This window comes from Cellulomonas sp. P2_F12 (assembly GCF_056403775.1).
The window spans coordinates 335824-389955 of record NZ_JBFUEV010000004.1; the positions used below are offsets into that span (position 1 = coordinate 335824).

58 protein-coding genes and 1 riboswitch (2 of these 59 cut by a window edge) are annotated in these 54132 nt (G+C 73.5%); of the genes, 39 read left to right on the forward strand and 19 right to left on the reverse strand.

Annotation, left to right across the window (positions count from 1 at the left end; translation table 11 throughout):
• Positions 1-719, forward strand: partial view of an HNH endonuclease signature motif containing protein gene (locus AC1DWH_RS12205; protein ID WP_477093894.1) — the 3' portion only. The gene continues 625 nt to the left of window position 1, outside the view; 719 of the gene's 1344 nt are visible here — the last part of the coding sequence; the start codon falls outside the window, past its left edge; the stop codon is at positions 717-719.
• Between the two features lie 62 nt (positions 720-781).
• Positions 782-1189 (forward strand): DUF3224 domain-containing protein, encoded by a 408-nt coding sequence (locus tag AC1DWH_RS12210; protein ID WP_477093895.1) that lies wholly within the window; start codon positions 782-784, stop codon positions 1187-1189.
• On the opposite strand, the gene AC1DWH_RS12215 is transcribed toward AC1DWH_RS12210, so the two are convergent.
• Together AC1DWH_RS12215 and AC1DWH_RS12220 are read right to left on the reverse strand one after the other, a co-directional pair.
• Complete coding sequence (locus AC1DWH_RS12215) at positions 1186-1743, reverse strand: SRPBCC family protein (RefSeq protein WP_477093896.1); 558 nt, start codon at positions 1741-1743, stop codon at positions 1186-1188. The two genes, AC1DWH_RS12210 and AC1DWH_RS12215, sit on opposite strands and share 4 nt — an antisense overlap.
• 70 nt (positions 1744-1813) lie before the next feature.
• Complete coding sequence (locus AC1DWH_RS12220) at positions 1814-2224, reverse strand: DUF6855 family protein (protein ID WP_477093897.1); 411 nt, start codon at positions 2222-2224, stop codon at positions 1814-1816.
• Between the two features lie 223 nt (positions 2225-2447).
• On the opposite strand from AC1DWH_RS12220, the gene AC1DWH_RS12225 reads away from it, so the two are divergent.
• Together AC1DWH_RS12225 and AC1DWH_RS12230 are read left to right on the forward strand one after the other, a co-directional pair.
• Positions 2448-2975, forward strand: coding sequence for a hypothetical protein (locus tag AC1DWH_RS12225; RefSeq protein WP_477093898.1), 528 nt, complete (start codon positions 2448-2450; stop codon positions 2973-2975).
• A gap of 250 nt (positions 2976-3225) precedes the next feature.
• Positions 3226-5043 carry an adenylyl cyclase gene (locus tag AC1DWH_RS12230; protein ID WP_477093899.1) on the forward strand — a complete coding sequence of 606 codons (1818 nt, stop codon included), beginning with the start codon at positions 3226-3228 and terminating at the stop codon, positions 5041-5043.
• 47 nt (positions 5044-5090) lie between these two features.
• Here the strand turns inward: AC1DWH_RS12230 and AC1DWH_RS12235 are convergent, their stop codons facing one another.
• On the reverse strand, positions 5091-5741 hold the full coding sequence (locus tag AC1DWH_RS12235; RefSeq protein ID WP_477093900.1) for a class I SAM-dependent methyltransferase: 651 nt from the start codon (positions 5739-5741) through the stop codon (positions 5091-5093).
• Between the two features lie 149 nt (positions 5742-5890).
• Here AC1DWH_RS12235 and AC1DWH_RS12240 point away from each other — a divergent pair, with 149 nt between their 5' ends.
• Together AC1DWH_RS12240 and AC1DWH_RS12245 are read left to right on the forward strand one after the other, a co-directional pair.
• Complete coding sequence (locus AC1DWH_RS12240; RefSeq protein WP_477093901.1) at positions 5891-6316, forward strand: YciI family protein; 426 nt, start codon at positions 5891-5893, stop codon at positions 6314-6316.
• Between the two features lie 28 nt (positions 6317-6344).
• Positions 6345-7580, forward strand: coding sequence for an RNA polymerase sigma factor (locus AC1DWH_RS12245; protein WP_477093902.1), 1236 nt, complete (start codon positions 6345-6347; stop codon positions 7578-7580).
• A 2-nt stretch (positions 7581-7582) separates the two neighbouring features.
• Here the strand turns inward: AC1DWH_RS12245 and AC1DWH_RS12250 are convergent, their stop codons facing one another.
• A complete protein-coding gene (locus AC1DWH_RS12250; protein ID WP_477093903.1) occupies positions 7583-7957 on the reverse strand; it encodes a DUF5655 domain-containing protein in 375 nt (124 codons plus the stop codon).
• 28 nt (positions 7958-7985) lie between these two features.
• Here AC1DWH_RS12250 and AC1DWH_RS12255 point away from each other — a divergent pair, with 28 nt between their 5' ends.
• Positions 7986-8627 (forward strand): GNAT family N-acetyltransferase, encoded by a 642-nt coding sequence (locus AC1DWH_RS12255; protein WP_477093904.1) that lies wholly within the window; start codon positions 7986-7988, stop codon positions 8625-8627.
• Here AC1DWH_RS12255 and AC1DWH_RS12260 read toward each other — a convergent pair.
• The 3 genes from AC1DWH_RS12260 to AC1DWH_RS12270 form a co-directional block, all read right to left on the reverse strand.
• Positions 8590-9813 carry an RNA polymerase sigma factor gene (locus tag AC1DWH_RS12260; RefSeq protein ID WP_477093905.1) on the reverse strand — a complete coding sequence of 408 codons (1224 nt, stop codon included), beginning with the start codon at positions 9811-9813 and terminating at the stop codon, positions 8590-8592. The two genes, AC1DWH_RS12255 and AC1DWH_RS12260, sit on opposite strands and share 38 nt — an antisense overlap.
• Positions 9810-10154: a YciI family protein gene (locus tag AC1DWH_RS12265; protein WP_477093906.1), complete on the reverse strand. Its 345-nt coding sequence runs from the start codon at positions 10152-10154 to the stop codon at positions 9810-9812. The genes AC1DWH_RS12260 and AC1DWH_RS12265 overlap by 4 nt, the downstream gene beginning before the upstream one ends.
• A 92-nt stretch (positions 10155-10246) precedes the next feature.
• Positions 10247-11086, reverse strand: coding sequence for an aldo/keto reductase (locus tag AC1DWH_RS12270; protein ID WP_477066523.1), 840 nt, complete (start codon positions 11084-11086; stop codon positions 10247-10249).
• 105 nt (positions 11087-11191) lie between these two features.
• On the opposite strand from AC1DWH_RS12270, the gene AC1DWH_RS12275 reads away from it, so the two are divergent.
• From AC1DWH_RS12275 to AC1DWH_RS12380, 22 genes are all read left to right on the forward strand, one after another.
• Positions 11192-12109, forward strand: coding sequence for an SDR family oxidoreductase (locus tag AC1DWH_RS12275; RefSeq protein WP_477093907.1), 918 nt, complete (start codon positions 11192-11194; stop codon positions 12107-12109).
• The gene (locus AC1DWH_RS12280; protein WP_456843869.1) at positions 12106-12627 is read left to right on the forward strand and encodes a TetR/AcrR family transcriptional regulator; all 522 of its coding nucleotides are present in this window, start codon (positions 12106-12108) and stop codon (positions 12625-12627) included. Before AC1DWH_RS12275 ends, AC1DWH_RS12280 begins: the two co-directional genes overlap by 4 nt.
• An 87-nt stretch (positions 12628-12714) precedes the next feature.
• Positions 12715-14031: an FAD-binding oxidoreductase gene (locus tag AC1DWH_RS12285; protein ID WP_477093908.1), complete on the forward strand. Its 1317-nt coding sequence runs from the start codon at positions 12715-12717 to the stop codon at positions 14029-14031.
• Between the two features lie 125 nt (positions 14032-14156).
• Entirely contained in the window at positions 14157-16130 is a 1974-nt protein-coding gene (locus AC1DWH_RS12290) for a penicillin-binding transpeptidase domain-containing protein (RefSeq protein WP_477093909.1), read from the forward strand.
• A 21-nt stretch (positions 16131-16151) separates the two neighbouring features.
• The gene (locus tag AC1DWH_RS12295) at positions 16152-16718 is read left to right on the forward strand and encodes a sugar O-acetyltransferase (protein WP_477093910.1); all 567 of its coding nucleotides are present in this window, start codon (positions 16152-16154) and stop codon (positions 16716-16718) included.
• The gene (locus AC1DWH_RS12300; protein WP_477093911.1) at positions 16718-17668 is read left to right on the forward strand and encodes an LLM class flavin-dependent oxidoreductase; all 951 of its coding nucleotides are present in this window, start codon (positions 16718-16720) and stop codon (positions 17666-17668) included. The genes AC1DWH_RS12295 and AC1DWH_RS12300 overlap by 1 nt, the downstream gene beginning before the upstream one ends.
• A gap of 86 nt (positions 17669-17754) precedes the next feature.
• On the forward strand, positions 17755-19293 hold the full coding sequence (locus AC1DWH_RS12305; RefSeq protein ID WP_477093912.1) for an outer membrane protein assembly factor BamB family protein: 1539 nt from the start codon (positions 17755-17757) through the stop codon (positions 19291-19293).
• Positions 19294-19345: 52 nt separating this feature from the next.
• Positions 19346-20836, forward strand: a complete 1491-nt coding sequence (locus AC1DWH_RS12310) for an outer membrane protein assembly factor BamB family protein (RefSeq protein ID WP_477093913.1) — start codon at positions 19346-19348, stop codon at positions 20834-20836.
• Positions 20837-20941: 105 nt separating this feature from the next.
• Complete coding sequence (locus AC1DWH_RS12315; RefSeq protein WP_477093914.1) at positions 20942-21913, forward strand: aldo/keto reductase; 972 nt, start codon at positions 20942-20944, stop codon at positions 21911-21913.
• A 10-nt stretch (positions 21914-21923) separates the two neighbouring features.
• Positions 21924-22781 (forward strand): NAD-dependent epimerase/dehydratase family protein, encoded by an 858-nt coding sequence (locus tag AC1DWH_RS12320; protein WP_456843862.1) that lies wholly within the window; start codon positions 21924-21926, stop codon positions 22779-22781.
• Between the two features lie 82 nt (positions 22782-22863).
• The gene (locus AC1DWH_RS12325; RefSeq protein ID WP_477093915.1) at positions 22864-23904 is read left to right on the forward strand and encodes a semialdehyde dehydrogenase; all 1041 of its coding nucleotides are present in this window, start codon (positions 22864-22866) and stop codon (positions 23902-23904) included.
• Positions 23901-25070 carry an NAD(P)/FAD-dependent oxidoreductase gene (locus AC1DWH_RS12330; protein WP_477093916.1) on the forward strand — a complete coding sequence of 390 codons (1170 nt, stop codon included), beginning with the start codon at positions 23901-23903 and terminating at the stop codon, positions 25068-25070. The genes AC1DWH_RS12325 and AC1DWH_RS12330 overlap by 4 nt, the downstream gene beginning before the upstream one ends.
• 80 nt (positions 25071-25150) lie before the next feature.
• Positions 25151-27442 (forward strand): SpoIIE family protein phosphatase, encoded by a 2292-nt coding sequence (locus tag AC1DWH_RS12335; RefSeq protein ID WP_477093917.1) that lies wholly within the window; start codon positions 25151-25153, stop codon positions 27440-27442.
• Positions 27439-28032: a 1-acyl-sn-glycerol-3-phosphate acyltransferase gene (locus tag AC1DWH_RS12340; protein WP_456843858.1), complete on the forward strand. Its 594-nt coding sequence runs from the start codon at positions 27439-27441 to the stop codon at positions 28030-28032. The genes AC1DWH_RS12335 and AC1DWH_RS12340 overlap by 4 nt, the downstream gene beginning before the upstream one ends.
• A 67-nt stretch (positions 28033-28099) precedes the next feature.
• A complete protein-coding gene (locus AC1DWH_RS12345) occupies positions 28100-28693 on the forward strand; it encodes a DinB family protein (protein WP_477093918.1) in 594 nt (197 codons plus the stop codon).
• Positions 28686-29132, forward strand: a complete 447-nt coding sequence (locus tag AC1DWH_RS12350; RefSeq protein WP_477093919.1) for an SRPBCC family protein — start codon at positions 28686-28688, stop codon at positions 29130-29132. Before AC1DWH_RS12345 ends, AC1DWH_RS12350 begins: the two co-directional genes overlap by 8 nt.
• Positions 29133-29168: 36 nt before the next feature.
• The gene (locus AC1DWH_RS12355) at positions 29169-29339 is read left to right on the forward strand and encodes a CsbD family protein (RefSeq protein WP_456843855.1); all 171 of its coding nucleotides are present in this window, start codon (positions 29169-29171) and stop codon (positions 29337-29339) included.
• 133 nt (positions 29340-29472) lie between these two features.
• On the forward strand, positions 29473-30096 hold the full coding sequence (locus AC1DWH_RS12360) for an ArsR/SmtB family transcription factor (RefSeq protein WP_477093920.1): 624 nt from the start codon (positions 29473-29475) through the stop codon (positions 30094-30096).
• 70 nt (positions 30097-30166) lie between these two features.
• A complete protein-coding gene (locus AC1DWH_RS12365) occupies positions 30167-30355 on the forward strand; it encodes a hypothetical protein (protein WP_477093921.1) in 189 nt (62 codons plus the stop codon).
• A gap of 89 nt (positions 30356-30444) precedes the next feature.
• Entirely contained in the window at positions 30445-31002 is a 558-nt protein-coding gene (locus tag AC1DWH_RS12370; RefSeq protein ID WP_477093922.1) for a GyrI-like domain-containing protein, read from the forward strand.
• Between the two features lie 115 nt (positions 31003-31117).
• Complete coding sequence (gene sigK / locus AC1DWH_RS12375; RefSeq protein WP_456843851.1) at positions 31118-31693, forward strand: ECF RNA polymerase sigma factor SigK; 576 nt, start codon at positions 31118-31120, stop codon at positions 31691-31693.
• On the forward strand, positions 31690-32466 hold the full coding sequence (locus AC1DWH_RS12380; RefSeq protein WP_477093923.1) for an anti-sigma factor: 777 nt from the start codon (positions 31690-31692) through the stop codon (positions 32464-32466). The genes sigK and AC1DWH_RS12380 overlap by 4 nt, the downstream gene beginning before the upstream one ends.
• A gap of 290 nt (positions 32467-32756) precedes the next feature.
• On the opposite strand, the gene AC1DWH_RS12385 is transcribed toward AC1DWH_RS12380, so the two are convergent.
• On the reverse strand, positions 32757-33434 hold the full coding sequence (locus tag AC1DWH_RS12385; RefSeq protein WP_477093924.1) for a fasciclin domain-containing protein: 678 nt from the start codon (positions 33432-33434) through the stop codon (positions 32757-32759).
• 147 nt (positions 33435-33581) lie between these two features.
• Between AC1DWH_RS12385 and AC1DWH_RS12390 the strand changes: the two genes are divergently transcribed.
• From AC1DWH_RS12390 to AC1DWH_RS12400, 3 genes are all read left to right on the forward strand, one after another.
• Complete coding sequence (locus AC1DWH_RS12390) at positions 33582-35444, forward strand: cytochrome c biogenesis protein DipZ (RefSeq protein ID WP_477093925.1); 1863 nt, start codon at positions 33582-33584, stop codon at positions 35442-35444.
• A 124-nt stretch (positions 35445-35568) separates the two neighbouring features.
• Positions 35569-35643: riboswitch (cyclic di-GMP riboswitch) on the forward strand.
• Between the two features lie 16 nt (positions 35644-35659).
• The gene (locus AC1DWH_RS12395) at positions 35660-35815 is read left to right on the forward strand and encodes a hypothetical protein (protein WP_456843847.1); all 156 of its coding nucleotides are present in this window, start codon (positions 35660-35662) and stop codon (positions 35813-35815) included.
• 162 nt (positions 35816-35977) lie between these two features.
• The gene (locus AC1DWH_RS12400) at positions 35978-36358 is read left to right on the forward strand and encodes an SHOCT domain-containing protein (RefSeq protein ID WP_477093926.1); all 381 of its coding nucleotides are present in this window, start codon (positions 35978-35980) and stop codon (positions 36356-36358) included.
• Between the two features lie 55 nt (positions 36359-36413).
• Here AC1DWH_RS12400 and AC1DWH_RS12405 read toward each other — a convergent pair whose 3' ends face one another.
• Positions 36414-38924 (reverse strand): flippase-like domain-containing protein, encoded by a 2511-nt coding sequence (locus tag AC1DWH_RS12405; RefSeq protein ID WP_477093927.1) that lies wholly within the window; start codon positions 38922-38924, stop codon positions 36414-36416.
• A 188-nt stretch (positions 38925-39112) separates the two neighbouring features.
• Here AC1DWH_RS12405 and AC1DWH_RS12410 point away from each other — a divergent pair, with 188 nt between their 5' ends.
• Complete coding sequence (locus AC1DWH_RS12410; RefSeq protein WP_477093928.1) at positions 39113-39703, forward strand: HdeD family acid-resistance protein; 591 nt, start codon at positions 39113-39115, stop codon at positions 39701-39703.
• On the opposite strand, the gene AC1DWH_RS12415 is transcribed toward AC1DWH_RS12410, so the two are convergent.
• Complete coding sequence (locus tag AC1DWH_RS12415) at positions 39704-40579, reverse strand: CPBP family intramembrane glutamic endopeptidase (RefSeq protein WP_477093929.1); 876 nt, start codon at positions 40577-40579, stop codon at positions 39704-39706. It lies immediately after the preceding gene.
• 474 nt (positions 40580-41053) lie between these two features.
• On the opposite strand from AC1DWH_RS12415, the gene AC1DWH_RS12420 reads away from it, so the two are divergent.
• The 5 genes from AC1DWH_RS12420 (at position 41054) to AC1DWH_RS12440 (ending at position 44384) form a co-directional block, all read left to right on the forward strand.
• Positions 41054-41932 (forward strand): hypothetical protein, encoded by an 879-nt coding sequence (locus tag AC1DWH_RS12420; RefSeq protein WP_477093930.1) that lies wholly within the window; start codon positions 41054-41056, stop codon positions 41930-41932.
• Positions 41925-42227: a transcriptional regulator gene (locus tag AC1DWH_RS12425; RefSeq protein ID WP_456843841.1), complete on the forward strand. Its 303-nt coding sequence runs from the start codon at positions 41925-41927 to the stop codon at positions 42225-42227. The genes AC1DWH_RS12420 and AC1DWH_RS12425 overlap by 8 nt, the downstream gene beginning before the upstream one ends.
• Positions 42224-43132: an ABC transporter ATP-binding protein gene (locus AC1DWH_RS12430; RefSeq protein ID WP_477093931.1), complete on the forward strand. Its 909-nt coding sequence runs from the start codon at positions 42224-42226 to the stop codon at positions 43130-43132. Before AC1DWH_RS12425 ends, AC1DWH_RS12430 begins: the two co-directional genes overlap by 4 nt.
• Complete coding sequence (locus AC1DWH_RS12435) at positions 43129-43905, forward strand: ABC transporter permease (protein ID WP_456843839.1); 777 nt, start codon at positions 43129-43131, stop codon at positions 43903-43905. Before AC1DWH_RS12430 ends, AC1DWH_RS12435 begins: the two co-directional genes overlap by 4 nt.
• A 167-nt stretch (positions 43906-44072) precedes the next feature.
• Positions 44073-44384, forward strand: a complete 312-nt coding sequence (locus tag AC1DWH_RS12440) for a hypothetical protein (protein WP_477093932.1) — start codon at positions 44073-44075, stop codon at positions 44382-44384.
• Between the two features lie 18 nt (positions 44385-44402).
• On the opposite strand, the gene AC1DWH_RS12445 is transcribed toward AC1DWH_RS12440, so the two are convergent.
• Genes AC1DWH_RS12445 through AC1DWH_RS12455 form a run of 3 tightly spaced genes read right to left on the reverse strand, consistent with a single transcriptional unit; the run spans position 44403 to position 47320 of the window.
• Positions 44403-46760, reverse strand: coding sequence for a heavy metal translocating P-type ATPase (locus tag AC1DWH_RS12445; protein ID WP_477093970.1), 2358 nt, complete (start codon positions 46758-46760; stop codon positions 44403-44405).
• Positions 46761-46792: 32 nt separating this feature from the next.
• Positions 46793-47026 carry a heavy-metal-associated domain-containing protein gene (locus AC1DWH_RS12450; protein WP_477093933.1) on the reverse strand — a complete coding sequence of 78 codons (234 nt, stop codon included), beginning with the start codon at positions 47024-47026 and terminating at the stop codon, positions 46793-46795.
• Between the two features lie 12 nt (positions 47027-47038).
• Positions 47039-47320: a metal-sensitive transcriptional regulator gene (locus tag AC1DWH_RS12455; protein WP_146927746.1), complete on the reverse strand. Its 282-nt coding sequence runs from the start codon at positions 47318-47320 to the stop codon at positions 47039-47041.
• A 93-nt stretch (positions 47321-47413) separates the two neighbouring features.
• Here AC1DWH_RS12455 and AC1DWH_RS12460 point away from each other — a divergent pair, with 93 nt between their 5' ends.
• Positions 47414-47872 (forward strand): RrF2 family transcriptional regulator, encoded by a 459-nt coding sequence (locus tag AC1DWH_RS12460; RefSeq protein ID WP_456843837.1) that lies wholly within the window; start codon positions 47414-47416, stop codon positions 47870-47872.
• A 10-nt stretch (positions 47873-47882) separates the two neighbouring features.
• Here AC1DWH_RS12460 and hemL read toward each other — a convergent pair whose 3' ends face one another.
• The 6 genes from hemL to hemE form a co-directional block, all read right to left on the reverse strand.
• Entirely contained in the window at positions 47883-49238 is a 1356-nt protein-coding gene (gene hemL / locus AC1DWH_RS12465) for a glutamate-1-semialdehyde 2,1-aminomutase (protein WP_477093934.1), read from the reverse strand.
• The gene (gene hemB, locus AC1DWH_RS12470) at positions 49238-50224 is read right to left on the reverse strand and encodes a porphobilinogen synthase (RefSeq protein WP_477093935.1); all 987 of its coding nucleotides are present in this window, start codon (positions 50222-50224) and stop codon (positions 49238-49240) included. Before hemB ends, hemL begins: the two co-directional genes overlap by 1 nt.
• Positions 50224-51051: a uroporphyrinogen-III synthase gene (locus AC1DWH_RS12475; protein ID WP_477093936.1), complete on the reverse strand. Its 828-nt coding sequence runs from the start codon at positions 51049-51051 to the stop codon at positions 50224-50226. The genes hemB and AC1DWH_RS12475 overlap by 1 nt, the downstream gene beginning before the upstream one ends.
• A complete protein-coding gene (gene hemC, locus AC1DWH_RS12480; RefSeq protein WP_477093937.1) occupies positions 51048-52019 on the reverse strand; it encodes a hydroxymethylbilane synthase in 972 nt (323 codons plus the stop codon). The genes AC1DWH_RS12475 and hemC overlap by 4 nt, the downstream gene beginning before the upstream one ends.
• A gap of 157 nt (positions 52020-52176) precedes the next feature.
• On the reverse strand, positions 52177-53505 hold the full coding sequence (locus AC1DWH_RS12485) for a protoporphyrinogen/coproporphyrinogen oxidase (RefSeq protein WP_477093938.1): 1329 nt from the start codon (positions 53503-53505) through the stop codon (positions 52177-52179).
• Positions 53506-53515: 10 nt separating this feature from the next.
• Positions 53516-54132 carry the 3' portion of a uroporphyrinogen decarboxylase gene (gene hemE, locus AC1DWH_RS12490; RefSeq protein ID WP_477093939.1) on the reverse strand. 448 nt of this gene lie beyond the right edge of the window, so 617 of the gene's 1065 nt are visible here — the last part of the coding sequence; its start codon lies off the right edge, out of view — the gene reads right to left on this strand; the stop codon is at positions 53516-53518.

Consider the following 54132-nt stretch of genomic DNA (forward strand, 5'->3'; position numbering starts at 1 on the left):
CGTTCACCGCGATCGACGCCCTGGCCGGGCACGCCGCCCTCGACGGCGACGAGCGCACCGTGGACCAGCGGCGGGCGGACGCGTTCAGTGACGTGTTCACCGCCATCCTGGACCGGCAAGCCACCCCCGACGGCACCCCGTTGCCTCGTAAGCACGGGCAGAGGGTCGCCGTCCAACTCTCCGTGGCCGCCACCACGCTGCTCGGCCTGGACGACGCGCCCGGGTTCCTCGGGTCGTACGGTCCGGTCCCGGCGCAGGTCGCCCGCGAGCTCGCCCAGGACGGCACCTGGCGCGCCGTCCTGACCGACACCACCGGGCAGGTCTGCGCCGTCGGCACGACGTCGTACCGCCCCGGGGCGGACCTGACCCGGACCGTGCAAGCCCGGGACGTCACCTGCACCTTCCCCGGCTGCCGCCAACCCGCCACCCGCTGCGAACTCGACCACCGCACCCCCTACAACCACCACCGCGGCGACGACCCGCACAAGCTGCAGACGTGCGAGGCGAACCTGCACGCGCTGTGCAAACACCACCACCAAGCCAAGACCGAAGGCTGGTGGAACGTCACCTACAGCCCCGCCACCGGGGTCTCCACCTGGACCGACCGACACGGCCTGACCTACGCCCGCCACCCCGCCCTCATCCACACCACCCCCGACCTCCACACCCACCGACCACCACCACCACCGCCGGCCGAGCTCGGCGACCCACCCTTCTAGGGAGCGGGTGCGGTCACCCCGGCCGCGATCCGGATGTCGGAGGCCGTCGCTAGCGTGCACGGATGATCACCGAGGGGACCTTCACCGTCAGCGGCTTCGTCGGCGTGCCGATCGCCGAGGAGGATCCGGTGGTGACCGCGCTGGCAGTCGGCGTGGCCACGATGGCCAAGCAGTACTCCGGCGGGATCGACGGCCGGTCGACCACGCTGTTCACGTCCGCCTTCGACCCGGCCCGGGGGGTGGGGACGTACGTGGCGATGGAGTCGTTCGAGGGGTCGCTGGACGGTCGGAGCGGGAGCTTCAACTACGTCCATGCCGCATCGACGCACGGGACGGACCGGTTCGACGAGCACCTGGTCGTCGTCCCGTCGAGCGGCACCGGGGAGCTCCTCGGCATCGCGGGCACCGGCGTGATCTCGGTCGACGCGGACGGCACGCACCGGCTGCGGCTCGAGTACACGCTCGACTAGCTCGCGGTCCCGCGGCCAGTGGTGCGGGCGTGCTCGGCCTCCGCCAGGCCGGCGAAGGTGCGGAGCTGCTTGCGCATCATCACCAGGTCGCCCCAGGCCAGGAGCCAGGTCCGCACGGCTCGGGTCCGGGTGCGCGGCTCGGGCACCCGGAGGACCGCGACGAGCCGGGTGTGCGTCGGACCCGGGGTGAGGGCATAGGTGAGGGCGACGTCGCCGAACAGTCGCCGGCCCGCCCCCGGTGCCATCCGGACCGTCAGGTGCTGGTCGGCGACGAACGAGTCGAGCGTGAAGATCCGCGAGAACCGCTGCCCGACCTCCAGCTCCCACGTCCAGGGCAGCGCGGTCCGGGGGCTCCGTCGGCCCCCGTTGTCGATCCAGTCGTAGCTGTACGGCGCGACGCGGAACTGGCACAGCCACCGGTAGACGACCTCGGGCGGCGCGAGGACGTCGACGCCGCGGAAGAGCCGGCGGGCCGGGGCCGGCACGAGGGCGTCGCAGGGGTACTCGCGCCCCTGCTCGGCCGCGGTCACGCCCCAGGCCACCGCGATGCTCATGGGTCCCCCGTCGTCGGGACCCAGGCTAGGGCGGCGAGCAGCTCGAGCGGCGTGTGCCCTCAGCCGCTCCTCAGGAGGGGATCGCGCGGACGGTGTTGTTCCGCGCGTCGTGCGTCAGCTCGACCAGGCCGAGCGCCTCGAGCAGCGGCGGCAGGTACATGCCGAACCGGCCGCGGTACCCCTTGCGGAGCCCGTACCAGCCGCCGACGGGGTTGCTCTCGTCGCGACCCCACGCCTCGACGGTCCCCGCGGCGGCCGGCTTCTGCTCGTCGGCCGCACCGAGCGGAACCGCGTCGCCCTGCGCGAGCAGCCACGCGTGCAGGTCCTCGATCGCGCTCAGGTGGTACTTCAGGGTGGTCGAGCCGACCTGGCAGACGAGGGCGGGTGGGTTGGCGGACTCGTCGCGGTACATCGTGTACGCGGACGAGCCGGGTGCCGTCGTCAGCTGCCAGGGGTCGTCCTTGGTTCCCGTGCCGGCCATCGGTCTCTCCCTCGAGCGTCGCGGCGGTTCGTCCCCACTATCCGTCCTGGCGGGCCCGGAGGGAACGACAGCTGTCCCGCCGGATCATGGGCGGCGGCTGGCGCAGCATGATCTTGCGCCGGCTCGCGGAGGTCCTCGACGCCTCCGACTGACGCCGGCGGGTGGCCGTCGGGGGTGCCCGATACGCTCGCCTGCGTCGTCGACGGAAGACGGAAGAGGTGGGATGTCAGGCCTGATGAGTGCGGCGCTGTCCGAGGAGCCCTGGTACGTCATCGTCGCGACCCTCGGGCCGCTGGTGGCCGCGATCGGCGCGATCGGCGCCCTCATCGTCGGCATCCTCACCGTCCGGCAGCGCAGCGCGGCCGACGCCCGGGCCCAGTGGTGGGCACGCGTGCAGTGGGCCGTGGACCTGGCGTTCGCCGACGACGACAGCCGGCGCTCGGTCGGGCTCGACGCGCTCGCGCTGCTGGCGTCGTCGCCCCTGGCCACGGCCGACGACGACGCGTTCCTCGCCGGTCTGTCGCTCGACGTGCTCCAGGCCCTGGAGGACCGCGGGGGCGGCGACGACGTCGACTTCGTGGCCGCCGACGCCGCCGCGCCGGTCCGCCCGTCGGCGGCGCGCGCGGTGGTCGAGGTGAGCCGGTCCGAGGTGGCCGCGGCCCGCCTGCGGCTCGCGACGGACGCCGTCCGCGGCCGGGGGACGCCGCCGTGGATCCGGCGGCTCGCCGGGACGAGGGCCGCCCGCGGCTGAGGCGCGAGGGCCGAACACTTACTGACCTGTCAGGGTTGACACGAGTCACCTGACTAGTACCTTTTGTCCTGGCCGGCAACAAAAAGTCCGGTGCACGGCGCCAACGACGGTGCCCCCTCGCGTGCGAGGGCCCGTCCTCGGACGTGCCCTGTGTGCGGAGAAAGGTCCAACCCCCATGCTCCTTCGTAGGCGTCAGCATGCTCAGAACCGACCAGCGACAGCGGCTCCCCACCGCCGGCGGACGACCGCAGTGGTCGTCGCGGCGCTGAGCCTCGCGCTCGTGCCGCTGGTCGCGGCCCCGGCGGAGGCGTCGGCACCCACCGACCTCGGCCCGAACGTGATCGTGTTCGACCCCAGCCAGCCGATCGCGGACATCCAGGCGACGGTCGACGCGATCGCGGCGAAGCAGGTCCCGGCGCAGTTCGGTGACGGCCGCTACGCGCTGCTGTTCAAGCCCGGCACGTACGGCACCCCGGAGCAGCCGCTGCGCTTCCAGGTGGGCTACTTCACCGAGGTCGCCGGTCTGGGCCAGAACCCCGGCGACGTCGTGATCAACGGCGCGATCGAGGTCTACAACCAGTGCTTCCCGACGGCACCCGGAGCCCCGTCGGACTGCACCGCGCTGGTGAACTTCTGGCGCTCGTTGTCCAACCTGAGCATCCACTACCAGGTGGGCAACGCCGACGGCTGCCGCGGCTCGGCCAACTTCTGGGCCGTCTCGCAGGCCGCTCCGATGCGGCGCGTGAGCGTGACCGGCGCCAACGTCAGCCTCATGGACTACTGCACCGACGGTCCGCAGTACGCGTCGGGCGGTTTCATCGCGGACTCGGCCCTGCCGCTGGTCATCAACGGGAGCCAGCAGCAGTTCCTGGTCCGCAACAGCTCGGTGGCCACCTGGACCAACAGCGTGTGGAACCAGGTCTTCGCCGGGGTCCAGGGCGCTCCGGCCACCGACTTCGCGGGCGGGAACAAGTACACGACGCTCGACACCAACCCGGCCTCGCGCGAGAAGCCGTACCTCTATGTCGACGCCGCCGGGAAGTACAACGTGTTCGTGCCGTCGGCGCAGACGAACACCACGGGGACCACGTGGGCCAACGGCAGCACGCCGGGCCGGTCGCTGCCGATCAGCAGCTTCTTCGTCGCCAAGCCCGGCGACAGCGCGGCGAAGATCAACGCGGCTCTCGCCGTCGGCAAGAACCTGCTGTTCACACCGGGCGTCTACCACGTCAGCAAGACGCTCAACGTGCTGTGGCCCAACGCCGTCGTGCTGGGCCTCGGCCTGGCGACGATCGTCCCCGACAACGGCGTGGTGGCCATGCAGACGCTGGACGTCCCCGGCATCGACATCGCCGGCCTCATGTTCGACGCGGGCCCGACGAACTCGCCGGCGCTGCTGCAGCTGGGCACCAAGATCTCGGCGCTCGACGCCAGGCTCAAGAAGCCCCTGCTGAGCAGCGCGAGCAACCCGACCGCGGTGCAGGACGTGTTCTTCCGGATCGGCGGGGAGCACGTGGGCAAGGCCACCAACAGCCTCGTCGTCAACACCAACCAGACGATCATCGACCACACGTGGGCCTGGCGGGCAGACCACGGCACGGGCGTCGGCTGGACGATCAACACCGCCGACACCGGCGTGCTGGTCAACGGCAACGACGTGACCGCGACCGGCCTGTTCTCCGAGCACTTCCAGAAGTACAACGTCGTCTGGAACGGCGAGCGGGGCAAGACGATCATGTTCCAGAACGAGCTGCCGTACGACGCCCCCGACCAGGCGTCCTGGCAGCACGACGGGGTGAACGGCTGGGCCGCCTACAAGGTGGGCGACAAGGTCAAGACCCACGAGGCCTGGGGCATGGGCAGCTACATCTACACCAACGTGAACCCGACCCTGCACGCCACCCGGGCGTACGAGGTGCCGGTCACGCCGGGCGTGCGGCTGCACGACATCCTGACCGTCTCGCTGAACGCGGCGGGCACGATCGACCACGTGGTCAACGACGTGGGTGACCCCGTGACCCCGACCATCCAGGGTCCGAGCGTGGTGCTGGAGTACCCGGCGCCGTGATCTGACGGACGAGGGGCCCGGCCTCCGGTCGGGCCCCTCGTCGCGTCTCAGACCTTCGCGACCACGGCGTACCGCTCGTCGGTGACCGGTCCGCCCCACAGGACGTCGTCGTCGCTCAGGTTCTCGACCCGCAGCGCGCCGACGAGCGGGCGGACGACGTCCACGAGGTCCGCCGCGGAGACACCGCCGTCCCAGGGGAGGACCGGGGCGTCCGAGGCGTACGAGGAGCCCTCGACCGCCGACCAGCGGCCCTCGACCAGGACGAGGGTGCCGCCGGGACGGACGTGCGAGACCCATCGAGACAGCGCCGTGTGCGGGTCCGGCAGGGTCCACAGCAGGTGGCGCGCGAGCACCACGTCGACCTGGTCGCCGAGCGGGTGCGCGGCGTCGCCGACGACGAACGTCGCCGGCAGCCCGGCGACGTCGAGCTTGGCCCGGGCCCGCTCGATCATCTGCGGCGAGACATCGACGCCCGTGACCCGGTGACCTGCCTGGGCGAGGAGCGCCGTCAGCGACCCCGTGCCGCACCCGAGGTCGAGCACGTCCCAGGGGCCGGCGGGCAGCCAGCCCGCCAGCCGCGCCGCCCAGGCGGCGCGGGTCCCGGCGTCACGGAGGCCGTGGTCGGCTTCGTCGTCGAACGCGGCGGCCGCACCGTCCCAGAAGCGGGCGATGCCCTCGAGGTCGTCGGGAGCAGTCATCCGTCCACGCTAGGAGCGGGCCGCGCGGGGTGCCCGGTGAAAACTCGTCGGCACACCCGGTCGAAGAACGCCGGTCCCCGTTCGACGACCTGGTGAAGGCCCCGACCCGGCACTAGCGTCGAGCGGGCACCCACCGTGAGGAGACAGCCATGAAGGTCCTGGTCATGATCAAGGGTTCCGGCGCGGACGAGGGCAAGGTCGCGCCCACCGACGAGATGTTCCGGGTGATGAACGTCTACAACGAGCAGCTGGTGAACGCCGGGATCATGCTCGGCGGCGAGGGTCTCCAGCCCAGCAGCGCGGGCGTGAAGCTGGTGTTCGACGGGCACGAGACCTCGGTGGTCGACGGGCCGTTCGCCGAGGCCAAGGAGATCGTCGCCGGCTACTGGATCTGGCAGGTCAGCTCGCTCGACGAGGCCGTCGAGTGGGCCAAGCGGTGTCCGACCACCGAGGGCATGGTGTCCGTGCTCGAGATCCGGCCGTTCTTCGAGATGGAGGACTTCGCCAAGGTGGTCTCGCCCGAGGTGCTCGAGCGGGAGCAGGCGATCGTCGACCGCCTGAAGGCGCAAGCCTGACGACGCAAGCCTGACGAGGAGCGGGGCGATGACCGACGCGCGACGCACGGTCGAGGTCATCTGGCGGATCGAGTCGCCGCGGCTCATCGCCTCGCTCACCCGCCTGGTCCGGGACGTCGGGCTGGCGGAGGAGCTGGCCCAGGACGCGTTCGTCGCGGCCCTCGAGCAGTGGCCGACGACGGGCGTGCCCGACCAGCCGGGCGCGTGGCTGATGGTCACGGCCCGGCACCGCGCGATCGACCTCATCCGGCGCGAGCAGAACCGCGGCACCAAGTACGCGATCGTGGCGCACGGGCTCGCCGACGAACCGCCGGCGGACCGGATCGTCGACGAGCCGATCGGCGACGACCTGCTCTCGCTCGTGTTCCTGACCTGCCACCCGGTGCTGCCCCGCGAGTCGAGGATCGCGCTGACCCTGCGCCTGTTCGGCGGCCTGACCACGGACGAGATCGCGCGCGCCTACCTGGTGCCGTCCCCGACGATCGGTCAGCGCGTCTCGCGCGCAAAGCGGACGCTGGCCGAGGCGCACGTGCCGTTCGAGGTGCCGCAGGCCGACCAGATGCCGGCCCGGCTCAGCTCCGTGCTCGAGGTGGTCTACCTGATCTTCACCGAGGGGCACTCGGCGACGACGGGTCCCACGTGGGTCCGCCGGGACCTGGCCGACGAGGCGATGCGGCTGGGCCGGGTGCTCGCGGGGCTGCTGCCGCGCGAGCCCGAGGTGCACGGGCTGGTGGCGCTCATGGAGCTGCAGGCCTCCCGGTTCGACGCCCGCGGCGACGGGGTGCTGCTGCAGGACCAGGACCGCAAGCGGTGGGACAGCGCGCTGATCGAGCACGGGCTCGCGGCGCTGGCCCGGTCGACGACGCTGGGCCGGCCGCTCGGCCCGTACACCGTGCAGGCGGCGATCGCGGCGTGCCACAGCCGTGCCAGAAGCTTCGAGGAGACCGACTGGGAGGCGATCGTCGCGCTGTACGACGCCCTCGCCCAGCTGGCACCGTCGCCGGTCGTCGAGCTCAACCGGGCCGTCGCGGTCCTGTACGCGGACGGGCCGGAGGCGGCGCTGGCGGCCCTCGACGCCGTCGCCGACGACCCCCGGCTGGTCCGCTACCACCTGTACGGCGCGGTCCGTGCGGACGTGTTGATCCGGCTCGGGCGCACCGACGAGGCCGCCGACCAGCTCGAGCGCGCCGCGGCCCTGGCACCCACCCAGCGGGAGCGGAACCTGCTCATGGCGCGTTCCGCGACGGTCGCGGGTGGTGGCTGACGTCAGGCCAGGTGGGCGCCGGCTCCGACGGCGGACGCCTCCCGGACCCAGCCGGCGAACGTGTCGTCGAGGTCCGCGAGCGTGCTGATCCGGAAGTGGTTGACGTAGAGGCGCGTGAGGTAGGGCGACGACCGCAGGATCCGGGGGTCGCCGTCGAGCGAGCGCATCGTGTCGAGGTAGCCGTCGACGCCCCGGCGGGTGGGGCGGGCGCCGGCGAACCCGCGCCGCGGACCCTTGAACGTGATCGTCGTCTTCGCCACGGCGTAGGTGACCGGTCCCGTCGACTCGACCAGCGCCGCGAACGCCCGCCACAGCTCGACGTGGGCGGGGTCCGCATCGCGCAGGTGGTCGTCCACGGTCCAGACGCGCTCGTCCATGGGCACCATGCTGCGCCAGGATGACCGCATGATCGAGCCCTTCGCCCTGACCGGTCAGCACGTGCGGCTCGAGCCGCTGGACCTCTCGCACGTCGAGGGCCTGGCCCGCGCCGCCGCCGAGGAGCGTGGGAGCTACGGGTACACGTGGGTGCCGGAGGGTCGCGACGACACCGCGGCGTACGTCGCCGCCGCCCTCGAGCACGCCGCGGGGGGACGCGCGGTGCCGTTCGCGGTGCGACGCCTGGCCGACGACACAATCGTCGGCAGCACGCGGTTCCTCGACCTCGAGGTGTTCCAGGACCCGGCGCCCTGGCCGCCCGGGATCGGGGTCGGCGGCGCGCCGAGCGACCAGTTCCCGCCGTCCGTCGCCGAGATCGGCAGCACCTGGTACGCGGCGTCGGCACAACGGACCGCGGTCAACACCGAGGCGAAGCTGCTGCTGCTCACCCACGCGTTCGAGACGTGGCGGACCCTGCGGGTGACCCTGAAGACCGACGCCCGCAACGCAGCGTCGCGCGCGGCCATCGAGCGGATCGGGGGCCGGTTCGAGGGCGTGCGGCGCGTGCACACCGTCGCGACGGACGGTGGCCTGCGGGACACGGCCTACTTCTCGATCGTCGCTGCGGAGTGGTTCACGGTGCGGGCGGCGCTGGTGGCCCGGCTGCGCTGAGCGCGTCGCGGCTGCGCTGCAGGAACGCGCGCTCCGCCTCGGTGGGCGTGAGGGCGAGCGCGTCGTCGTACGCGGTCATGGCGTCGGCGGGTCGGTCGAGACGCCTCAAGAGGTCCGCGCGGACCGCGTGGAACAGGTAGAAGTGGTCGAGCGGCAGGTCGTCCACCAGCGCGAGCCCCGCGGTCGGACCCTCGAGCTCGGCGACCGCGACGGCCCGGTTGAGCTCCACGACGGGGCTCGGGGCGATCGACATCAGCTGGTCGTAGAGGATCACGATCTGCCGCCAGTCGGTCCCCGCCGGCTCGCTGTGCACCGCCTGCATCGCGGCCTGCAGCTGGTACGGACCGAGGTGGTCGCGTCGCAGGCAGCGCCGCACGAGCTCGCGACCCTCCTCCAACGAGGCGTCGTCCCAGCGCAAGCGGTCCTGGTCCTTCAGCAGGACCAGCGACCCGTCGGCCGCGACCCGCGCGTCCCTGCGGGCGTCGGTGAGCAGCATGAGCGCCAGCAGGCCCATGGCCTCGGGTTCGTCGGGCATGAGCTCGACCAGCACGCGGCCCAGCCGGATCGCCTCCGCACAGAGGTCCTGCCGGGTGAGCGCCCCCGAACCCGTCGTGAACACGAGGTAGACCACGGCGAGCACCGCGCGCAGGCGGTCGGGGAGGTCGGCGTCCCGGGGGACCCGGTACGGGATGCGGGCGTCGCGGATCTTGCCCTTGGCGCGCACCAGCCGCTGCGCCATGGTGGGTGCCGGCACCAGGAACGCCCGCGCGATCTCCTCGGTGGTCAGCCCGCCCAGCAGCCGCAGCGTCAGCGCCACCTGCGCCTCGAGGGACAGCGACGGGTGGCAGCAGGTGAACAGCAGCCGGAGCCGGTCGTCCCGCACGGGTCCCACCTCCACCGGCTCCTCGCGCTCGTGCAGCAGCGCCGCCTGGGCGTGCCGGTCGTCGCGCGACGCCTCCCGGCGCAGCCGGTCGATGGCCTTGCGCTTGGCCGTGGTGATGATCCAGCCGGCCGGGCTCGGCGGGAGCCCGTCGACCGGCCAGCGCTGCACGGCCGCGACGAACGCCTCCTGCACGGCCTCCTCGGCGACGTCGAGGTCGCCGAAGGTCCGGGCCAGGACGGCGACCGCGCGGCCGTGCTCGGCGCGGAAGACGCTCGCGACGGCGCCGTCGTCGACCCGCGTCACTGGTAGCGGAACGGCCGCACCTCGATGGGCAGCGTCGTCGCGACGGCCAGCTGCCCGCCCCAGTCGAGCGCCGCGTCCAGGTCGTCCACGTCGATGATCGTGAAACCTCCCAGGTGCTCCTTGGCCTCGACGAAGGGGCCGTCGGTGGGGATGACGTCGCCGTCCTTGGCGCGCAGCACGGTCGCGGTGCTCGGGTCGTGCAGGCCACCGGCGTAGACCCAGATGCCGGCGTCCTTCATGGCCTGGTCGACCTTGCCGACCGCCTTGATGATTGGGTCGAGGAACTCGGCGTCCGGCATGGGTCCGGCGGGCTCCATCACGCTCAGCAGGTAGTGGCTCATGGCGTCCTCCTCGGTGTTCGGCGCCGGCGTCGGTCCGGCTGCTCACCGTCTGTACGAACGGTGATCAGCCGGATCGACAGGGTCCTCGAAATCTACCGAGGCACGTAGTCGAACGTGTCCGGGTTCGGGCCCGTGCGCTCGTCCCGGTTGAGGCTGGAGATGTCCGCCAGGTCGACGTCGCTCAGCTCGAAGTCGAAGAGCGCGAAATTCTCCTCGATGCGGCTGCGGGTCACCGACTTGGGGAACACGATGTCGCCGCGCTGCAGGTGCCAGCGCAGCGTGACCTGCGCGGGGGTCTTTCCCAGCGACTCGGCGATCCGCACGATGATCGGGTCGTCGAGCACCTTGCCCTGCGCGATCGGGCTCCACGCCTCGGTGGCGATGCCGTGCTCGGTGTCGAACGCCCGCACCTCCTCCTGCGTCAGGTAGGGGTGCACCTCGACCTGGTTGACGGCCGGCGTGATCGTGGTCTCGGCGTTCAGGCGGCGCAGGTGGTGCGGCTGGAAGTTGGAGACGCCGATCGCCTTGGCGCGGCCGGACCGGTAGAAGTCCTCCATCGCCTTCCAGGTCTCGACGAAGTCGCTGACCATGGCGATCGGCCAGTGGATGAGGAACAGGTCGACGTGGTCGAGGCCGAGCGTGTCGAGCGTCAGGTCGAACGCGATCGCGGCGTCCTCGGGGTCGTGCGCGTCGTTGTTCAGCTTGCTGGTGATGAAGACCTCGTCGCGGGACAGGCCGGACGCGGCGACGGCCTCGCCGACGCCCTGCTCGTTCTTGTACATCTGCGCGGTGTCGATGTGGCGGTAGCCCACCTCGAAGGCCTGCAGGACCGCGTCCTTGGTCTCGGCCGGGTCGATCTGGAAGACGCCGAAGCCCAGCTGCGGGATCTCGACGCCGTTGTTCAGGCGGATGGTCGGAACGGTGGTGTTCATCCTCCTATTCGACCCTCTCGGGGTCGCGGCTGCCTCTTGACCGTGGCGGGCATGCGTGACAGATTGCCAACTAACTAGTTGGTTGTTCTTGGCGAGGAGCCTCAGATGTACGCAGTCCCCGACCAGACCGGGCGCACCGTCGTCGTCACCGGCGCCAACAGCGGCACGGGCCGGGAGGCGGCCGAGCGGCTGGCCGCCGCCGGGGCGCATGTGGTGCTCGCGGTGCGCACCGCGGAGAAGGGCGAGAAGGCCCTCGCGGAGATCCGGGCCGCGCACCCCGACGCGTCGGCCGAGGTGCGGATCGTCGACCTCGCGTCGCTGGCGTCGGTGCAGGCGTTCGCCGACGCCCTGGGCAGCGAGCTCGACCACCTCGACACCCTGGTCAACAACGCCGGCGTGATGGCCCCGCCGACGCGGTTCGAGACCGAGGACGGGTTCGAGCTGCAGCTGGGCACCAACTACCTCGGCCCGTTCGCGCTGACCAACCGGCTCCTGCCGCTGCTGCTGGCGGGGCCGGCCGGGCGGGTCACCACCATGAGCAGCGGCATGGCGAACGTGGGGCGGATCCGATTCGACGACCTGCAGTGGACCCGTCGGCGGTACAGCCCCACCCGCTCGTACGCACAGTCGAAGCTGGCGGACCTGATGCTCGCCCGCCACCTGTCCCGGGTCAGCGCGCAGCGCGGCTGGCCGCTGATGAGCAATGCGGCCCACCCCGGGTTCACGCAGACCAACCTGCAGACGGCCGGGGCGTCGCTGGGCCGCGACGGGTCGCACCGCTCGCCCATCGGCAGCCTGCCGTTCGTCCCGTCGCAGCTGCCGCCCGAGGGTGCCGAACCGATGCTCTTCGCGGCGACGGACCCGCTGGCGGCCGAGGGCGGCTACTACGGACCGTCGGGGCGCTTCGGGCTCGTCGGCCCTACGGGCCCGACGAAGCTCAACCGCCGGATGCGCGACGAGGACACCGCCGCGCGCCTGTGGGCCGTCTCCCAGGACCTGACCGGGACGGGCCTGCCCGCATGATGGCCGCGGACACGCCGCGCCGGATCCTCGACGCAGCCGCCGACGAGTTCGCCGAGCGCGGGCTGGCCGGCGCGCGCGTCGACCGCGTGGCGGAGCGAGCCGGCGCGAACAAGCAGCGGATCTACGCCTACTTCGGCAGCAAGGACCAGCTGTTCGACGCGGTGATCGAGGACCGGATCGAGCAGCTGCTCGACGCCGTGCCGTTCGACGCCGCGGACCTGCCCGGGTACGCCGTCCGGGTGCTCGACTTCAACTGGGCGCACCCGTCGCTGGTGCGGCTGCTGCTCTGGCACAACCTGGAGCGTCCCGGGGTGCTGGCGCAGCTCCCGCAGTCGGTGTCGTCGCACGCGCGCAAGGTGGCCGCCCTGCGTGACGCGCGCGGCGACGACGAGTGGCCCGCGGACCGGCTGCTCGACCAGGTGCTCGGGCTGGTGCACGGCGTGACCCTGACGCCCGGGGCGGACCCCGAGCACGTGCGGGACGACCTGCACCGGGCGGTCGGCCTGCTGGTCGGCTGACTGTCGGAGGTCGGTGGAAAGGTCGTGCTTCCGGGGCTGTCCGCGTGGCAGCCTGCCCGTGAACCCGATCTGCAGGGAGCCGTCGGCATGTCTCATCCCCTCGCTTCCCGCACCACCGGTCCCGTGCTCCTCCCGGACGACGAGGGGTTCGCCGACGAGGTCGCCGCCCACAACCGCGCCGTGCTGCACACGCCGGACGTGGCGGTGGGGGCCGCGTCGGCGCAGGACGTCGTCGCGACGGTCCGCTGGGCCGCCGAGCAGGGGGTCCCGGTCTCGGTGCTCGCCACCGGGCACGGGGCCGTCACCCCCGTGACGTCGGGCGTCCTGCTCACTACGCACCGGATCGACGGCGTCGCGGTCGACCCGGCGACGCAGGTCGCCACCATCGGCGCCGGTGCCCGCTGGAGCGACGTCGTGCCGGTCGCCGACGCCCACGGGCTCGCGCCGATCGCTGGGTCGTCGGCCGGCGTCGGCGTGGTCGGCTACCTGCTCGGCGGCGGTCTCGGGCCGTTCGCGCGCAGCCACGGGTTCAGCTCCGACCGCGTCGAGTCGTTCGCCGTGGTCACCGGGACCGGCGAGCTCGTCGAGGCGTCGCTCGACCAGCACCCCGACCTGTTCTGGGCGCTCCGCGGCGGCAAGTCCGGGCTCGGCGTGGTGACCGAGGTACGGGTCCGGCTCGTTGCGATGCCGGAGCTGTACGCCGGCTCCCTCTTCTTCGACGCCGAGCACATCGAGACCGCGCTGCGCGGCTGGCTGGCGTGGACGCGGACCGCCGACCCGGAGACCACGACGAGCGTGGCGATCATCGGCTTCCCGCCGTTCGAGGCGGTGCCCCCGTTCCTGCGGGGCCGGACCGTGCTGGTGCTGCGGTTCGCACGGCCCGGGGACGCCTCCGTCGGCGAGTCGGTGGCGGCACCCCTGAGGGCGCTCGCGCCGACGCTGGCCGACACCGTGGCCGTGCTGCCGGTCGCCCGCGCGAGGGAGATCCACAACGACCCCACCGACCCCGGGCCCAGCTGGGTACGGGGGTTCATGCTCACCCACGCCGACGACGACCTGGCGACGGCGGTGCTCGGTCAGGTGGGGCCCGGGACGCAGCACCCGTTCGTCGCCTCCGAGCTGCGGCACGTGGCCGGCCCCGCGAACGTCGACGTCCCCGGTGGCTCGGCCGTCGCGGGGCGGCAGGCCGCCTTCACGCTCGGCGTGGTCGCCGGTGACCCCACGCAGTTCGGGACGACCGTGCCCGTGGCGGCGCAGGCGCTCGCGGACGCGGTGCAGCCGTGGACGGCCGTGGAGCTCAACGCGAACTTCGGCGGCAGGGTCGAGCCGGTGTGGGACGCGGCGACGGCCGAGCGGCTGGCCGGGGTGAGGCAGGCGTACGACCCCGCCGGTCTGTTCGGCTGAGGTTCTCTGGGGAGGAAAGGTGAAGGCTGCACCGTTCGCCCACGCGAGGCGACCGGGTGATGACACGCTCTCGGAGCGTTGCTCGAGCAGAGGGCGGCGGCGGTGCCGCACGACGAGGGGACAGCATGACGTTCGCAGGTGAACGGGCGGTGGCGCGGCGACGGCTCGCGGGCGGCGGGGTGGCCGTGCTGCTGGTGGTCGCGGGGCTGACGGCCTGCTCCGCCGACCCGCCCGGACCGCAGGGCGCCGCGAAGGCGCTCGCGGCCGCGCTCGCCTCCGGCAACTTCGCCAAGGCGCCGTTCGCCGGCGGCCAGGCCGACAGCACCGCCGCGACGGCCGAGCGCACCGCCGCGTACGGGGGCCTGGCGCCGTGGGAGCCCGCGGTCACCGTCGTCTCGACGACGGTGGACGAGACTGACGAGGACGCCGCGACGGCGACTCTCGGCTTCACGTGGGACGTCGACGAGAGCGACGCGGACTGGACGTACCAGACGCACGCGAAGATGACGCGCGACGACAAGGACGTCTGGCACGTCACCTGGGCGCCGACCATGCTGGCCCCCGACCTCACGGCGGGCGAGGTGCTGACCGTGCAGCGGACACGTGCGGACCGGGCGAACGTGCTCGGTGCCGACGGCGCGGTGATCGTCGAGCCGCGCACCGTGCACCACCTCGGCATCGACAAGACCCGGGTCGCCGCGCCCGACCAGGACGCGGCCGCCCGGGCCCTCGCACACGAGCTCGGGCAGGACCCCGACGCGTACGCGGCGAAGGTGGCCGCGGCCGGCGAGAAGGCGTTCGTCGAGGCCATCACCATCCGGGACGGCGATCCCGGCTACGACGTGCTCACGCTCGCCGCGATGCCGGGGGTCAACGACGTCGTCGGCACGCTGCCGCTCGCGCCCAGCCGCCGGTTCGCGCGGCCGATCCTCGGGTCGGTCGGCGAGGCGACGGCCGAGATCGTCGAGAAGTCCGACGGCGCCGTGGCGGCCGGGGACCTGGCCGGCCTGTCCGGCCTGCAGCGCCAGTACGACGCGCAGCTGCGGGGGCTCCCCGGCCTGACCATCACGGCCGCGCAGGCCGACGGCTCCACGCCGCGCCAGCTGTACGACGTCCCGCCGACGCCGGGCACGCCGTTGACCACGACGCTGGACGTCCGCCTGCAGAACGCGGCCGAGGACGTGCTCGCCGGGGTCGCCCCGGCCAGCGCGATCGTGGCGATCAGGCCGTCCACCGGCGACGTGCTCGCCGCGGCCAGCGGCTCCGGCGGCGAGGGGATGTCCACCGCGACGCTCGGGCAGTTCGCGCCGGGCTCCACGTTCAAGGTGATCAGCGCCCTGGCCCTGCTGCGGTCAGGGCTGTCGCCGGACAGCGACACCACCTGCCCCGCGACCGTGTCCGTGGACGGCCGGACCTTCTCCAACTTCCCGGAGTACCCCACCGACAAGCTGGGCACCGTCCCGCTGCGGACCGCCTTCGCCAACTCGTGCAACACGGCCTTCATCTCGGCGCGCGACTCCGCGAACCAGGACGCGCTGATCGACGCCGCGGGCTCGCTGGGCCTGGACTCGCACGCGGCGCTGGGGTTCCCCGCGTTCCTCGGCGACGTCCCCGGCGACTCGGACGGCACGGACCACGCTGCGTCGATGATCGGCCAGGGCCGGGTGCTCGCCTCCCCGCTGGGCATGGCGACCGTCGCCGCGTCCGTCGCTCACGGGTCGACCGTGGTGCCGCGGCTCGTGGTCCCGGTCGAGGGGGCGGCGAGCCCGGAGCCGTCCGACTCCGGGACCGCCACGCCGACCGAGACCCCTCGGCCCACGGTCCCGCTGACGGCTGCCGAGGCCGCCACCCTGCAGGACCTCATGCGCTCCGTCGTGACCGAGGGCGGGGCCGCGTTCCTGCAGGACGTGCCCGGTGACCCCGTCGCCGCCAAGACCGGCACCGCCCAGTTCGGCGACGCCGGCAGCCTGCAGAACCACGTGTGGATGATCGCGATCCAGGGCGACCTGGCCGTGGCCGTCTTCGTCGACGTCGGCGAGTACGGCTCGACCACGGCCGGGCCGCTGCTCGAGCAGTTCCTGCGTGCGGCTCAGGGGTGACGCTGTGAGAGCGTCGGGCGCATGAGTGACGAGGACACCCGCACGCAGTACGCACGCATGGTCGCCGGCGACTCGTACGAGGCCGACGCCGAGATCCACGCGCTGACCAGCGCCGCGCAGGCCCGCGCGGAGCGGTTCGCGCAGGCGGTCAGGGACGGCGACGACGACGCCGTCGACCGGCTCCGCGAGCTGCTCGGGTCGCTGGGCGAGGACACGTGGATCCGGCCGCCGCTCTACGTCGACTACGGCGTGCACCTGCACGTCGGCGCGCGGACGTTCGCCAACTTCGGGCTCGTCGCGCTCGACGTCGCGCCCATCCACATCGGCGACGACGTGCAGATCGGCCCCAACGTCCAGCTGCTGACCCCGATCCACCCGGTCGACCCGGAGCCGCGTCGGAACAAGCTCGAGGCCGCCAAGCCCATCACCATCGGCAACAACGTGTGGCTCGGCGGCGGCGTCATCGTCTGCCCGGGCGTGACCATCGGCGACAACACCGTCGTCGGCGCGGGTGCCGTCGTCACCAAGGACCTGCCCGCGAATGTCGTCGCGGTGGGCAACCCCGCGCGCGTGATCAAGGAGATCTGATGACCGAGCGCGCCGTCGGCGTCATGCTCCCGCGGGACCTGCCCGCCGACCGGTTCAAGCCCTTCGCGCAGCGGGCCGAGGCGCTCGGGTTCGACGAGCTCTGGGTGGTCGAGGACTGCTTCTTCCGCGGTGGCGTCGCCCAGGCCGCCGCGGCGCTCGCGATGACCGAGCACATCGGGGTGGGCATCGGCATCCTGCCCGCCGCCGTGCGCAACGCGGCGTTCACCGCGATGGAGGCCGCGACGCTGGCGCAGCTCTTCCCGGGCCGGGTCGACATCGGCATCGGGCACGGGATGCCCGGCTGGATGCGGCAGGTGGACGCCTGGCCCCAGAGCCCGCTCACCATGCTCGGCGAGCACCTCGACGCCGTGCGCGCGGTGCTGCGCGGGGGCTCCGTCGACGCCGACGGCCGGTACGTGACGCTGCACGGGGTCGACCTCCACTCGCCGCCCAGCAGCCTGCCGCGAGTCCTTGCCGGTGTTCGCGGTCCCAAGGCGCTCGCGCTCGCGGGCCGGTCCGCGGACGGCACGATCCTCGCCGAGCCGGTGACCCCCGAGTACGTCGCGGAGGCGCTCCGGCACATCGCCCCCACCCGGGAGCACCGCATCGTGGCGTACTGCGTCGCGGCGGTCGACGACTCCGCCACCGCCGCCCGCGACGCCGTCCGCCCCGCGCTGGAGTGGATCGGCGAGCCCGACTGGGACGTGCACATCGCCCCGCTGCCGTTCGCCGACGAGTTCCGCGCCCTGCGCGCCGGGGCGGCCGACCGCCCGGCCTTCGCGGCCGCGATGCCCGACGAGTGGGTCGACCAGCTCGCGGTCGTCGGGACCGTGGCCGGGGCGAGGAAGCGGATCGGCGAGCTGCACGACGCGGGAGTCACCACGACCGTGCTGATCCCGGTGGGCGCGGACCCGATGGCGGCGTTGGAGGACCTCGCGCGGGTGCTGTAGCGACCGGCGGCTGCGGGTGGAGGTCGCGTCGACGTTCGTCGCGCCGAGTCGGTGAACCAGCGCCGGCCGGCGGGTAGCGTCCGTTCATGGCGCACCGTGGCGAGATGGCGCAGGTCGAGCTCATGGAGCCCGGCGACGCCGCCACGAGCTCGCCCGACGAGGTCGACCGTGCCCGCAGCGCCGTCGTCAAGGCCGCGCGCGGAGGTCTCTCGTGGGTCCGTCGCCACCGCGCCCTGACCGGCGCCGCAGCGTTCGCGCTCGCGGTCGCCGTCGCGATCCCCGTGACGCTCTCCGCACGGACGGCCCGGGAGCGTGACGCGGCCCTGGCGGCGCTGCCCGGGGTGCTCGCCCCGCTCGGCACGGCGCCGCGGGTGGCGTGGACGTCGGCGTCCGATCGCGGCGACTTCTTCGCAGGGGTCCAGGACCACGCCTGGATCCGGGACGACGTCCTGGTCGTCTGGGACCAGACGGCCGACTTCGCGCACCACCTCCGCGCACTCGACACCCGCACCGGGGACGAGCTCTGGACCGTTGCGCTCTCGGAGGCCGCGGACCTGGGCGACCCCCAGTACCTCTCGGCCGAGGACCCGACGGCGTGCGTCGCGCCCGCGAGGGCCCAGGGCCACGGCGTCGTCGCCTGCGTGGTGCCCGTGGACTGGAGGCTCCGCACGGGCAACGACCTCCACGCGGACGGCGGAGTCGTGGGATCCACGACGCTGATGGCCCCGATGACTGTCCGTCTGCGTACGTTCGACGTCGCCGACGGGTCGGTGCTGGTCGACACGCAGGTCTCGGTCCACTCCTCCCTCGCCACGATCGGCGGGGACGTCGCCGTCGCGCAGACGCCGGACGCCGACGTGGGCGCGTCGAGCCTGGAACGACTCGATCCCGCGACCGCGGCCGTGCGGTGGAGGGTCTCGATCCCTCGCGGCGCCGTCGACGGCGCGGCCGCGACCGACTTCGCGAACGTGCTGCGCGACGGGGACGACCTGGCCGTCCGGTGGCGGGGCGGCACGCACGTGTTCACGGCCGACGGCACACCGGCGGACGGTCCGGACACCGGTGAGTGGTGGCGGCTGCGGGGGCACCGGTGGACGCCCGACCCCGACAACCCGTCGGGTTTGCTGGACGTCGACACCGGCCGGAGCGTCGACGTCACGGGTGCGTACCCGGCCTGGCTGCGGACCGACGACGGATCCGCCCCCGAGATCCTGCTCCTGCAGGGCGACGTCGACGGCCTGCGCGCCATCGACGTCACCACCGGCCGCACCGCGTGGGCCGCGCCCGAGCTCGCGCCGAGCAGCGACCCGACGATGCTCGCCGTCGACGGGCTCCTCGTGCTGCTGGTCCACGGTGACCTGCAGGTGCGCGACCTGCGGACCGGCGCCGTGGCCTGGACCCTGCCTGCGGTCGGCTACCGGGGACAGACCCTGGCGACCGACGGACGCCTGGCCCTCGTCCTCGGCAACGGGCTCCACGGAGACGTCGTGGCCTACGACCTCCGGGACGGTCGACGCGCGTGGACGGTGGACGCGCCCTCGACCCTCGAGTCCCTCATGGTCGTGGACAACCGCCTCTTCGCCCTGAGTCCGGACGGGATCGTGGCGTTCACCGCCGGTGGGTAGAATCACCCGGTTTGTCCTGGTTCTGAGGTTCGCTACGGCAGTACCGTCGGTCATGGTGCGTCGCGCCGTGATGGAGCAGGTCGAGCTCCTCGAGCAGGGGGAGTGCGCTCCTGCACCGGCGGACGACGAGGTGGCGCACGCCCGTGGCGCGGTCGTCGCCGGAGCTCGCGGTGCACTCGCCTGGTCCCGGATCCACCGGGCGATGTCGGTCGCGGTAGCCGTCGGGCTCGCGGCCGCCATCATGGTCCCCGTCGATGTGTCCGCGCGCGAGCAGCGCGCGCTCGCGGCGACCTTCGTGCTGATGCCCGAGGTGCTCGCCCCGATGCCCGAGGCCCCCCGCCTCGCGTGGACGTCCGCGCCGGAGCCGAACAGCGGCGGGATCTCCGTCCCCGGTCGGGCCTGGATCCGCGACGGCGCGCTCGTGGTGTGGGAGCAGGGGACCGGCGCGATGCAGTCGCTGCGAGCGCTCGACGCCTCGACCGGGGCCGAGCTCTGGCGGTCGGTGCTGACGACCGCGCCCGACCTGGTGGCGTTCGGTGGCCGGTCGCTGGACGACCCGACGACCTGCCTGGCGCCCGACGCGCCGGTCGTCGCGTGCCTGGTCCCGAACTCCTGGCGGCTCGGCTCGGTCTCGGGCGAGCTCCTGGGCGACGGCACGACAGTCGTGGCGGCGTCGCTGCGGCTCCGCACCTTCGCGGCCTCGACCGGCGAGCCGCTCCTCGACCGGCACCTCACCAGGGGGTCCTCGATCGTCGCGCTGGGCCCGGACCTGGTCGTCCTGGACGTCCCCGAGACGGGGGACGGGCCGGCCGGTCTGGAGCGGATCGACCCCTCGACGGGGACACGGCGCTGGAGGGTCGACGTCGCTCGGCACCCTGGCGGGCGCGGGTCCGCGTCCGCCTCGGTGCAGGTGCTCGAGGGCATGCTCGCGGTCTCGTGGTTCGGGTCCACCGCCTTGTACTCCGCGGACGGCGAGGGGGTCGGCGCGCTCGACGCCGACCAGGTGTCGTGGCTGCGCGGGCGCGCCTGGAACCTCGACGACACCGACGTGCTCACCGACCTCCTCACCGGTCGGCGCGTGCACGCGGGCCGGTCGTACCCCGCCTGGATCCCCACCGACGACGGCTCGACCCCCGAGATCCTTCTCCTGCAGGGCCCCGGCATCCGCGCCGTCGACGTCACGACGGGGGTCACGGCGTGGCAGATGCCCCGCCGGGCGGCACGGGACGTCGTGACGATGCTCGTGGCCGACGGGAGGCTCGCGGCGCTGGGTCGGGACGGCCTCGCAGTGCGCGACCTGCGATCGGGGCGCCTCGTCTGGCAGCGGTCTCCCGACGGCGCGCGAGGGCAGAGCCTGATCACCGACGGGCGGCACGTGGTCGTGCTCGCCTCGGGTCTTCCCCGGACCGTGGCGGCCTACGACCTCAGCGGAGGCCGGCGTGCCTGGACCGTTCAGGCGCCGACCGGCATCTACCTGCTCGTCGTCGTCGACCGTCACCTGTTCGGGGTCGGCGTCGACACCATCACCGCCTTCACGCCCTAGGTCGACAGATCGATGCGTCGGGGCCGATCGCCGCGATGAGGACGAGGATGACGATCACCGGGTGTACCTCCGACATCGGCGACCTCTCCGTGGTGGGATGGCCGGATGAAGACGCCTGACTACGCACCCGGTCAGCCCGGTTGGATCCGCGATCTCGGCCCCACGGGCCTCCAGGTCTCGGCGGTCTGTCTCGGCGGTGGCCCGCTCGGCAGCATGCCCGCCCTGTTCGGACGCGACGTCTCCGCCGACGAGGGAGTCGCGACGGTGCTGGCGGCCCTCGACAGCCCGATCCGGTTCATCGACACCGCGAACGCGTACAGCGACGGCGAGAGCGAGCGACGCATCGGCGCGGCGCTGGTGGAGGCCGGCGGCGTGCCCGAGGGCGTCGTCATCGCCACCAAGGTCGACCCGGCCGGCCGGGACTACTCCGCCGACCGCGTGCGCGCGTCCGTCGCGGAGAGCCGCGAGCGCCTGGGCCTGGACCACCTGCCCCTGGTCCACCTGCACGACCCGGAGTCGTTCGACTTCGCCCAGATGTCCGCGCCGGGGGGACCGGTCGAGGCGCTGGTGCAGCTGAAGGAGGCCGGCGAGGTCGGCGCGATCGGCCTGGCGGGCGGGCGGGTCCAGGAGATCGCCAAGTACCTGGACCTGGGCGTCTTCGACGTCCTGCTGGTGCACAACCGCTGGACCCTGGTGGACCGCAGCGCCGGCCCGCTGCTCGACGAGGCGGTCCGGCAGGGGATGGGCATCCTCAACGCGGCGATCTACGGCGGCGGGATCCTGGCGTTCCAGGCCGGGGGGCCGACGACGTACGGCTACCGTCCTGCGCCGCCCGAGACGCTGGCCGCCGTCGAGGCGATGCGGCGGGTGTGCTCCGACTTCCACACCGATCTCGGCACCGCGGCGCTGCAGTTCTCGATGCGGGACCCCCGGATCGCGTCGACGATCGTCGGGATGAGCCGCCCCGGACGCGTCGCCCGCACGCTCGACCTGGCCTCGGAGCCTCTGCCCGACGCGATCTGGCCGGCGCTCGAGGCGCTGCTCCCGCCGGAGCGAGCCTGGGTCGACGCGGGATAGCGTCGGGGCCATGAGTCGCGTCGTTGTCACCGGTGGGTCAGGCAAGCTCGGGCGTGCGGTCGTGGAGCACCTGGCGGAGCACGGGTACGACGTGGTCAACGTCGACTCCGCCCTCCCGCCGGCCGGTCAGAGGGCGCTGTTCACGCGCGTGGACCTCACGGACCTGGGGCAGGTGACCGAGGCGCTGACCGGCATCGACGACCGGTACGACGGCGTCGACGCGGTGGTGCACCTCGCCGCGATCCCCGCGCCGGGCCTGCTCCCCAGCGGCGCCACCTTCGCCAACAACGTGGTCGCCACCCACCACGTGTTCAGCGCCGCGCGCCGGGCCGGGATCAAGAACGTGGTCTGGGCCTCCAGCGAGACGGTCCTCGGGCTGCCGTTCGAGACGCCGCCGCCGTACGTCCCGGTCGACGAGGAGTACCCGGTCCGCCCCGAGAGCACGTACTCGCTGGGCAAGGCCGTCGAGGAGGAGATGGCGCGGCACTTCACGCGCTGGGACCCCGAGCTCAAGCTGATCGGGCTGCGGTTCTCCAACGTCATGGAGGTCGCCGACTACGCCGCGTTCCCGGGCTTCGCCGACGACCCGCGCAGCCGCATCTGGAACCTCTGGGGCTACATCGACGCCCGCGACGGCGCCCTGGCGGTCCGGCTCGCGCTCGAGAGCGACCTCACCGGGTTCGAGGCGTTCATCGTGGCGTCGCCGGACATCGTGCTGGAGCGCCCGTCGGCCGAGCTGGTCGCCGAGTACTTCCCCGACGTGCCGGTCACCCGAAAGATCGAGGGCCGCGAGACGTTGCTGTCCATCGACAAGGCCCGCCGCCTGCTCGGTTACGACCCGCAGCACACCTGGCGCGACGAGGTCTGACGGACCCCGCTCCAGTACCGGCGGTATCAGAGAGCTCTCGCGGCGCCCCTTCGGGGCACACCTCGAGCCACGGGAGCCACCGATGAGCACCGCCGCACGCTTCGCCTTCCTGGTCCACCCGCGAGCCCGGCTCGGCGAGGACCTGGCCCGTATCTGGCGTCCGCTCGGCCGCGTGCCGGAGGGGCTGCTCGACACGGCCGTCCGCTCGCTCCCGCTGCCGCCGCACACGCTGGCCCGCGTGACGCTGGACCAGGCGCCGGTCGGGCACGTGGTGGTCGTGCCGTTCGGCGCGAGGCACCTGCTGGACAACCCGCACGAGGGCCGGACGCGCGTGGGTCGGGCGATCGACCACGCCGCCCGCCTCGGCGCGGAGGTGGTCGGGCTCGGCGCGCTCACGGCGACGGTCACGGCGGGCGGCGCGACGCTGCGGGGCCGGACCGACATCGGCGTCACCAACGGCAACGCGTACACGGCGGCGATCGTCGAGGACCAGCTGCTCGAGCTGCTCGCCGGCGCCACCGATCGTCGCGTCGCGGTCGTCGGGGCGACGGGGTCGGTCGGCACCACACTCGTCCGGCTGCTGGCCCGGGGCGGGTCGGTGGACTCGCTGCTGCTGGTGGCGCGCGGCACGGTCAAGCTCGAGAACCTGGCGGCGGAGGTGGGGGCGCGGATGCCGACGACGACGTCGACCGACCTGCGCGACGTCCGCGCCTGCGACGCGGTGGTGCTGCTCACGGCGTCGGCGGACGCGCTGCTCGGGGCCGAGCACCTGGCGCCCGGCGCCCTCGTGCTCGACGCGACCCAGCCCCGCAACACCTCGCCGGACCTCGCCGCCGCCCGGCCCGACGTCACGGTGGTGGACGGCGGGGTCGTCGCGATCCCCGGCATGGAGCTCAAGGGCGGCAACATCGGCCTGCCGCGCGGCCAGGCGTACGCGTGCTTCGCCGAGACCTTCCTGCTCGGGCTGGCCGGCCACCGGGGGCACTTCTCCACCGGGGTCCCGACCCTCGACCACGTGTCCCACGTCCGCGGCCTCGCGCGGCGGTTCGCGCACCACGGGTTCGCGGCCGCCACCCCGACCAGCTTCGGCCGGCCGCTGCTCGTCGAGGCGGGTGCGCGGTGAAGCGCGTCGTCCTGCTCGGCGGCGGGTACGTGACGCTGCACGCCTACGCCGCCCTGGTGCGGCGGCTGCGCAGCGAGCTGCGGCGCGGCGACGTGGAGATCGTCGTGCTCAGCGCGGACACGGTGCACAACTTCCACGGGTTCACCGGCGAGGTCGTCTCCGGCCTGCTGCCGATCGAGCTCACGCAGACGCCGCTGACCGAGGCCATGCCTGCCGCTCGCGTGCTGCACGCCCGGGTCACGCGGGTCGACCTGGTCGCGCGGCGCGTGCTGTTCGAGTCGGGCGACACCGAGCAGAGCCTGGGCTACGACGCGCTCGTCGTCGGCACCGGTGGCCGCGAACCCCTCGACGGCCTGCACGGGGAGGCGCTCACGCTGCACCGACCCGGGGACCTGGCCGACCTGCTGCAGCACGTGCGCGTCCTGGACGGGCCGGTGGTCGTGGTCGGCGGCGGGCTCGCGGGGGTCGAGCTCGCCGCCGCCCTGACGGCCCGCGCCCCGGACGTGGTCCTGGTGCAGTCGGCCGACCGCCTGGTCCCCGCGCTGCACGACGAGCAGCCGCGGCTCGCCGCCCGCTGCGCCGCGGAGCTCGCGCGCCTCGGGGTCGACGTGCGGACCGGCGTGCGGGTGGTGGCCGCCGACGACGAGTCGGTGACCCTGTCGGACGGGTCGGTCGTCGGCACGCGCGTGGTCCTGGCGACCACCGGCCAGCGACCGGTCGCTCTGCCCGGCCTGGAGTCGCTCCCGCGCGACGGCCGCGGCCGCCTGGTGACCACCCGGGAGCTGCTCGTCGCGCCCGACGTGTGGGCCGCCGGCGACGCCGCATCGGTCGCGCACCCGCGCAGCGGCCTGCCTGTCACGGCCAACGCGCTGTGGGCGATCAAGGCCGGCGACCACGTCGGCCGCAACGTGGCCCGCGCGCTGACGGGCCGGCCCGGTCGGCGCTTCCGCTACCTCGGGCTGGGCCAGGCGGCGTCGTTCGGGGTCGGCCGGGGCGTCGCCGACCTGTACGGGATCCCGCTCACCGGCTGGGTCGCGTGGCTCATGCGGGTGGGGTTCTTCCTGCGGTTCATGCCGTCGCGGGCCCGCGCGGTGCGGGTCCCCGGGGAGCTGGTCCGCCGGTCCCGCCTCGCCCCGGCGCTGCCGGCGGTCGCTGCGCGACGCTGATCCGTGCGGAAGGTCCCACCGGAGCGCTCGATCGTGCGAGTGTGGTCGCCACGGCGATCTCGCGACGAGGCGGAGGTGGCATGGCCGAGGCGGACGGGACGACCTTCCTGGCGAACGACGAGCCGGTCGACCTCGACAACTGCGCGCGCGAGCCCATCCACGTCCCGGGCAGCATCCAGCCCCGGGGTGTGCTGCTCGCCGTGACGGAGCCCGACCTCGTCGTCCGGCACGCGTCGGAGAACGTCGGCACCGTGCTGGGCCGCCCGGTCGAGGACGTGCTCGGCGGAACCCTGGCGGACGTGCTCGGGCCGCACGGTGCCGACGTGATCGAGCTGCACGTCCGCACCTGGGGCAACCTGCGGGCACGCAACCCGATCCTGGTCACGGCCGCCACGCCGCAGGGCGACCTCGAGCTCGACGCGGTGCTGCACCGCATCGCGGTCGACGACGACACCCTGCTGATCGTGGAGCTGGAGCTGGCGTCGGGCCCCCGGCCGTTCTCGTTCCCGAACACGTACCAGGCGGTCCGCGGCGCGGTCGAGCAGCTCAACCACACCCACGAGCTCGGTCAGCTGTACGACATCACCGCGCGCGAGGTGCGGGCGCTCACCGGCTTCGACCGCGTGATGATCTACCGCTTCGACCCCGAGTACAACGGCGAGGTCGTCGCGGAGGCCATGCGGCCCGACCTCAACCCGTTCCTCGGCCTGCACTACCCCGCGACCGACATCCCGCCGCAGGCCAGGGCCCTGTACGAGAAGAACTGGATCCGGCTCATCTCGGACGTCGGCTACGCGCCCGCACGGATCGCGCCGGGGCTCGACGAGCGCTCGGGCGAGCCGCTGGACCTCACGCACTCGATCCTGCGCAGCGTGTCCCCCATCCACCTCGAGTACCTGCGCAACATGGGCGTCGCGGCCTCGATGTCGATCTCGCTGCTGCGCAACGGTCGGCTGTGGGGGCTCATCGCGTGCCACCACTACTCCGGCCCCCACGAGCCCCCCTACGGCGTGCGCGCCGCGGCGGAGTTCCTCGGGTCGACGCTCTCGCTGCGTCTGGTCGCGCGCGTCGAGGAGGACGAGCTCGAGGACCGGATCCGCGCCGGCCGCACCCAGGCGCGCATCCTGCTGGCCGCCCGCGACGAGGACCGCTCCCTCGCGACGGCGCTGGTCACGGGCGCGGCGCTGCTCGACCTCGTGCCCGCGCAGGGCGCGGTCGTCTCGGCCGACGGGGTCGTCGACTCGGTCGGCCGCGTGCGTGCCGACCCGACGGCGCTGCTGGCGTGGGTGGCCGAGCAGCAGGCCGAGGTGGTGGTCCGGGGCGCGCTGGCGCTCGAGGAGCCGGCGCTCGCGGCGGCGCTGCCCGACGTGGCCGGGCTCCTGGCGCTGCGGCTGCCGGACGGTCAGGCGCTGGTCTGGCTGCGGCACGAGGCGGTGCACAACGTGGACTGGGGCGGCGATCCCCACAACAAGGCGATCGCGCAGCGGGAGGGCGACGACGTGCGCCTGAGCCCCCGCAAGTCGTTCGACCTGTGGCGGGAGACCGTGCGCGGCCAGTGCGAGCCGTGGTCGGACCGGGAGGTGCGCTCGGCGGAGGAGCTGCGGGGGCACCTGCTCGAGGTGCTGCTGGAGCGCAGCCGGCTGCAGGTGCGGGCGGCCGAGATGGTGCAGCGCAGCCTGCTGCCCGCGTCGCTCCCGGCACCGGACGGGTGGTCGGTCGAGGCGCGCTACGAGCCGGCCGCCGGTGGACGGGTGGGCGGCGACTGGTACGACGCGCTCGTGCTCCCCGACGGCCGGCTGGCGGTGGTGGTCGGCGACGTGGCCGGTCACGGTCTGTCCGCGGCCGCCGCGATGGGCCAGATCCGCAACGCCCTGCGCGCGTACCTGCTGCGTGGCGACTCCACGGCCGTGACGCTGGCGGCCCTCGACCACGTGGTGCGCTGGACCATGCCGTACGAGATGGCGACGGTCGTGGTGGCGCTGGTCGACGTGGGCACGGGCGAGGTGACCCTGTCGGTCGCCGGCCACCCGCGTCCGCTGCACCTGCAGGTCGACGGGTCCGCCGTGCTCCTGGAGGTCCCCATCGACCGTCCGCTGGGCGTCGGCTCCGGCGAGGTGCCGACGAGCACGCTGTGGCTGGAGCCGGGCGCGGGGTTGATGCTCTACAGCGACGGCGTCGTCGACTCGCGCCAGACCTCGCTGCGGGACGGGCTGAGACGGTTGCGCCGGCTGGTCGACCACACGGACGACCCGGACCGGGAGATCGACCTCGACCAGGTGCTGCGCGAGTGCCGCGACCCGGCCTCGATCGACGACGTCACGGTGCTGCTGCTGCGCCGTTCCCGGGATGGGTCAAGTACGGTCCAGAGGTGAGCCTCCGACGCACCCTCGCCCGCGCCTACTGGCGGCTCAGCCGCTGGGACCTGCGCACGGAACGGGTGCCCACGGACGGGGCAGGCCTGCTGATCGGCGCCCCGCACACGTCGAACTGGGACTTCATCCTCATGCTCGCCATCTCGGGCGAGGCCGACCTGAAGGTCCGCTGGCTCGGCAAGCACCAGCTGTTCAAGGGCCCTGCCGGCCCGCTCATGCGTGGCCTCGGCGGCATCCCCGTCGACCGGCGCGACCCGGCCGGCCTGGTCGACGAGCTGGTCGCCCGCATCCAGGGCGGCGACCGCTTCTACCTCGTCGTGACCCCGGAGGGCACCCGCAGCGGCTCCGGCTGGAAGTCGGGCTTCTACCGGATCGCGCGCGCGACCGGCCTGCCCGTGACGCTGGGCTACGTCGACCGGACGACGATGACCACGGGTCTCGGGCCGACCCTGCACCTGACCGGCGACGTCGCGGCCGACATGGACGTCGTCCGCGCGTTCTACGCCGACAAGGCCGGGTTCGCGCCCTACCGCCGAACCGAGCCGCGGCTGCGCGAGGAGACGCCGGAGGCCGAGCGCCCGGCCGCCTGACGGGCGGGTGTCGGAGGTCGTCGGTACGGTCGTGCGGGTTGGCACGGCCGCCCAGGAGGCGCACCCGATGGACGAGTTCGACTGGTCGATCCTCAGCGATCCCACGCCTCGCGCGGTCGTGCGCGGGCAGCTCGAGTTCTCCTGGTGGGAGCTCGGGCAGCGGCTCGAGACCGTGACCCAGGACGAGTTCCAGTGGGAGCCTGCGCCGGGGGCACTGAGCGTGCGACGCCGTGCTGAGTCGACCGCGGCGCGGACGTTCGGGGTCGGGGACTGGGTGGTCGAGTGGCCCGCGCCGGGCGTCGAGCACCCGGGACCGCGGACGGTCGCGTGGCTCGTGGCGCACCTGACCGAGGTGCTGACGGAACGGTACGACTGGACGTTCGGCGCCCACGCGGCGCGTCGGCCCACGCTCGTGTACTCCGGCGAGGTCGGGCCGGCGGTCGCGGAGCTGACGCGCACGGCCGACCTCTGGCGGGCCGGGATCGCGACCATGTCCGACGACGACATCTTCACGGTCGGCCTCAGCCAGGCCACCGAGATCGACCGGCAGGCGCCGTTCGCCCACCTGGTGGCGCACGTCAACCGGGAGCTCATCCACCACGGGTCGGAGATCTTCACGCTCACCGACCTGTACCGCGTCCGAGGAGGTACGCATGTCTGAGAACCTCGTGGCCCGCGCCACGGTCGAGATCCCCGCTCCCGCCGGGGAGGTCTGGTCCGTGCTCGTGGACCCGACCGCCACCTGGATGGTCGGCGCGCGTGTGACCAGCACGTATGTCGTCGGCGACCCCATCACCTTCGACGGCGAGTGGGACGGCAAGCCGTTCCAGGACCACGGCGAGATCGTCGAGATCGACCCCCCACGGCTGCTGCGGTACACGCACTACTCGCCGCTCGGCGGGCAGCCCGACGTGCCCGAGAACTACCACCACCTGACGTTCACGCTGGACGAGGCCGACGGCTCGACCACGGTCGCGCTCGAGCAGGACGGCAACGGTTCGCAGGACGAGGTGGAGCACGCGACCGGGCTCTGGGAGCAGGTGCTGGGCGCGCTGCGCGACGCGGTCGCTCGGGATGCGAAGCCGGCGGACGCGTCCTAACGTCGAGGTGTTGCCAACCCGAGAGGAGTGATTCTGATGGGTCTCGACGACAAGATCAGCAACGCTGCGGAAGAAACCAAGGGCAAGGTCAAGGAAGCGGCCGGCAAGGTTTCCGACGACGAGCGTCTCGAAGCAGAAGGCAAGGCGGATCAGGCCAGCGCGAACATCAAGCAGGCCGGCGAGAACGTGAAGGACGCGTTCAAGTGATCTAGCTCCCGCCCGATCGACGAAGGCCCCCACCATGACGGTGGGGGCCTTCGTCGTTCATGGTTCGTGTTCCTCAACATCTCTTTCGCAATGACTCTTGCGCAACGACCGTTGCGCGTCGTAGGGTCGAGCCATGACGCAGGATGAGAGCAGCGCAGACACCCGGACCAGCCGGAGCGACCCCGAGCGCATCCGCGCGCTGGCCCACCCGCTGCGGCTCGCGCTCCTGGAGTACCTGGACGACGTCGGCGAGGCCACGGCCACCCAGTGCGCCAGGCACACCGGCGAGTCGGTGGCCAACTGCTCGTTCCACCTGCGGCTCCTCGCCCGGTACGGGTTCATCGAGCCTGCGCCGCAGCGGGGGCGCGAGCGCCCGTGGCGGCCGAGTGCCGTCCGCGCCCAGTTCGTGCCCGACGAGTCCGTCCCCGGCTCGGTCCGCGCCGTCGTCGAGCTGGCGGAGGTGACCGTCGAGCAGGAGGCGCAGAGCTTCGTCAGCTTCCTGCGCGAGCGGGCCGACCGTGCCGACGAGCTGGCGGGGACCCCCTTGCCGGCCTCGATGACCAAGGACACGTTCTGGGCCACGCCGGAGGAGTCGGAGCAGCTGCTCGACGCCATCGGAGCCCTGCTCAAGCCGTACGTGGACCGCTCCCGCGACGTCGCCGCGCGGCCCGCCGGAGCCCGCCTCATGCGGTGGTTCGCCACGAGCCACCCGGACCTGCGTGTCGAACCCACGCCACCGGCTTCGTCAACCAGGTAGACGCACCTGATCCGGTCGCCCCGAGCGATCGCACCCGCACCGCAGCCCATCGCATCCGAGGAGGCGTGACATGGTCGCGCTGACGTACGACGTGCGCACCGTGCGCATCCCTGTCCCCCGGCTGGCGCTCCGCACCAGGACGCCCCGCCGGACCGACCGCCCCGTGGTCGTCGTCGAGCACTGGCAGCGCCTCGAGCACGAGACCGACGAGCGTCGTCGCGAGGCCCACCGAGCGGCCGCGCTCGCGCTGCACTCCTGACCCCTCGCTCCTGACCCCTCCCTCCCGGCCCTGAACGCCGTGCGCCGCACATCCGGCGGACGTAGCCTCAGGCGCAGGAGGCGGGTCGGATGGAGCGCTCGGCCGTGGTCCCCGTGCTGGTGGACCGACCGGCGGTGCCGTACGTGGGCATCAGCCGGACCGTCACCCCGGGCACGTTCTCGCAGGTGGCGGGCCGGTTCGCCGACCTGTTCGCCTGGCTTGCGGACCACAGCCTGACGCCCGCGGGGCCGCCGTTCTTCCGGTACGACGTCATCGACATGGACCGCGGCATGGTCGTCGAAGCCGGGGTGCCGCTGGCCGAGTCCGTCCACTGGGCCGACGGCGACGTCGTGCCGGGCGTCCTCCCGGCCGGCCGGTACGTGCTCACCAGCCACGTCGGGCCGCCCGAGGAGCTGGTCCAGGTCACCGCCTCGGTGCTCGCCTGGGCCGACGCCGAAGGGCTCGAGCTCGACCGGTGGAGCACCCCGGAGGGCGACGCCTGGGGCTGCCGCCTCGAGCTGCAGCTGTCGGACCCGCGGGTCGAGCCCGACATGACCGGCTGGGAGACGCAGCTGGTGTTCAGGCTCGCCGACACCGGTCCGGCCCGAGAGCCATCCGGGGACACGTCCGCGCCGAACCTTCGGTGACCCACTCGCACGACGGACGACGGATCCGATGTCCCAGCCTCAGCTCTTCGCTCCACCGCGGCAGCTCGCACCTGCCGAGCGGCGGGCCGCTGCGTGCTGGGGCACACTGGCCCGCGTGGACCGCGGACCGGACGAGGCTGACGCGCCCCGCTCGGCCGAGGCCCTGCTCTCGGACGTGGCGCAGGGCGACGACGTCGCGTTCGCCGCGTTGTACGACGCCCTCGGCCGCGGGGTCTTCGGCACCTGCCTCGGCGTCCTGCGGGACCCCGACCACGCCGCGGAGGTCGCGCAGGAGGTCTGGGTCGAGGTGTGGCGCACCGCCGCGCGCTACGACTCCGCGCGCGGCTCCGCTCGCACCTGGGCCTTGACGCTCGCCCACCGGCGGGCCGTCGACCGCGTCCGCTCCGTGCAGGCCCAGCGCGACCGCGACCAGCGGGTCCTCGACCAGAGCACCGAGCGGGAGCACGACGTCGTGGTCGACGAGGTCGAGTCCGCCCTCGAGCAGGTCCGGGTGCGCGACTGCCTCGGCTCGCTGACGCCCACCCAGAAGCAGGCGGTGGTGCTCGCGTACTACGGCGGCCGGACCTACCGTGAGGTCGCCGACGAGCTCGCGGCGCCGCTGCCCACCGTGAAGACGCGGATCCGGGACGGTCTGATCCGCCTGCGCGACTGCCTGGGGGTGGCCGCATGACCGACGACGAGGTCCGCTCCCTGCTCGGCGCCTACGCCCTGGACGCGGTCGACCCCGACGAGCGCGAGCTCGTCGAGCAGCTCGTCGCCAGCGACCCGTCGGCGGCCGCCGAGCTCGCCCAGCTGATGGAGGTCGCGGCCACCCTCGGCGAGGCCGTCGCCGGCGACCCCCCGGCCGCGCTGCGCGCGTCGGTCCTCGCCGCGGTCGTCGGCACGCCCCAGCTCGGCCCCCTGAGCAGCCCGCGGCACGTCGCGACGACGGCCGGGGTCCCCGCTGACGCCGACGAGACGCGTCCGGAGGTCCCGGACCTCGCGGACCGCCGACGCCGCGCTCCCGTGCGATGGCTCGCCGTCGCGGCGGCCGTCGTGATCGGCGCCGCCGTGCCCACCGCGCTCGCGATCCAGCAGGCGCACCGGGCCGACCAGCTCGAGCAGCAGCAGCAGGCGCTCGCGGACCTGCTCACCGACCCGTCGGCCGTCGTCGTCCACGGCGACATGACCGGCGGTGGCGTCGCGACCGCGATCCTCACCGACGAGGCGGCGCTGTTCAGCGCGGCCGGCCTGCCCGACCCGGGCGCCGACCACGTCTACCAGCTCTGGGTGGTCAGCGGCGACCAGGCGGCCTCGGCCGGCGTGCTCGCCGACGACGCCGGCACCGCCCGCCAGCTCGCCGACGACTTCTCGTCCGGCGACGCCCTGGCGGTCACGGTCGAACCGGCCGGCGGCTCCGACCAGCCGACGACGACCCCGCTGGTCGTCCTCTCCGCCACCTGACCCCTGGCCGCCGCGGCACTGACCGCGCCCGGGACCTCGCGATCCCCCGAGAACGTCACTTCGGAGCGAGAACGTCACTATGAACTGCCGTTCTCACGGCGAAGTGACGTTCTCACGGGCGCGGGCGGGGGGCGGGCGCATGGGATCGGGCGTGCCGGGGCATCGTGGCCGAACGCGACGGAGCCCCCTCGCCGTACCCTGCGAGGGGGCTCCGCACCTCCACCGGCCGTCAGGGGCGACCGGGAGCGCGCAGACGGACCGGCCGCCGGAGCGGCCGGTCCGCCGGGTCGTCACATCGTCGGCATCAGCACCGAGTCGATGAGGTAGACGGTGGCGTTGGCCGTGTGGACGCCGCCGCAGATGACCTTGGCGCCGTTCACCATCAGGTCGTCGCCGGAGCCGGTCACCTCGACCGTGCCGCCCTCGACGGTGGTCTGGGTGCCGACGACCATGTCGGGCGACAGCTGGCCGGGCACCACGTGGTACGTGAGGACCTTGGTCAGGGTGGCGCTGTCCGTCTTCAGGGACTCGATGGTGGCCGGGTCGACCTTGGCGAAGGCGTCGTCGACGGGCGCGAACACCGTGAACTCGCCGCCGTCGAGGGTGTCGACCAGGTTGACGTCCGGGTTGAGCTCGCCGGAGACGGCCGCGACGAGGGTGGTCAGCAGCGGGTTGTTGGACGCGGCGACGGCGACCGGGTCGGTGGACATGCCGGTGACCGAGCCGGGGCCGTCGGGGACCGCCGCGGCGTAGTCGGCACAGCCGGGGCCGACGAGGTCGGCGGCCGGGTCGGCGGTCATGGCGTCGTCGGTGGCCATGGGCGTGTCCATCGGCGTCTCCATGGCGGCCGACGAGTCCGAGCCGGCCGTGTCGTCGTTCGAGCCCGAGCTGCTGCAGGCCGTCAGGGCGAGGCCGGTGACGCCGGCCAGCAGGACGGCGGCGATGCGGGTGCGGTGCGTGGTGCGCATGGTGACTCTCCCTTGAACGTGGTCCGGGTGGGTGCCCGCCCGGTCGTCTCTCGGGTGGGGTTCGGGACGGTCGGGGGAGCGGATGGGTCGGATCGCCGGGGAGTTCCAGCCACCCATCCGCCGAGGTCACCGCATCGAACCTCCGGCATGGACCTGCTCACGCTCGCGCTCATCGGCCTCGTCGGTGGCCTCATCACCGGCATCTCGCCGTGCATCCTGCCGGTGCTGCCCGTCGTGTTCTTCGCGGGCGGCGTCGAGGCGGCCCGCACCCCGAAGGCCGTCAAGGTCGCGTCGGGCCGGGCCACGAAGGGGGCAGCAGGCGCGGTGGGTGCGATGGCCCAGCCGGCGTTCCTCTCGGGACCGACCGCGTGGGTGCCCGGCGGCGTCGCGACCCTGGAGGCTCCGGCACCCACCCGCGACCGCGCGTCGGCACGTCGGCCGTACCTCGTGATCCTCGGGCTGGTCACCAGCTTCACGATGGTCACGCTCGTCGGCACGGTGCTGCTCAACCTGCTCGGCCTGCCGCAGGACCTGCTGCGCTGGGCGGGCATCGTCGTGCTGGCGCTGCTGGGCCTCGGGCTGCTGGTGCCGAGGTTCGAGGAGGTCCTCGAGCGGCCGTTCCAGCGCCTGACTCCCACACGCGCCCCCGGCGCCGGACGCGGCGGCTTCGTGCTGGGCCTGGGGCTGGGTGCCGTCTACGTGCCGTGCGCGGGCCCCGTGCTCGCCGCGATCACGGTGGCGGGAGCGACCGGGGCCGTCGGCGTCAGCACGATCGTCCTGACCGTGGCGTTCGCGCTGGGTGCCGCGATCCCGTTGCTGGTCCTCGCGCTCGCGGGTCGCCGGGTCGCCGAGCGCATCGCCGCGTTCCGCACCCACCAGCGCGGCATCCGCGCGGCGGGCGGCGCGCTCATGATCGCGCTGGCCCTGGCATTGGCGTTCAACCTGACGGACGCGATCCAGCGCGCACTGCCCGGGTACACGGACGCGCTGCAGTCGCAGGTCGCCGCCAACGAGACGGTTCAGGAGCAGCTCAGCCTCGGCGGGCTGGTGACCGACGAGAACCGGCAGCTGGCCGCCTGCACCAACAACTCGGCGACCTTGGAGGACTGCGGACCGGCGCCGGCGATCCGCGGCATCGACACGTGGTTCAACACCCCGGACGGCGCCCCGGTCGACCTCGCCGACCTCAAGGGCAAGGTGGTGCTGCTCGACTTCTGGGCGTACTCCTGCATCAACTGCCAGCGTTCGGTCCCGCACGTCACCGCCTGGGACCAGGCCTACAAGGACGACGGGCTCGTGGTGATCGGCGTGCACACGCCCGAGTACGCGTTCGAGCGCGAGACCCGCAACGTCCAGGACGGTGCGCAGCGGCTCGGCATCACGTACCCGGTGGCGCAGGACAACTCCTACGCCACGTGGACCGCGTACCGGAACCGGTTCTGGCCGGCGCACTACCTGATCGACGCCGACGGCCGGATCCGGCAGGTCTCGCAGGGGGAGGGTGGGTACGCGCAGACCGAGACGCTGATCCGCGACCTGCTGACGGCGGCGGACCCGAGCGTGCGGCTCCCGGCCCGGACGCAGGTGGACGACACCACGCCCTCCGGTGACGTCACGCCGGAGACGTTCCTCTCGGTGAGCAAGCACACCAACGTGGCGGGCGACTACCGGGAGGGCATGGCGACGTACGCGCTCCCGGCGAAGCAGGCGCCCGACACCGTGGCGTTCGGCGGGACGTGGACCACCGACTACCAGGGGGCCACGGCGGGGCCGGACGCGACCCTGCGCCTGCGGTATCACGCCACGGTGGTCCAGGCAGTCATCGGTGGCACGGGGACGGTCACGGCGACGGTGCGCGACGGCGACGGGACGGTCGTGGACCGGGTCGCCGTCACCGTCGACGGCTCCCCGAAGGCGTATCGGCTGGTCAGCAGCCGGTCCCTGCAGAAGGGATCCGTCGAGCTGACCGCGTCGGAGGGTCTCCAGGTCTTCTCGTTCACGTTCGGGTGAGCACGAAGATGAGCGGGGCGTCCGCCGTCAGATACGGCCATGTGGGTGAAATGGACGAATGTCCGATTTTGGTGCCGTTGACACGCTTCCACGACCTCTCATGTTGCTCTAATGTCTGACTTGTCAGCGAAAACGGCAAACCCTCTGCAAGGAGGGGACGCAAAGCCACGGGACCTACAGGGTCAGCCGGGCTACCGAACAGACAGGACAGTGTCATGGACCAGCGTGGGTACTCAGTAGACCCGTCCGAGACCGCCATCAACCTCACCCCGGCTTTCCCGGCTCCGCGCCTGCAGGCGTGGGCGGGACTTGCTGCTCGCCGCAGCATGATCGAGTCGGTGCCGGCGCAGCGTGAGAACGCTGCTGCCTGAGAACGTCGCCCTTCACAGAACCCCTCTGACCTCCACGGTCCGGGGGGTTCTGTGATTCTGCAGGTCAGCGGCGAGACCTGTGTTCGCGATGCGCGGATTGTCCGTTAACCTCACCACAAGCGGGCCTGCCACTGGGGTCGGCCGCAGTCGAGAGAAGGTCGCATGAACAGCTTTGCGCAGTGGTTCTGGCTGCTGATCTGGTGGTTCCTGTTCTTCGCCTACCTCGTCATCCTCTTCCAGATCATCGGGGACCTCTTCCGCGACCACGCGTTGAGCGGGTGGCTGAAGGCCCTGTGGATCATCGGCCTGATCGTCCTGCCGTTCCTGGTGGCCCTGATCTACGTGATCGCCAGGGGCAAGGGCATGGCTGAGCGGCAGCTGGCAGCGGTCCAGCAGGCGAAGACGGAGACGGACGCGTACATCCGCGACGTGGCATCAGCGAAGTCGCCCGCTGACCACATCGCCGACGCGAAGCAGCTCCTGGACTCCGGCGCCATCGACGCCGACGAGTACGCGGCCCTCAAGGCCAAGGCGCTCGCCTGACCGACGGCAGCATCCTCCGGGCCGGCACCGCACAGGTGCCGGCCCGGAGGTGTCTCTACAGCTCGCCGGTCTTCTGCAGGTAGCGCATCGCCGCCCAGCCGAGCGGGATCCGCAGCCAGTACGTGGCCACGCGGAAGAGCACCGCGATGGACGTGGCGATACCGGGGTTGATGCCGGTGATGCTGGTGAGCGTGCCGGCCAGGGCCAGCTCGATGGTGCCCATGCCGCCGGGCGTCGGCACCAGCGCACCGGCCGTGTTGCCGGCCAGGTAGACCAGCGCCACCTGGATCAGGCTGGCGGACTGCCCGAACGCGGCGAGGCTGGCGTCGAACGCGAAGATGAAGCCGAGCGTCATGAGCAGGTTGCCGCCGAACGCGAGCGCCAGGCGCCACGGCTGGCCCAGGACCTCGATGAGCCGCGGCCACGTCTGACGCAGGGTCGGCATGGTCTTGGCGAGCACCCACTGACGGACCTTGGGCACCAGCAGCCCGGAGGCGACCAGCGCGGCGACGATGCCGATGACCAGCAGGACCGCCGGCGAGATCGGCAGCGCGGACTCCGAGTTCCCCGAGGCGATGGTCAGCACCAGCAGCAGGCCCAGGGTCACCACGAACTGGCTGACCTGGACCAGGGCGACGGTCGCCGCCGAGAGCGTCGTCGACACCCCGCGCCGCTGGAGCATCCGCAGGTTCAGGGCCGCAGGCCCGATGCCGGCCGGGGCGGCCAGCCCGACGAACGTGGCCGCCGTCTGCACCAGGGTGGCCCGCCAGAGCGGCAGCTTGACCGGGGAGAACGCGACGAACGACAGGGCTGCGCCGACGAGCGTGATCAGCCCGAGCACGAAGGCGACGACGGTCCAGCGCCAGTCGCCGGCCGCGAGCGCCGAGGTGATCTCCTCGACGTTGATGCTCGTGATGACGAAGACGATGGCGATGATCGGCACGACGATGGTCAGCACCGTGCGGGCGCCGAACCGGACCAGCTGCTGCGGCTCGACGTCGGCCTCGGGCAGCCGGTCGACGAGGGCCGACCGCAGCTCCGCGAGCACCTTCTTGTTCGCGCGCATCTCGTCGCGGGTCAGGCGCGGGAGCGTGATGGTCTGCAGGAGCGGGCCGATCTCCGCGATGTGCGTGCCGGGCAGCACGGCGACCGCGGAGTCGAGCGCACGGGTGGCGCCGACCCGCAGGGCGAGCAGCGCGACGAGCTGCGTGACGTCCATGCGGCGGGCCAGCTCGGACGAGGCGACGTCGCCCTGCTCCCAGCTGGTCAGCCAGACGAAGGGGCTGCCGACAGCGGTCTCGACGAGCAGGACGTCGCTGGTCAGGGAGCGGTGGGCGATGCCGGCGTCGTGCGCGAGCTGCAGCTGCGCCCAGATCTCCCGGAGCACCTCGTCGGTGAGCGCCTCCGGGTCGAGGTCCCCCAGCGGCACGGCGTGGCCGGGGCGTTCCTGCACCAGGAGCATGGAGTCGTCGGCCTCGGCGATGCTGAGCAGCTTCGGCGTGCGGACGCCGGCCGCGCGGGCCGCGTAGGCCAGCAGGGCGGAGCGCTCGGCGGCCTGACGCAGCGACACCACGGACCGGCCCTCGATCCCGCGCATCCGCAGCGACCGCCACAGACGCGAGAGCATGCCGACCACCTGCCGGTCGCCGTCGATGACGACCAGGTCGAGCTCGTCACCTGAGTCGGTGGTGAGCTCGTACACGCGGTGGTCGGTGGAGCGGGTCAGCGCCCGGGCCGCGGAGTCGCCGTCCAGCTGGGACGTGCCGGTGGTCTCGTCGGCGACCCGGCTGAGCCGGACCGGCTCGAAGCCCGCTCGGCGGACACCGGCGACCAGGCTCGAGCCGTACGCCCGCTCGGACTGCACGCCGGACAGGTACCGCACGCCCAGGCCGGTCACGCGCCCGACCAGGAACGACACCACGAGGCCCGGCAGGGAGACGCCGGCGGTGATGAGCAGCACGCCGATCGCGACCCACAGCAGGTTCCACGACCACTTGACGGTGCGCCGGCGCCCGCGGGGTCCGACGACGGTGAGCAGCCCGACCAGCAGCGCGACGTACGTGGGCAGGGTGACCACCCACTCGCCGTTCGAGCGGATCGACATGCCGATCACCAGCTCGTCGGAGCCGAACGTCTCGATGGCCCACAGGGCGGCCTCGTTGAGGACCAGCGCCGCGAACGCCGCGAGCAGGCCGTCGATGATCTGGCGGCCGAGCCTCCGGAACGCGAGCTCGGTGACGACGGCGAGGGGGACCGCGAGGATGACGAACCCCTCGAGCACCCGGACGGGCACGAACAGGATCCGCTGCAGCAGGTTGGCGAACCCCTGGACATCCTCGGCGACGCCCGTCGTCGTGTTGTGCGCGTAGGTGGCGAGCACCAGCACGAGTGCGATGCCGAGCGCCGACAGGATGGTGCCCAGCAGGTCGCTCGGGTGGTGCACCCGGACGGTCGGGACGTCGTCGATCGCGACGGACGCCTCCGTGGGCCGGGGCTCGACGGGCGCGTCGTCGTCCGCGGGCGCAGCGGCCACGGCCGCCGCGCGACTGGCGGGCGTCGCGGACATAGGGGCGAGTCTAGGCAGCGTGGCTGTCCGGACCCGGCAGGGCGGGCCGCCCGTCTCGTTGCGCTCGTCACGGTTCTCTGACCTGGTCCGACGCAAATGCGCGCGTTCGAGCGCTGTGTCGGGATCGTCCACTACCGTGAGCGCGCGAGGGGGCGTTCCCTCGACCCGACCTACCCGTGGAGGCCCCGATGTCCGACGACCTGACCGCCGCCGACGTCTCCACCGCGCTCCGCCGTGTCTGGTGGCTGCCGGTCCTGCGTGGCGTGGTGCTGCTGATCCTCGGCCTGCTGATGCTCGTCCAGCCGTTGTGGTCGGTGACCGCGCTCGTGTGGATCTTCGGCATCTTCGTGATCCTGGACGGCCTGATCACCATCGCCCAGTGGTTCGGCAACCGCAGCGAGCCCGGCGCCGGCTGGTTCCTGCTGTCCGGCATCGTCGGGCTGGTGCTCGGGATCGTCGTCGTGGTCTGGACCCCGGAGACCGCGCAGATCCTCTACTACCTGATCGCGGCCTGGATCCTCCTGATCGGCGTGCTCGCCATCATCGCGTCGGTCGTGCTGTACCGGGCGCGGGACATCGGCTGGTACTGGGTGCTCACGTTCGGGCTGCTGTCGTTCCTGTTCAGCCTGCTGCTCTTCACGCACCCGCAGACCATCGTCAAGGTCGTCGTCGTGGTGCTGGGGCTCTTCGCGTTCGTCGCCGGTGTCGTGCTGGTGGTGAGCGGGTTCGCCACCAAGCAGCTGGCCAAGGACCTCGGGACCAGCTCCGCGACCGTCTAGCTAGTTGAGGCCCAGCGCCGCGATCCAGGCGGCGGGGACCAGGGCGTAGCCGATGAACACGACCATGTCCATGATCGTGTGCGCGACCACCAGCGGCATGACCCGTCGCCGACGGCGGTAGTACTCGGCGAACACCAGGCCCATGATCGCGTTCCCCGCGAACGCGCCCCAGCCCTGGTACAGGTGGTACGAGCCGCGCAGGAGCGCACTGGCGACGACGATCGCCGGTGCGCTCCAGCGCAGCTCGCGCAGCCGCTCCATCAGGTAGCCGACGACGATGACCTCCTCCAGCAGCGCGTTCTGCAGCGCCGCGAGGATCAGCACGGGGATGGTCCACCACGCCGCGTTGAGCGCCGACGCCTGCACCTGGACCGCCAGCCCCATCGCGCGGGCGATCGCGTACAGCCCGAGCCCGGGGATGCCGATCAGCGCGGCGAGCCCCACGCCGACGCCCAGGTCACGCCACGGCCGCGTGAACGTCAGCCCGATGCGCCGGACCGCCGACTTCCCGTTGGCCGACAGCAGGTACAGAGCCAGCGCGACAGGCACCAGCGCGAACCCGATCTGCAGCAGCTGGTAGGTGAGGTCCAGCCACGGCCGGGGCGAGCGGCTCGGGTTGAGCGTCGTCGTCTGGTCGCCCAGCGGCGGCCCGGCGGTGAGCCGGTCGATGATGTTGACCACCGCGTACAGCCCGGACCGGCCCAGCGACAGGCCGAGGACGATCCAGATCTCGGTGGTGATCCGGCGGCGGTAGGCCCGGTCGCCCGGCGGCGGGGCCGTGGTCCGCTCGGTGTCGCGGGGGGCCTCGGCGACGAGCCCGCCCCGCGCGGGACCGTCCGGGCTCGCGTCGTCTGGCGTCGGCGTCGGCGCTGTCATGGGCGCAGCGTAGGCCGGAACGCTGGACGCCACCTGGACGCCGGCTGGGTCCGCCCGGACCGCGAGCGGTCGGACCGCGCGAGTGCGCCCGGCCTGCCGCGGGCGCGCCGTCCGTCTGCGAGCGCGCTCGTCCGTTGCCGAGCGCGCCCGCCCGTCGCCGACGGCGTGCCTGTGGCGGGCGCGCTCGGCGCCGAAGACCCGGTCTCGGCGACGGGGGGCCGCGCTCGCCGCGCCGGTCGCCGCGTCCCTGGCCGACGGTGCTTGCGCCGGTCCGACTGCCTGACTGCGCTCGTTGGTTGTCGAGCGCGCCTTCCCGTCGCCGACGGCGTGCCTGCGGCGAGCGCGCTCGGTGACGACAACCCGCGCTCGGCGACGGGGGCTGCGCTCGGCGATGGGGGTGCGGCGGCGGCCAGATGGGTCTTGCGGAGACTGGGTCGGCAAACTAGTTTGTGATGCAAAGTAGGGGGTTGTCCGATGTCGATCGATGAGCCGCGAGATGCCGAGAAGCCCGCGGGGGTGCCCGGAACCGGCACCGGGGCGGGCACCGGGACCGAGGCGGGCACCGGGACCGAGGCCCACGCCGAGGTGGCGACCGGGACACGGGCCCACGCCGAGGTGGAGACCGGGACACGGGCCCACGCCGAGGTGGAGACCGGGACACGGGCCGACGCCGAGGTGGAGACCGGGACCGAGGGAGAAACGGGGTCCGGGACCGAGATCGGCGCCGGGGCAGAGAAGAGGACCGGGGCTGCGGGGGTCGACGACGCGCCTGCGCTCGCGGATGCGCTCGCGATCATTGCGGCGCAGCGGGCCCGGGCCGGCGACGTGCGGCCGTCGAGCGCACTGCTGTTCGGCGTGTGGGGCGCGGTCTGGCTGGTCGGGTACGGGGCGATGTGGCTCACCGCGCGCGACGACGACACCCCGTCGGTCCTGGCCGGGGCGATCGCCATCGGCGGAGGGGTGCTCGCGCTCGTCGTGACGATCGTGCACATCACGCGGCGGACGCGGGGCATCGCCGGAGCGAGCGCGCGGCAGGGGGCGATGCTCGGGTGGGCCTGGGCGATCGGGTTCCTCGCGCAGAGCATGATCGTCGGCGGCCTGGCGCAGGCCGGGGCGTCGGGCGAGGTCATCGCGCTGGCGGCCAACGCGATCGCGGCGCTGGTGGTCGGCCTGCTGTACCTCGCGGGGGGCATCCTCTGGCGGTCGACGGGCATGTACGTGCTCGGCGGGTGGATCGCGCTGGTCGGGGCCGCCGCGGCGATCGCCGGGCTGCCCGGCTCGTACCTGGTGATGGCGGCGGCCGGCGGCGGCGGGATGCTCGTCCTCGCGGCGGTGGAGAAGGCCCGTGCCTGAGGTCGAGCTCGACCCGGTCATCCACGCGCAGGCCCGCCTCCGCGTGGTGGCGACCCTGGCGGCGCTGGGCGCCCATGACCGCATCGCGTTCCCGCGGCTGCAGAAGCTGCTGGACATGACGGCAGGGAACCTGTCGACCCACCTACGTCGGCTCGAGGAGGCGGACTACGTGACGATCACCAAGACGCACGAGGGACGGACACCGGCCACCTACGTGGCACTCACGCTCACCGGGCGGTCGGCGTTCGAGAGGTACACACGGTCGCTGCGCGCGCTGCTGGACGGTGCGTCGTGACCGCCGTCGTGGAGCTGGTCGGGGTGACCCGGACGTTCGGGCCGGTCAGAGCGCTGGACGACGTGTCGCTGACGGTCGGCGAGGGTGAGCTGGTCGGGCTGCTCGGGCCCAACGGCGCCGGCAAGACCACGCTGCTCAGCCTGGTCAGCGGGCTGCGGAAGCAGGACTCCGGCGAGGTCCGGCTGTTCGGCGGCGACCCGCGCAGGGCGTCGTCGCGGATCGGGCTCGGGACCACACCCCAGGAGACGGGCCTGCCGCCGACGCTGACGGTCGGAGAGGTGGTCGACCTCGTCGCGAAGCACTATCCGGCTCCCATGACGCGGGGCGAGGTGCTCGCGCGGTTCGGGCTCGAGGACCTGGTCGGGCGGCAGACCGGCGGGTTGTCGGGCGGGCAGAAGCGGCGGCTGGCGGTGGCCCTCGCGCTCGTCGGCAGACCACGGCTGGTGCTGCTGGACGAGCCGACCACCGGGCTGGACGTCGAGGCGCGGCACATCCTGTGGCAGGCGCTGCGCGACTACCACGCCGACGGCGCGACCGTGCTGCTGACCAGCCACTACCTCGAGGAGATCGAGGCGCTGGCCGACCGCGTCGTGGTCATCGGTGGGGGTCGCGTGCTTGCCGACGACAGCCTGGGGTCGGTGCTCGGGCTGGTGGCGCTGCGCCGCGTGATCCTCTCGCTGCCGCCGTCGTCGGACGTCGACCTCGCGCGGCTGCCCGGCGCGCAGAGCGCGGAGCGGGGCCCGGACGGGCGGTGGACGGTCCTGGCGAGCGACGCCGACCGGCTGGTGCGCGCGCTCGTCGTCGAGGACGTGCCGTTCCACGGCCTCGAGATGCGCGGCGCCTCGCTCGAGGAGGCGTTCCTCGCCCTGACGCACGAGTCCCGCGAGCAGGAGGTCGTCCGATGAGCACCGCCACGCTGACCCCGAGGCCCTTCTGGGCGCTGGCCGTGGTGCACGCCCGGTTCCAGTTCCTGGAGACCATCCGGATCCCCATCGCGGTCATCGGCAACCTGCTGTTCCCGTCGCTGGCGCTGCTGTTCTTCGTCATCCCGCAGCGGGCGGTGGCCGACGACCCCGGCATCGCCACGGCCGCGATCGCGCAGCTCGGGGTGTTCGCCGTGATGTCGACGTGCCTGTTCTCGTTCGGGGTCGGCGTCTCCGAGGACCGCGCGCTGCCGTTCGACCCGTTCCTTCGCACGCTGCCGGCCGGCGCCGGACCTCGGCTGGTGGGCCGCGTGCTCAACGGCGTCCTCTGGTCCTACCTCGCGCTCGTCCCGCTCGTGCTGCTCGGGGCGGTCGCGACGGCCGCGACCGTGACGCCGTCGCAGGCGCTCGCCGCGATCGTCATGGTGCCCGCCGTGGCCGTCCCGTTCCTGCTGCTCGGGCTGGCGATCGGGTACCGGCTGAGCTCGAAGGCGGCGATCGCCGTGGTGCAGGCGACGCTGTTCCCGCTCGCGTTCGCCGGCGGCCTGTTCCTGCCGCCCGAGGCGTTCCCGGCGTGGCTCGATGCGATCTCGAAGCTGCTCCCGTCGAGGGCCGCCCGCGACCTGGCCGTGCAGGCCGTCACTGGCTACCCCGCCTACGGCTACGCGGTGCTGGTGATCCTCGCGTGGACGGTGCTGTTCGCGGCCATGGCGGTGACGGCGTACCGGCGCGACGAGGGCCGCCGGTTCCACTAAGGACTGGGCCGTGTGGCGTCCCGACCGAGCGGGCCTGGGCGGTACGGTCGCTCTCGGTTCGGCAGCACGGCCGAGCCGGGAGCGGCGGGGAGCTAGCGGTGACTCACGCGAGGCCCCTCCCGCCCGCCGTTCGACGGAACCTGCGAGCGCACGCCAGTGAGACCGGGATGCTGTCGTACGCGCAATTCAACAGGCTCCGCGGGTATCCGTCCCGGGGCGGCTGGGGGCAGGTCGTCGTGATGGTCGATCGCGAGCGAGCGGCGAGTCTCGATCAGCTCCACCGGGGGCCGCACTGGCGTCGCCTCGACCCTGGCAACCATCACGTCGAGGTCCTCGTTGGCGGCGGGCGCCCAGCATTTGCCACCGCAGACCTCGAGATCGCGGAGGGACGGGTGATCGTCGTCAATGTTTGGCCGGCGGAGTTCTGGCCCTTCGGGCGCGGTGGGGCGGCCGTCTCGTTGAGCGTGTATCCGGCCTAGCTGTCGCCGGTTCCACTGTCAGGCGAAGCGGCGCAGCCGCAGTGAGTTGCCGACGACGAGGACCGACGAGAACGCCATGGCCGCGCCCGCGATCATCGGGTTGAGCAGGCCGAGGGCGGCCAGCGGGATCGCGGCGACGTTGTAGGCGAACGCCCAGAACAGGTTCTGCTTGATCACCCGCAGGGTCCGACGGGACAGCCGGATGGCGTCGCCGGCGGAGCGGAGGTCGCCGCGTACCAGCGTGATGTCGGCCGCCTCGATGGCGACGTCGGTGCCGGTGCCCATGGCGAGGCCGAGGTCGGCGGTGGCCAGGGCAGCCGCGTCGTTGACCCCGTCGCCGACCATCGCGACGCGCGCGCCGTCCTGCTGGAGCCGTGCGACGACGGCGACCTTGTCGGCCGGCAGGACGTGGGCGACGACGTCGTCCTCGGGGATGCCCACCACTCGGGCCGCCGCGCGAGCCGCGCCCTCGTTGTCGCCGGTGAGCAGGACCGGGCGCAGGCCGAGGGCGCGCAGCTCGGCGACCGCCTGCGCGGAGGTGGCCTTGACCGGGTCGCGCAGGACGAGGACGCCGCGGGGCGAGCCGTCCCACGCGACCATGACGGCGGTCGCGCCGTCGGCCTCGGCGGCAGCGAACGGGCCCTCGAACGAGGTCGGGTCGATGCCCTGGGCCCGCAGCCACGCCGGGCGGCCGACGAGCACGCGCCGCCCCAGGCCGACGCCGGAGTGGGCGGTGCGGACGACGCCGGAGACGCCGTGACCGGCCTCGGCGCGGAAGTCGTGCACCTGGTCGGCGCCGATGACCACGCCGTCGGCGCCGGTCGGCCCCCCCGCACCGGCACCGGCCGCGGCGATGGCCCGACCGATCGGGTGCTCGGCCAGCTGCTCGACGGCGGCGGCGTAGCGCAGGACCTCGTCGACGCCGATCACGTCGACCAGGGCCATCCGGCCCTCGGTCACGGTGCCGGTCTTGTCGAGCACGACCGTGTCGACCGTGCGGGTCTGCTCGAGGACCTCCGGGCCCTTGATGAGGATGCCCAGCTGAGCCCCGCGGCCGGTGCCGACCAGCAGCGCCGTCGGCGTCGCCAGCCCGAGGGCGCAGGGGCACGCGATGATGAGGACGGCGACGGCGGCGGTGAACGCGGCCTGGACGCCTGCTCCGGTGAGCAGCCAGCCGGCGAGGGTGCCCACGGCGAGCACCAGCACGATCGGCACGAAGATCGCGGAGATCCGGTCGGCCAGGCGCTGCACAGGGGCCTTGCCGGTCTGGGCGGTGGCAACGAGCCGACCGATCTGCGCCAGGCGCGTCTCCGACCCGACGCGGGTGGCCCGCACGACGAGCGCGCCGGACGTGTTGAGGGTCGCGCCCGTGACCTCGTCGCCGGGGCCGACGTCGACCGGGACCGGCTCGCCGGTGAGCAGCGAGGTGTCCAGGGCGGAGGTGCCGCGCACGACCACGCCGTCGGTGGCGACCTTCTCGCCGGGCCGGACGGTGAACTCGTCGCCGACCACCAGGCGGTCGACCGGCACGCGCTGCTCCACGCCGCCGACCAGCAACGACACGTCCTTGGCGCCCAGGTCGAGCAGCGCGCGCAGGGCGTCGCCGGCGCGGCGGCGGGAGCGGTGCTCGGCGTACCGGCCGGCCAGCAGGAACGTGGTGACGACGGCGGCGACCTCGAAGTACAGCTCGGGGACGTCCATGCCGCTCGACGCCCGCGGCCACAGCGACGGCGTCATCGTCAGCCCGAGCTCGCCGGCCCCGCCGAACAGGAGCGCCCACAGCGACCAGCCCGTCGCGGCGATGATCCCGATGGAGACGAGCGTGTCCATGGTCGAGGCGCCGTGCCGGGCCGCGCGGAAGGCGGCCCGGTGGAACGGCCAGGCGGCCCAGGTGGCCACCGGCAGCGCGAGGACCGCGACGACCCACTGCCAGCCGGTGAACTGGAGAGCGGGGATCATCGACAGCAGCAGCACGGGGACGGACAGCACGACGGCGACCCGCAGGCGTGAGCGCAGCTCGGTGCCGCGGGCGTCGGTGGGGGCGGACGTGTCCTCGTCGGCGTCCATGTCGTGGCCCGGGGCCATCGTGTGGCCGGAGAGTGCGTGCTCGAACGTGTCCATGTCGTGGTGCATGAACTCGGCGGAGGAGCCGCGGTGCTCGTGCGGCGCCGGCGGCTGGGTCTGGGGGCGCGCGCCGACGACCGTGGCGTCGTACCCGGCGGAGCGCACGGCCGCGACCAGCGCCTCGGTGTCCGGCGCGACCCCGTCGGTCATCGTGACGTGCGCCGACTCCAGGGGCAGGTTCACCGTCGCCTCGACGCCGGGCAGGCGGTTCAGCTTCTTCTCGACGCGCGCCACGCAGGAGGCGCAGGTCATGCCCTCGATCGCGAGGTCGACGGTCTGCGAGGTCACAGCAAGGACCTCCGCGGGGTGACGGCGTAGCCGGCCTCGACGACCGCCTCGGCGATCGCGGCGTCGGCCAGCGGAGCCTGCGAGACGACGGACACCGTGGACGACCCGCCGACCGTCAGCTGGACGGCGACGTCCTGCACGCCGGGCAGCGCGGAGAGCTCGGAGGTGACCGCGGAGACGCAGTGGCCGCAGGTCATGCCGTCGACGCCGAACGTGGTGGTGGTGCTCATGAGGGTTCTCCTTCAGCTACGGACGAGGCGGGCGATGGCGTCGGCGGCTTCCTTGACCTTCGCCGCGCCCTCCTCGGGGGACTGGCGGGCGGCGTCGACGACGCAGTGGGCGAGGTGGTCCTCGACCAGCCCGATGCTCACGGCCTGCAGCGCCTTGGTGACGGCGGCGACCTGCGTGAGGATGTCGATGCAGTACACGTCCTCGTCGACCATGCGGGCGATGCCGCGGACCTGCCCCTCGACGCGGCGCAGACGCTTGAGGTAGTCGTCCTTGGCGTCGGTGTAGCCGTGCATGGGGGGCCTCTTTCGTCGGCGAGCGGGTGCCTCTCTCGCAACACGATACCCCTAGGGGGTATTCCTTGGGCGGTCGGGGGGCACAATCGCTGCATGCGGGTCTCGGCGAAGGCGGACTATGCGGTGCGGGCGTGCGCCGAGCTGGCGGCGTCCCCGCACGGCGACCCGGTGCGCGCCGACGACCTGGCGGTCGGGCAGCAGCTGCCGGTCGCGTTCCTCGAGAGGATCCTCGGGGACCTGCGCCGCGGCGGGGTCGTCGCCAGCATCCGCGGGCGCTCGGGCGGGTACCGCCTGGCACGGCCCGCCGACGAGATCACGCTCGCTGACATCATCCGCGCGGTCGACGGACCGCTGGTGACCGTGCGCGACGAGCGGCCGACCGCGCTCGAGTACGGCGGGTCGGCGCAGGCGCTGCTCGAGGTGTGGGTGGCGCTACGGGTGAGCGTCCGCGACGTGCTCGACCAGGTCACGCTCGCCGGTCTGGTCTCGGGCGAGCTTCCGCCGACCGTGCACGAGCTGGCCGCCCGGCACGACGCCTGGGTCAACCCGTAGGTCGGCGGGACTACTCCGTCGGAGCCGTCGCCTGGGCGGCGGCGCGGACGGCGGCAGGCAGGGCGGAGACGATCCGGTCCACCGCGGCGTCGTCGTGGGCGGCGGACACGAACCACGCCTCGAACGGCGACGGCGGCGCGTAGACCCCGGACTCGAGCAGCGAGTGGAAGAAGGGCGCGTACCGCCACGACTCGGTGGCCTTGACGGCGTCGTAGTCGCGGGCGCCGTGCAGGGCGGCGTCGGCACCGAAGAACGTGCTGAACAGGTTGCCGGCCCACTGGATCGCGTGCGGGAGGCCCTCCGCGGACAGCGCGGCACCCAGCTCGGCTCGCAGCTGCGCGGAGACGGCGTCGACGGTCGCGTACACCGACTGGTCCGCGAGGCGCAGCGTGGCCAGGCCCGCGGCCGTCGCCACCGGGTTCCCGGACAGCGTGCCCGCCTGGTAGACGGGGCCGACGGGGGCCAGCAGCGCCATGACGTCCCGGCGCCCACCGACCGCGGCGACCGGCAGTCCGCCGCCGATGACCTTGCCGAACGTGTAGAGGTCGGCCGCCCAGCCCTCGCGCAGGCCCTCGAGCCCCCACCAGCCGGAGTAGCCGACGCGGAAGCCCGTGAGCACCTCGTCCTGGATGAGCAGCGCGCCGTGCTCGAGCGTCAGGCGGCGCAGCGAGGCGTTGAAGCCCGGCAGCGGCGGCACGACGCCCATGTTGGCGGGGGCGGCCTCGGTGATGACGGCGGCGATGCGCTCGCCGTGCTCGTGGAACGCGGCCTCGATGGCCTCGAGGTCGTTGTACGGGACGACGATCGTCTCGGCGGCCACCGCGGCGGAGACGCCGGCGGAGTCGGGCAGGCCCAGCGTCGCGACGCCGGACCCGGCCGAGGCCAGCAGCGCGTCGACGTGGCCGTGGTAGCAGCCGGCGAACTTCACGACGAGGTCGCGGCCCGTGTAGGCCCGCGCGAGCCGGAGCGCGGTCATGGTCGCCTCGGTGCCCGTGGAGACCAGGCGCACCTTCTCGGCCGGGGGGATCCGGGAGCGGATCTCGTCGACCAGCTCGATCTCGGTGGTGGTCGGGGCGCCGAAGCTCAGGCCGCGCCCGGCCGCCTCGCGGACCGCCTCGACCACCTCGGGGTGCGCGTGGCCCAGGAGCGCCGGGCCCCAGGAACCGACCAGGTCGACGTACTCGTTGCCGTCGACGTCGGTGACGTACGCGCCCTGCGCGGACGCGAGGAAGCGGGGCGTGCCGCCGACGTTGCCGTAGGCCCGCACGGGAGAGTTGACGCCGCCGGGGATGACGGCCTGCGCGTGCGCGAACGCTGTGGCGCTGTTCGCGGAGCTCACGGTCGCTGCCGAGGTGGTGACACTCATCAGATCTCCTCTGCCAGCCAACCGGCCAGCTCTGTCGCAGAGTACGTGAGTACGTGATCGGCACCGGCGCGCCGGATGCTGAGCACGGACTCGAGGATCGCCCGTCTGCGCTCGATCCAGCCTCGCGCGGCGGCGGCCTCGATCATCGCGTACTCCCCCGACACCTGGTAGGCCGCGACCGGGACCGTGGACATGGCGGCCACGTCGGACAGGATGTCGAGGTACGCCAGGGCCGGCTTGACCATGACGATGTCGGCGCCCTCGGCCAGGTCGATCTCCACCTCACGGACGGCCTCGCGGCGGTTCGCCGGGTCCATCTGGTACGTGCGGCGGTCGCCCTCGAGCTGCGACTCGACGGCGTCGCGGAACGGGCCGTAGAACGCGGACGCGTACTTGGCGGCGTAGGCCAGCACGGCGACGTCCTCGCGACCCGCGGCGTCCAGGGCGTCCCGCACGTACCCGACCTGGCCGTCCATCATGCCGCTCAGCCCGACGACGTGGGCGCCCGCGGAGGCCTGCGCGAGCGCCATCTCGGCGTACCGGACCAAGGTCGCGTCGTTGTCGACGGCCCCCGACGCGGTGAGCACGCCGCAGTGGCCGTGGTCCGTGAACTCGTCGAGGCAGAGGTCCGCCTGCACGACGAGCGCGTCGCCCACCTCGGCGATCGTGTCCGCGATCGCGAGGTTGAGGATCCCGTCGGGGTCGGTGGCCTGCGAGCCGACCGCGTCCCGCACGGTGGGGATGGCGAAGAGCATGACGCCGCCGAGCCCCGCGCCGGCGGCCTCGGCGACCGCCTTGCGCAGCGAGTCGCGCGTGTGCTGGAGGACGCCCGGCATCGAGCTGATCTCGTGCGGCTCGGTGAGCCCCTGCTTGACGAACACCGGCAGCACCAGCTGCGCGGCGTCCAGGCGCGTCTCCGCGGTCAGCCGGCGCAGCGCCGGGGTGGCGCGCAGGCGGCGGGGGCGGATGCGGCGTGCGTCCGACATCAGAGCTCCTCGGGGCTGGGGATCGGGCCCGGCAGGACGGTCACGACCGCGCGGGTCAGGGCGTCGACCATGCCGAGCATCGTCTGCTCGGTCGCGACGCCGGCGAGCGGGAGGCCCAGGCGCGCAGCCTCGGCGGCGGTGGACGGGCCGATGCCGATCATCAGGGTGCTGGTGGGCGGCGGCCCCAGTCGTGCCGCCAGCTCGCGGACCGTGCTGGCCGACGTGAGCAGGGCCGCACGGATGGTGCCGTCGGCCCAGGCCTCGCGGACGTCGTCGGGCGGTGGCGCGGCAGGCACCGTGCGGTAGGCGACGACGTCGGTGACCTCCCACCCGCGCGCCCGCAGGCCGTCGGTGACCGTGGCCGCGGCCAGGTCGCCGCGGGGGAACAGCACCCGCGCCGGCTCGGTCGGCTCGGGCCACGAGTCGACCAGCGCCCTGGCGGTCGACGAGCCGCGGGGGACCAGGTCCGGCTCGACCCCGGCCTCGCGCAGGGCGCGGGCGGTGCCCGGGCCGACGGCGGCGACCCGCACGTGCCCGTCGGCGATCAGCTGCGTGAGGCTCCCGGCGCTCTCCTGCGCGCGGTCGACCAGCACGGGGACCGCCGCCGCGCTGGTGACGACGAGCCAGGAGTACCAGCCGCTCTCCAGCGCCAGCAGCGCGTCGTCCAGCTCGGTCGGGTCCTCGGGCGGGACGGTCTCGATGAGGGGCACGACGACGGCCTCGGCACCCGCGGCGGCCAGCGCGACGACCGCGGGACTGCGACCGGCGACCGGTCGGGGGACCAGGACGCGCCACCCCGCCAGGGGCAGCGTGGGCGGCGCGCTCATCGGACCGCCCCGAGCTCGGCGAGGTCGGCGGCGCCGTCGGCCAGCAGGATGTCGGCCAGCTCGACGCCGAGGCGGTGGGCGTCGTCGACGCTGTCGGTGCCCAGGCCGGTGCTGATGCCCCGGCGCAGGGTGGCTCCGCCGTCGGGCCGCGCGACCACCGCATCGAGGTGCAGCGTCCGGCCGTCGTCGGCCAGCTGCCCCCACGCACCGATCGGCGCCGCGCAGCCGGCCTCGAGGCGGCCGAGCAACGCCCGCTCGGCGACGACCGCGAGGCGGGTCGGGCGGTGGTCGAGGCCACGCAGCGCCGCGGCGAGCGGGTCTCCGGGCGCCAGGTCGGCGCGCACCTCGACCGCCAGCGCGCCCTGCCCGGGGGCCGGGGCCATGACCTCGGGCGTGAAGACCTCCGTCACGGCGTCGAGCCGCCCCAGCCGGGCCAGGCCGGCGCGGGCGAGCACCACCGCGTCGAGGTCGCCGGGGCCGGTCGTCGAGCCCGCGACGCGACCGAGCCGGGTGTCGACGTTGCCGCGGATGTCGACGACGACGACGTCGGGGCGCGCGGCGAGCAGCTGCGCGGCCCGGCGCGGGGAGCCCGTGCCGATCATCGCGCCCGAGGGCAGCAGGTCCAGCGTCAGCAGGTCGCGGGCGCACAGGGCGTCGGCCGGGTCCTCGCGCGGGGGGACGGCGCCGAGCAGCAGGCCATCGGGGTCGCCGGTCGGCAGGTCCTTGAGCGAGTGGACGGCGACGTCGCAGCGGCCGTCGAGCAGTGCGTCCCGCAGGGCGGTCACGAAGACGCCGGTGCCGCCCAGGCTCTGCAGCGAACCGGTCAGGCGGTCGCCGTCCGTGCGGATGTGGACGGTCTCGAGGGTGAGGTCGCCGCGCCCGAGGATGGCGAGGGCGTCGACCACGTGGCCGGTCTGCGTGAGCGCGAGCGCGCTCGCACGGGTCCCGACGCGCACGTGCTGAGGCATGCCGTCAGTCTCCCCCTCTCGCGCGGGGATGTCGAAGTGCGCGAATTGCCGTGACGGGGTCGTGACAATCTGTCAGAAAATAGTGCGGGACAATGTGACCCACGGCATTCTTGCACCGCTTGCCGACGCGTTGTCAGAAAATGCGCGAGCTAATGTCTCAGAGCAGGGACCGGGCGGCCGCGCGGGCATCCGGCACCACGGACGCGAGCCCGTTGCCCGCCACCCAGGCACCGCACACCGCGACCCCGTCCCGGTCGCCCACGGCGTCGCGGACCGCACGCACGACGGCCTGGTGCGCGGCGCTCGGCCGTGGGAGCGCCTGCGTCCACCGGACGACCGCGTGGCCCACCAGCTGGTCCCTGGTCAGCGGCACGCCCAGCAGCGTCGCCGCGTCGCGCAGCGCCAGGTCGACGTCGGGCTCGGTGACCGTGCCGGCGCGGCCGTACGAGAGGCGCACCACGTGCCGGCCCGGACCGGCGACCTGCGCCAGCCACGCCCACTTGGCGGTCGCGTGCGTGAGCGCCTTAGCGGTCACGTCGGCGGCCTCGCGGGCGACGAGCACGCCGGTGCCGCGCGGTGCGGCGTCGAGCGCAGGGGCGTCGAGAACCAGCGTCACCAGCGTCACCGCGGCGCCGGGGTCGGGTTCGCCCACCCCGGCGAGGTCCAGCAGGGTGACCGCAGACGGCGTCGCGAGGACGAGCCTCGGCGCGTCGTGCGGGCCGGCCGACTCGACCCGCCAGCCCTCTGCGGTCCGGGTCAGTCCGGTGACCGTCGAGCCCGTGCGCACCGTGCCGCCGTGGTCCTCGATGTCGGCGACGAGCGCGTCGACCAGGACGTGCAGCCCGCCCTCGATGCCCTGCACCGCGGAGCCGGCCGGGGCGGAGGCGCGCAGTCGCCGCACCGCCCGCGCCAGCGACCCGCGCTGCGCCTCGAGGGCGGCGAGCAGCCCGGGAGCCACCGCGTCGACCGCGAGATCGTCGGGGTCGGCCGCGTGCACGCCGCCGACGATCGGTCGCACCAGCCGGTCCAGCACGCGCGTGCCCATCCGCCGCCGGACGAGCCCCCCGAGCGTGGGGTCCGAGGAGCGCGGCAGCACCAGGTCGAGGCTCGCGCGGGCGGCGCCGACCCACCCGAGCGTGCGTCGGACGTCGGCGGCCCACGGGTGCGCGGGGATGCCGAGCAGCCCCGTGCGCGGCAGCGGCCCGTCGCCGTGCGGGAGGTGGACCCAGGAGCCGCGGGGCTCCGGCGTCCGGACGCTCCCCGCCAGCCCCAGCTGGCCCAGCAGCTCGGCGACCGTGCCGCCGCGGGTGGCGAACGACTCCGCGCCGGAATCGAGCCGCAGGCCGGCCACCGTGTGCCCGGCGACGGCCCCACCAGGGGCGTCGCGCTCCTCGAGCACCAGCGTCCGCAGCCCCGCGCGGGCCAGCTCGCGGGCCGCGACCAGGCCCGCGATCCCGCCGCCGACGACGATCGCGTCCGTGCTCACCGGGTGCTCATCAGATCCGGTGGACCAGCTCGGCTACGCGGGTCAGGACGGTCGGGTCGGTCTCGGGCGGCACGCCGTGGCCCAGGTTCACCACGTGCCCGGGGGCCACCGAGCCGCGCGCGACGACGTCGCGGACGTGCGCCTCCAGCACCGGCCACGGGGCCGCGAGGAGGGCCGGGTCGATGTTGCCCTGCAGCGGCGTCGTGCCGCCCAGCCGGCGGTTCGCCTCGTCCAGCGGCAGCCGGTAGTCGACGCCGATCACGTCCGCGCCGACGTCCCGCATGGCGCCCAGCAGCTCGCTGGTGCCGGTGCCGAAGTGGACCTTGCGCACGTCCAGGTCGGCGACGTGGCTCAGCGCGCGGGCCGACGCGGGGGCGACGTGCGCGGTGTAGTCGGCGAGCCCGAGCGAGCCGGCCCAGGAGTCGAACAGCTGCGTCGCGCTCGCGCCGGCGAGCACCTGCGCCCGCAGGAACGCGCCGGTGACGTCGGCCGCCCACTCGGTCAGGGCAGCCCAGGTGGCCGGGTCCGCGTGCATGAGGGTGCGGGCCGCCAGGTGGTCGCGCGACGGACCGCCCTCGACCAGGTACGCGGCGAGCGTGAACGGCGCACCGGCGAAGCCGATCAGCG

Excerpts from the sequence above, each read along its gene's own strand:
- AC1DWH_RS12210 (WP_477093895.1), top strand. The coding sequence starts at position 782 with ATGATCACCGAGGGGACCTTCACCGTCAGCGGCTTCGTCGGCGTGCCG.
- AC1DWH_RS12215 (WP_477093896.1), bottom strand. The coding sequence starts at position 1,743 with ATGAGCATCGCGGTGGCCTGGGGCGTGACCGCGGCCGAGCAGGGGCGC.
- AC1DWH_RS12220 (WP_477093897.1), bottom strand. The coding sequence starts at position 2,224 with ATGGCCGGCACGGGAACCAAGGACGACCCCTGGCAGCTGACGACGGCA.
- AC1DWH_RS12225 (WP_477093898.1), top strand. The coding sequence starts at position 2,448 with ATGTCAGGCCTGATGAGTGCGGCGCTGTCCGAGGAGCCCTGGTACGTC.
- AC1DWH_RS12235 (WP_477093900.1), bottom strand. The coding sequence starts at position 5,741 with ATGACTGCTCCCGACGACCTCGAGGGCATCGCCCGCTTCTGGGACGGT.
- AC1DWH_RS12240 (WP_477093901.1), top strand. The coding sequence starts at position 5,891 with ATGAAGGTCCTGGTCATGATCAAGGGTTCCGGCGCGGACGAGGGCAAG.
- AC1DWH_RS12245 (WP_477093902.1), top strand. The coding sequence starts at position 6,345 with ATGACCGACGCGCGACGCACGGTCGAGGTCATCTGGCGGATCGAGTCG.
- AC1DWH_RS12250 (WP_477093903.1), bottom strand. The coding sequence starts at position 7,957 with ATGGACGAGCGCGTCTGGACCGTGGACGACCACCTGCGCGATGCGGAC.
- AC1DWH_RS12255 (WP_477093904.1), top strand. The coding sequence starts at position 7,986 with ATGATCGAGCCCTTCGCCCTGACCGGTCAGCACGTGCGGCTCGAGCCG.
- AC1DWH_RS12265 (WP_477093906.1), bottom strand. The coding sequence starts at position 10,154 with ATGAGCCACTACCTGCTGAGCGTGATGGAGCCCGCCGGACCCATGCCG.
- AC1DWH_RS12270 (WP_477066523.1), bottom strand. The coding sequence starts at position 11,086 with ATGAACACCACCGTTCCGACCATCCGCCTGAACAACGGCGTCGAGATC.
- AC1DWH_RS12275 (WP_477093907.1), top strand. The coding sequence starts at position 11,192 with ATGTACGCAGTCCCCGACCAGACCGGGCGCACCGTCGTCGTCACCGGC.
- AC1DWH_RS12280 (WP_456843869.1), top strand. The coding sequence starts at position 12,106 with ATGATGGCCGCGGACACGCCGCGCCGGATCCTCGACGCAGCCGCCGAC.
- AC1DWH_RS12285 (WP_477093908.1), top strand. The coding sequence starts at position 12,715 with ATGTCTCATCCCCTCGCTTCCCGCACCACCGGTCCCGTGCTCCTCCCG.
- AC1DWH_RS12290 (WP_477093909.1), top strand. The coding sequence starts at position 14,157 with ATGACGTTCGCAGGTGAACGGGCGGTGGCGCGGCGACGGCTCGCGGGC.
- AC1DWH_RS12295 (WP_477093910.1), top strand. The coding sequence starts at position 16,152 with ATGAGTGACGAGGACACCCGCACGCAGTACGCACGCATGGTCGCCGGC.
- AC1DWH_RS12300 (WP_477093911.1), top strand. The coding sequence starts at position 16,718 with ATGACCGAGCGCGCCGTCGGCGTCATGCTCCCGCGGGACCTGCCCGCC.
- AC1DWH_RS12305 (WP_477093912.1), top strand. The coding sequence starts at position 17,755 with ATGGCGCACCGTGGCGAGATGGCGCAGGTCGAGCTCATGGAGCCCGGC.
- AC1DWH_RS12310 (WP_477093913.1), top strand. The coding sequence starts at position 19,346 with ATGGTGCGTCGCGCCGTGATGGAGCAGGTCGAGCTCCTCGAGCAGGGG.
- AC1DWH_RS12315 (WP_477093914.1), top strand. The coding sequence starts at position 20,942 with ATGAAGACGCCTGACTACGCACCCGGTCAGCCCGGTTGGATCCGCGAT.
- AC1DWH_RS12320 (WP_456843862.1), top strand. The coding sequence starts at position 21,924 with ATGAGTCGCGTCGTTGTCACCGGTGGGTCAGGCAAGCTCGGGCGTGCG.
- AC1DWH_RS12325 (WP_477093915.1), top strand. The coding sequence starts at position 22,864 with ATGAGCACCGCCGCACGCTTCGCCTTCCTGGTCCACCCGCGAGCCCGG.
- AC1DWH_RS12335 (WP_477093917.1), top strand. The coding sequence starts at position 25,151 with ATGGCCGAGGCGGACGGGACGACCTTCCTGGCGAACGACGAGCCGGTC.
- AC1DWH_RS12345 (WP_477093918.1), top strand. The coding sequence starts at position 28,100 with ATGGACGAGTTCGACTGGTCGATCCTCAGCGATCCCACGCCTCGCGCG.
- AC1DWH_RS12350 (WP_477093919.1), top strand. The coding sequence starts at position 28,686 with ATGTCTGAGAACCTCGTGGCCCGCGCCACGGTCGAGATCCCCGCTCCC.
- AC1DWH_RS12355 (WP_456843855.1), top strand. The coding sequence starts at position 29,169 with ATGGGTCTCGACGACAAGATCAGCAACGCTGCGGAAGAAACCAAGGGC.
- AC1DWH_RS12360 (WP_477093920.1), top strand. The coding sequence starts at position 29,473 with ATGACGCAGGATGAGAGCAGCGCAGACACCCGGACCAGCCGGAGCGAC.
- AC1DWH_RS12365 (WP_477093921.1), top strand. The coding sequence starts at position 30,167 with ATGGTCGCGCTGACGTACGACGTGCGCACCGTGCGCATCCCTGTCCCC.
- AC1DWH_RS12370 (WP_477093922.1), top strand. The coding sequence starts at position 30,445 with ATGGAGCGCTCGGCCGTGGTCCCCGTGCTGGTGGACCGACCGGCGGTG.
- AC1DWH_RS12380 (WP_477093923.1), top strand. The coding sequence starts at position 31,690 with ATGACCGACGACGAGGTCCGCTCCCTGCTCGGCGCCTACGCCCTGGAC.
- AC1DWH_RS12385 (WP_477093924.1), bottom strand. The coding sequence starts at position 33,434 with ATGCGCACCACGCACCGCACCCGCATCGCCGCCGTCCTGCTGGCCGGC.
- AC1DWH_RS12390 (WP_477093925.1), top strand. The coding sequence starts at position 33,582 with ATGGACCTGCTCACGCTCGCGCTCATCGGCCTCGTCGGTGGCCTCATC.
- AC1DWH_RS12395 (WP_456843847.1), top strand. The coding sequence starts at position 35,660 with ATGGACCAGCGTGGGTACTCAGTAGACCCGTCCGAGACCGCCATCAAC.
- AC1DWH_RS12400 (WP_477093926.1), top strand. The coding sequence starts at position 35,978 with ATGAACAGCTTTGCGCAGTGGTTCTGGCTGCTGATCTGGTGGTTCCTG.
- AC1DWH_RS12405 (WP_477093927.1), bottom strand. The coding sequence starts at position 38,924 with ATGTCCGCGACGCCCGCCAGTCGCGCGGCGGCCGTGGCCGCTGCGCCC.
- AC1DWH_RS12410 (WP_477093928.1), top strand. The coding sequence starts at position 39,113 with ATGTCCGACGACCTGACCGCCGCCGACGTCTCCACCGCGCTCCGCCGT.
- AC1DWH_RS12415 (WP_477093929.1), bottom strand. The coding sequence starts at position 40,579 with ATGACAGCGCCGACGCCGACGCCAGACGACGCGAGCCCGGACGGTCCC.
- AC1DWH_RS12420 (WP_477093930.1), top strand. The coding sequence starts at position 41,054 with ATGTCGATCGATGAGCCGCGAGATGCCGAGAAGCCCGCGGGGGTGCCC.
- AC1DWH_RS12435 (WP_456843839.1), top strand. The coding sequence starts at position 43,129 with ATGAGCACCGCCACGCTGACCCCGAGGCCCTTCTGGGCGCTGGCCGTG.
- AC1DWH_RS12440 (WP_477093932.1), top strand. The coding sequence starts at position 44,073 with ATGCTGTCGTACGCGCAATTCAACAGGCTCCGCGGGTATCCGTCCCGG.
- AC1DWH_RS12445 (WP_477093970.1), bottom strand. The coding sequence starts at position 46,760 with ATGACCTGCGCCTCCTGCGTGGCGCGCGTCGAGAAGAAGCTGAACCGC.
- AC1DWH_RS12450 (WP_477093933.1), bottom strand. The coding sequence starts at position 47,026 with ATGAGCACCACCACCACGTTCGGCGTCGACGGCATGACCTGCGGCCAC.
- AC1DWH_RS12455 (WP_146927746.1), bottom strand. The coding sequence starts at position 47,320 with ATGCACGGCTACACCGACGCCAAGGACGACTACCTCAAGCGTCTGCGC.
- AC1DWH_RS12460 (WP_456843837.1), top strand. The coding sequence starts at position 47,414 with ATGCGGGTCTCGGCGAAGGCGGACTATGCGGTGCGGGCGTGCGCCGAG.
- hemL (WP_477093934.1), bottom strand. The coding sequence starts at position 49,238 with ATGAGTGTCACCACCTCGGCAGCGACCGTGAGCTCCGCGAACAGCGCC.
- hemB (WP_477093935.1), bottom strand. The coding sequence starts at position 50,224 with ATGTCGGACGCACGCCGCATCCGCCCCCGCCGCCTGCGCGCCACCCCG.
- AC1DWH_RS12475 (WP_477093936.1), bottom strand. The coding sequence starts at position 51,051 with ATGAGCGCGCCGCCCACGCTGCCCCTGGCGGGGTGGCGCGTCCTGGTC.
- hemC (WP_477093937.1), bottom strand. The coding sequence starts at position 52,019 with ATGCCTCAGCACGTGCGCGTCGGGACCCGTGCGAGCGCGCTCGCGCTC.